This is a genomic window from Afipia massiliensis, from assembly GCF_001006325.2.
In the GTDB taxonomy this organism is placed as follows: Bacteria; Pseudomonadota; Alphaproteobacteria; order Rhizobiales; family Xanthobacteraceae; genus Afipia; species Afipia massiliensis_A.
On sequence record NZ_LBIA02000001.1, the window covers coordinates 747607 to 802500 of the forward strand.

Annotated in this window: 56 protein-coding genes, 1 tRNA gene and 1 pseudogene (2 of these 58 cut by a window edge); 28 read left to right on the forward strand and 30 right to left on the reverse strand. The window is 62.1% G+C overall.

Annotated elements, in window-relative coordinates:
* The 5 genes from fliF to flbD all read left to right on the forward strand — a co-directional run.
* Positions 1–1440, forward strand: the 3' portion of a protein-coding gene (gene fliF, locus YH63_RS03385; protein WP_046828826.1) for a flagellar basal-body MS-ring/collar protein FliF. The gene continues 165 nt to the left of window position 1, outside the view; the window shows 1440 of its 1605 coding nt (coding positions 166–1605); its start codon lies off the left edge, out of view; its stop codon occupies positions 1438–1440.
* A gap of 6 nt (positions 1441–1446) precedes the next feature.
* Positions 1447–2547, forward strand: coding sequence for a flagellar motor switch protein FliG (gene fliG / locus YH63_RS03390; RefSeq protein WP_046828825.1), 1101 nt, complete (start codon positions 1447–1449; stop codon positions 2545–2547).
* Positions 2547–3194: a FliH/SctL family protein gene (locus YH63_RS03395; protein WP_046828824.1), complete on the forward strand. Its 648-nt coding sequence runs from the start codon at positions 2547–2549 to the stop codon at positions 3192–3194. Before fliG ends, YH63_RS03395 begins: the two co-directional genes overlap by 1 nt.
* The gene (gene fliN / locus YH63_RS03400; protein ID WP_046828823.1) at positions 3191–3544 is read left to right on the forward strand and encodes a flagellar motor switch protein FliN; all 354 of its coding nucleotides are present in this window, start codon (positions 3191–3193) and stop codon (positions 3542–3544) included. Before YH63_RS03395 ends, fliN begins: the two co-directional genes overlap by 4 nt.
* A gap of 69 nt (positions 3545–3613) precedes the next feature.
* Complete coding sequence (gene flbD, locus YH63_RS03405) at positions 3614–4993, forward strand: sigma-54-dependent transcriptional regulator FlbD (RefSeq protein ID WP_046828822.1); 1380 nt, start codon at positions 3614–3616, stop codon at positions 4991–4993.
* Positions 4994–4999: 6 nt separating this feature from the next.
* Here the strand turns inward: flbD and YH63_RS03410 are convergent, their stop codons facing one another.
* The 4 genes from YH63_RS03410 to YH63_RS21570 all read right to left on the reverse strand — a co-directional run bounded on the left by YH63_RS03410 (position 5000) and on the right by YH63_RS21570 (position 7318).
* Positions 5000–5179 carry a hypothetical protein gene (locus YH63_RS03410; RefSeq protein ID WP_046828821.1) on the reverse strand — a complete coding sequence of 60 codons (180 nt, stop codon included), beginning with the start codon at positions 5177–5179 and terminating at the stop codon, positions 5000–5002.
* Between the two features lie 66 nt (positions 5180–5245).
* Entirely contained in the window at positions 5246–5797 is a 552-nt protein-coding gene (locus YH63_RS03415; RefSeq protein WP_046828820.1) for an SRPBCC family protein, read from the reverse strand.
* A 5-nt stretch (positions 5798–5802) separates the two neighbouring features.
* A complete protein-coding gene (locus YH63_RS03420) occupies positions 5803–7047 on the reverse strand; it encodes a PLP-dependent aminotransferase family protein (RefSeq protein WP_046828819.1) in 1245 nt (414 codons plus the stop codon).
* A 115-nt stretch (positions 7048–7162) separates the two neighbouring features.
* A complete protein-coding gene (locus YH63_RS21570) occupies positions 7163–7318 on the reverse strand; it encodes a hypothetical protein (protein WP_170978655.1) in 156 nt (51 codons plus the stop codon).
* A gap of 327 nt (positions 7319–7645) precedes the next feature.
* Here YH63_RS21570 and YH63_RS03425 point away from each other — a divergent pair, with 327 nt between their 5' ends.
* The 4 genes from YH63_RS03425 to YH63_RS03440 all read left to right on the forward strand — a co-directional run bounded on the left by YH63_RS03425 (position 7646) and on the right by YH63_RS03440 (position 12702).
* Positions 7646–8758 carry an ATP-dependent DNA helicase gene (locus tag YH63_RS03425; protein WP_046828818.1) on the forward strand — a complete coding sequence of 371 codons (1113 nt, stop codon included), beginning with the start codon at positions 7646–7648 and terminating at the stop codon, positions 8756–8758.
* Between the two features lie 181 nt (positions 8759–8939).
* Entirely contained in the window at positions 8940–10625 is a 1686-nt protein-coding gene (locus YH63_RS03430; protein WP_046828817.1) for a glycosyltransferase family 39 protein, read from the forward strand.
* Positions 10626–10785: 160 nt separating this feature from the next.
* Positions 10786–11178, forward strand: coding sequence for a BA14K family protein (locus YH63_RS03435; RefSeq protein ID WP_046828816.1), 393 nt, complete (start codon positions 10786–10788; stop codon positions 11176–11178).
* A gap of 186 nt (positions 11179–11364) precedes the next feature.
* Positions 11365–12702 carry a serine hydrolase domain-containing protein gene (locus tag YH63_RS03440; RefSeq protein ID WP_046829781.1) on the forward strand — a complete coding sequence of 446 codons (1338 nt, stop codon included), beginning with the start codon at positions 11365–11367 and terminating at the stop codon, positions 12700–12702.
* Positions 12703–12926: 224 nt separating this feature from the next.
* Here the strand turns inward: YH63_RS03440 and YH63_RS03445 are convergent, their stop codons facing one another.
* Together YH63_RS03445 and YH63_RS03450 are read right to left on the reverse strand one after the other, a co-directional pair.
* Complete coding sequence (locus YH63_RS03445; protein ID WP_046829780.1) at positions 12927–13130, reverse strand: hypothetical protein; 204 nt, start codon at positions 13128–13130, stop codon at positions 12927–12929.
* A gap of 1104 nt (positions 13131–14234) precedes the next feature.
* Entirely contained in the window at positions 14235–15884 is a 1650-nt protein-coding gene (locus YH63_RS03450; protein ID WP_246658114.1) for an outer membrane beta-barrel protein, read from the reverse strand.
* Between the two features lie 248 nt (positions 15885–16132).
* On the opposite strand from YH63_RS03450, the gene YH63_RS03455 reads away from it, so the two are divergent.
* A complete protein-coding gene (locus YH63_RS03455) occupies positions 16133–17146 on the forward strand; it encodes a KpsF/GutQ family sugar-phosphate isomerase (protein WP_046828814.1) in 1014 nt (337 codons plus the stop codon).
* A 9-nt stretch (positions 17147–17155) separates the two neighbouring features.
* Here YH63_RS03455 and YH63_RS03460 read toward each other — a convergent pair whose 3' ends face one another.
* Positions 17156–17701 (reverse strand): carboxymuconolactone decarboxylase family protein, encoded by a 546-nt coding sequence (locus YH63_RS03460; RefSeq protein WP_046828813.1) that lies wholly within the window; start codon positions 17699–17701, stop codon positions 17156–17158.
* A gap of 71 nt (positions 17702–17772) precedes the next feature.
* Between YH63_RS03460 and YH63_RS03465 the strand changes: the two genes are divergently transcribed.
* Positions 17773–18120: a winged helix-turn-helix transcriptional regulator gene (locus YH63_RS03465; RefSeq protein WP_046828812.1), complete on the forward strand. Its 348-nt coding sequence runs from the start codon at positions 17773–17775 to the stop codon at positions 18118–18120.
* A 13-nt stretch (positions 18121–18133) separates the two neighbouring features.
* Here YH63_RS03465 and YH63_RS03470 read toward each other — a convergent pair whose 3' ends face one another.
* The 6 genes from YH63_RS03470 to YH63_RS03495 form a co-directional block, all read right to left on the reverse strand.
* Positions 18134–18577 (reverse strand): NfeD family protein, encoded by a 444-nt coding sequence (locus YH63_RS03470; RefSeq protein WP_046828811.1) that lies wholly within the window; start codon positions 18575–18577, stop codon positions 18134–18136.
* Positions 18578–18588: 11 nt separating this feature from the next.
* Positions 18589–19563, reverse strand: coding sequence for an SPFH domain-containing protein (locus tag YH63_RS03475; RefSeq protein ID WP_046828810.1), 975 nt, complete (start codon positions 19561–19563; stop codon positions 18589–18591).
* Positions 19564–19701: 138 nt separating this feature from the next.
* Positions 19702–20739 carry a ferrochelatase gene (gene hemH / locus YH63_RS03480; protein ID WP_046828809.1) on the reverse strand — a complete coding sequence of 346 codons (1038 nt, stop codon included), beginning with the start codon at positions 20737–20739 and terminating at the stop codon, positions 19702–19704.
* Between the two features lie 49 nt (positions 20740–20788).
* Positions 20789–21880, reverse strand: a complete 1092-nt coding sequence (locus YH63_RS03485) for a nickel/cobalt transporter (protein ID WP_046828808.1) — start codon at positions 21878–21880, stop codon at positions 20789–20791.
* Complete coding sequence (locus YH63_RS03490; RefSeq protein ID WP_046828807.1) at positions 21880–22533, reverse strand: DUF1007 family protein; 654 nt, start codon at positions 22531–22533, stop codon at positions 21880–21882. The genes YH63_RS03485 and YH63_RS03490 overlap by 1 nt, the downstream gene beginning before the upstream one ends.
* Before the next feature lie 18 nt (positions 22534–22551).
* Positions 22552–24654 carry a M3 family metallopeptidase gene (locus tag YH63_RS03495; RefSeq protein ID WP_046828806.1) on the reverse strand — a complete coding sequence of 701 codons (2103 nt, stop codon included), beginning with the start codon at positions 24652–24654 and terminating at the stop codon, positions 22552–22554.
* Positions 24655–24943: 289 nt separating this feature from the next.
* Between YH63_RS03495 and YH63_RS03500 the strand changes: the two genes are divergently transcribed.
* The 7 genes from YH63_RS03500 to YH63_RS03535 all read left to right on the forward strand — a co-directional run bounded on the left by YH63_RS03500 (position 24944) and on the right by YH63_RS03535 (position 30932).
* Complete coding sequence (locus YH63_RS03500) at positions 24944–25204, forward strand: hypothetical protein (RefSeq protein ID WP_046828805.1); 261 nt, start codon at positions 24944–24946, stop codon at positions 25202–25204.
* 634 nt (positions 25205–25838) lie between these two features.
* Positions 25839–26981 (forward strand): type III PLP-dependent enzyme, encoded by a 1143-nt coding sequence (locus tag YH63_RS03510; protein ID WP_046828804.1) that lies wholly within the window; start codon positions 25839–25841, stop codon positions 26979–26981.
* Between the two features lie 117 nt (positions 26982–27098).
* Positions 27099–27701: a GNAT family N-acetyltransferase gene (locus YH63_RS03515; protein ID WP_046828803.1), complete on the forward strand. Its 603-nt coding sequence runs from the start codon at positions 27099–27101 to the stop codon at positions 27699–27701.
* A gap of 73 nt (positions 27702–27774) precedes the next feature.
* A complete protein-coding gene (locus YH63_RS03520) occupies positions 27775–28164 on the forward strand; it encodes a RidA family protein (RefSeq protein ID WP_046828802.1) in 390 nt (129 codons plus the stop codon).
* Between the two features lie 291 nt (positions 28165–28455).
* Positions 28456–28941: a GreA/GreB family elongation factor gene (locus YH63_RS03525; RefSeq protein WP_046829779.1), complete on the forward strand. Its 486-nt coding sequence runs from the start codon at positions 28456–28458 to the stop codon at positions 28939–28941.
* An 11-nt stretch (positions 28942–28952) separates the two neighbouring features.
* Entirely contained in the window at positions 28953–29348 is a 396-nt protein-coding gene (gene rnk / locus YH63_RS03530) for a nucleoside diphosphate kinase regulator (protein ID WP_046829778.1), read from the forward strand.
* 147 nt (positions 29349–29495) lie between these two features.
* Entirely contained in the window at positions 29496–30932 is a 1437-nt protein-coding gene (locus YH63_RS03535; RefSeq protein ID WP_046828801.1) for a homospermidine synthase, read from the forward strand.
* Between the two features lie 68 nt (positions 30933–31000).
* Here the strand turns inward: YH63_RS03535 and YH63_RS21785 are convergent, their stop codons facing one another.
* The 13 genes and pseudogenes from YH63_RS21785 to YH63_RS03600 all read right to left on the reverse strand — a co-directional run bounded on the left by YH63_RS21785 (position 31001) and on the right by YH63_RS03600 (position 40741).
* Entirely contained in the window at positions 31001–31336 is a 336-nt protein-coding gene (locus YH63_RS21785; protein ID WP_046828800.1) for a hypothetical protein, read from the reverse strand.
* 149 nt (positions 31337–31485) lie between these two features.
* Positions 31486–32202 (reverse strand): annotated as a pseudogene (locus YH63_RS03545) (MgtC/SapB family protein).
* Positions 32203–32218: 16 nt separating this feature from the next.
* Positions 32219–33238, reverse strand: a complete 1020-nt coding sequence (locus YH63_RS03550) for a WD40 repeat domain-containing protein (protein WP_046828799.1) — start codon at positions 33236–33238, stop codon at positions 32219–32221.
* Entirely contained in the window at positions 33238–34296 is a 1059-nt protein-coding gene (locus YH63_RS03555) for a CobW family GTP-binding protein (protein ID WP_046828798.1), read from the reverse strand. The genes YH63_RS03550 and YH63_RS03555 overlap by 1 nt, the downstream gene beginning before the upstream one ends.
* 50 nt (positions 34297–34346) lie before the next feature.
* Positions 34347–35258 (reverse strand): metal ABC transporter substrate-binding protein, encoded by a 912-nt coding sequence (locus YH63_RS03560; protein WP_046828797.1) that lies wholly within the window; start codon positions 35256–35258, stop codon positions 34347–34349.
* A gap of 9 nt (positions 35259–35267) precedes the next feature.
* Complete coding sequence (locus YH63_RS03565) at positions 35268–36137, reverse strand: metal ABC transporter permease (protein ID WP_046829777.1); 870 nt, start codon at positions 36135–36137, stop codon at positions 35268–35270.
* 4 nt (positions 36138–36141) lie between these two features.
* Positions 36142–36894 (reverse strand): metal ABC transporter ATP-binding protein, encoded by a 753-nt coding sequence (locus YH63_RS03570; protein WP_046828796.1) that lies wholly within the window; start codon positions 36892–36894, stop codon positions 36142–36144.
* Positions 36895–36896: 2 nt separating this feature from the next.
* Complete coding sequence (locus tag YH63_RS21745) at positions 36897–37094, reverse strand: hypothetical protein (RefSeq protein ID WP_046828795.1); 198 nt, start codon at positions 37092–37094, stop codon at positions 36897–36899.
* A 112-nt stretch (positions 37095–37206) separates the two neighbouring features.
* Entirely contained in the window at positions 37207–37704 is a 498-nt protein-coding gene (locus tag YH63_RS03580; RefSeq protein WP_046828794.1) for a hypothetical protein, read from the reverse strand.
* Complete coding sequence (locus tag YH63_RS03585) at positions 37701–38291, reverse strand: permease (protein ID WP_170978656.1); 591 nt, start codon at positions 38289–38291, stop codon at positions 37701–37703. Before YH63_RS03585 ends, YH63_RS03580 begins: the two co-directional genes overlap by 4 nt.
* Before the next feature lie 16 nt (positions 38292–38307).
* Complete coding sequence (gene crcB / locus YH63_RS03590) at positions 38308–38682, reverse strand: fluoride efflux transporter CrcB (RefSeq protein ID WP_046829775.1); 375 nt, start codon at positions 38680–38682, stop codon at positions 38308–38310.
* A gap of 74 nt (positions 38683–38756) precedes the next feature.
* Positions 38757–39356 carry a superoxide dismutase gene (locus tag YH63_RS03595; protein ID WP_046828793.1) on the reverse strand — a complete coding sequence of 200 codons (600 nt, stop codon included), beginning with the start codon at positions 39354–39356 and terminating at the stop codon, positions 38757–38759.
* 143 nt (positions 39357–39499) lie between these two features.
* Entirely contained in the window at positions 39500–40741 is a 1242-nt protein-coding gene (locus tag YH63_RS03600) for an MFS transporter (protein WP_046828792.1), read from the reverse strand.
* 107 nt (positions 40742–40848) lie between these two features.
* Between YH63_RS03600 and YH63_RS03605 the strand changes: the two genes are divergently transcribed.
* From YH63_RS03605 to YH63_RS03615, 3 genes are all read left to right on the forward strand, one after another.
* On the forward strand, positions 40849–41376 hold the full coding sequence (locus YH63_RS03605; protein WP_046828791.1) for a GNAT family N-acetyltransferase: 528 nt from the start codon (positions 40849–40851) through the stop codon (positions 41374–41376).
* Between the two features lie 40 nt (positions 41377–41416).
* Positions 41417–43360 (forward strand): alkyl/aryl-sulfatase, encoded by a 1944-nt coding sequence (locus YH63_RS03610; protein ID WP_046828790.1) that lies wholly within the window; start codon positions 41417–41419, stop codon positions 43358–43360.
* Positions 43361–43487: 127 nt separating this feature from the next.
* On the forward strand, positions 43488–43976 hold the full coding sequence (locus tag YH63_RS03615) for a cupin domain-containing protein (RefSeq protein WP_046828789.1): 489 nt from the start codon (positions 43488–43490) through the stop codon (positions 43974–43976).
* 75 nt (positions 43977–44051) lie between these two features.
* Here the strand turns inward: YH63_RS03615 and YH63_RS03620 are convergent.
* Positions 44052–44128 (reverse strand) — tRNA-Met (locus YH63_RS03620).
* 338 nt (positions 44129–44466) lie between these two features.
* On the opposite strand from YH63_RS03620, the gene YH63_RS03625 reads away from it, so the two are divergent.
* From YH63_RS03625 to YH63_RS03655, 7 genes are all read left to right on the forward strand, one after another.
* On the forward strand, positions 44467–45897 hold the full coding sequence (locus YH63_RS03625; RefSeq protein WP_046828788.1) for a coniferyl aldehyde dehydrogenase: 1431 nt from the start codon (positions 44467–44469) through the stop codon (positions 45895–45897).
* 65 nt (positions 45898–45962) lie between these two features.
* Entirely contained in the window at positions 45963–47570 is a 1608-nt protein-coding gene (locus YH63_RS03630; RefSeq protein WP_083992645.1) for a GMC family oxidoreductase, read from the forward strand.
* Positions 47571–47673: 103 nt separating this feature from the next.
* Positions 47674–48459, forward strand: a complete 786-nt coding sequence (locus tag YH63_RS03635; protein WP_046828786.1) for an SDR family oxidoreductase — start codon at positions 47674–47676, stop codon at positions 48457–48459.
* Between the two features lie 79 nt (positions 48460–48538).
* Complete coding sequence (locus tag YH63_RS03640; protein ID WP_046828785.1) at positions 48539–49396, forward strand: MBL fold metallo-hydrolase; 858 nt, start codon at positions 48539–48541, stop codon at positions 49394–49396.
* Between the two features lie 125 nt (positions 49397–49521).
* Positions 49522–50364 (forward strand): fumarylacetoacetate hydrolase family protein, encoded by an 843-nt coding sequence (locus tag YH63_RS03645; protein WP_046829774.1) that lies wholly within the window; start codon positions 49522–49524, stop codon positions 50362–50364.
* 73 nt (positions 50365–50437) lie between these two features.
* Positions 50438–51052, forward strand: a complete 615-nt coding sequence (locus YH63_RS03650; protein ID WP_046828784.1) for a glutathione S-transferase — start codon at positions 50438–50440, stop codon at positions 51050–51052.
* Between the two features lie 12 nt (positions 51053–51064).
* Positions 51065–52156 carry a hypothetical protein gene (locus YH63_RS03655; RefSeq protein ID WP_046829773.1) on the forward strand — a complete coding sequence of 364 codons (1092 nt, stop codon included), beginning with the start codon at positions 51065–51067 and terminating at the stop codon, positions 52154–52156.
* Positions 52157–52761: 605 nt separating this feature from the next.
* Here YH63_RS03655 and YH63_RS03660 read toward each other — a convergent pair.
* The 3 genes from YH63_RS03660 to YH63_RS03670 all read right to left on the reverse strand — a co-directional run.
* Positions 52762–53466, reverse strand: a complete 705-nt coding sequence (locus tag YH63_RS03660; protein ID WP_046828781.1) for an MltR family transcriptional regulator — start codon at positions 53464–53466, stop codon at positions 52762–52764.
* Positions 53463–53864, reverse strand: coding sequence for a hypothetical protein (locus YH63_RS03665; protein WP_137325108.1), 402 nt, complete (start codon positions 53862–53864; stop codon positions 53463–53465). Before YH63_RS03665 ends, YH63_RS03660 begins: the two co-directional genes overlap by 4 nt.
* Before the next feature lie 110 nt (positions 53865–53974).
* Positions 53975–54894, reverse strand: the 3' portion of a protein-coding gene (locus YH63_RS03670) for an IS1595 family transposase (protein ID WP_046828779.1). 25 nt of this gene lie beyond the right edge of the window; the window shows 920 of its 945 coding nt (coding positions 26–945); its start codon lies off the right edge, out of view — the gene reads right to left on this strand; it ends in the stop codon at positions 53975–53977.

Sequence of the window (54894 nt, forward strand, 5' to 3'; positions counted from 1 at the left end):
GCGATCATCAAGGATCTGGAACGCCAGGGCATTCCCTACGAGATGAAGAACGAAGGCGCCGTGATCCAGGTGCCGAAGGACAAGATCACCCGGCTGCGCATGAAGCTCGCTGAAGGCGGTCTGCCCAAGGGCGGCGGCATCGGTTACGAGATTTTCGACAAGTCCGACGCGCTCGGCTCCACCAGCTTCGTCCAGAACATCAATCATCTGCGCGCCCTCGAAGGCGAACTGGCCCGCACCATCAAGGCCATCGACCGCATCCAGGCGGCGCGGGTGCATCTGGTTCTGCCGGAACGGCCGCTGTTCTCGCGCGAAACCCCGGAGCCATCGGCCTCCATCGTGCTGCGAGTCCGCGGCGCGCTCGAGCCGCAACAGGTCCGCGCCATCCGTCATATCGTCGCCTCCGCCGTCAACGGCATGAAGGCGCAGCGCGTCTCCATCGTCGACGAAAGCGGTCAGTTGCTGGCCAACGGCGCGGCCGGCGACGGCGCGGCCGACGGCGGCAGCGGCGACGAGCGGCGTGCGTCGTTCGAAAAGCGCATGCGCGACCAGGTCGAGACCATCGTGTCCTCGGTGGTCGGCTCCGGCCGGGCCCGCGTCCAGCTCACCGCCGACTTCGACTACAACAAGGTCACCCAGACCTCGGACAAGTTCGATCCGGAAGGCCGCGTGCTGCGCTCCAGCCAGTCGCGTGAAGAATCCGCCGCGACCGCCAATGCCAATGACGGTCAGGTCACCGTCAACAACGAATTGCCCGGCGCTCAGGGCCAGGGCGGCGGGGCCACCGCGAAAGACCAGAGCAAGAAGAGCGAGGAAATCAACAATTACGAGATTTCCCGCGTCACCAAGACCGAAGTGACCGAGGCCGGACGCGTCAACCGCATCTCGGTCGCCGTGCTGGTCGACGGCAGCTACAGCAAGAACGACAAGGGCGAGGTCGTCTACGCCGCCCGCGCGAAGGAAGACCTCGACCGCATCGCCACGCTGGTCCGTTCCGCCATCGGCTTCGACCAGAAGCGCGGCGACCAGGTCGAGATCGTGAACCTGCGGTTCGCCGACGTGCCGTCGGTGATCCCGACCGACGCGCCGAAGGGCTTCCTCGGCATGTTCCAGTTCACCAAGGACGACATCATGTACTTCGTCGAGCTCGGCGTGATGCTGATCCTCGGCATCATCGTCGTGTTCATGGTGGTGCGCCCGCTGCTCAAGCGCGTGCTGGCGGCCGATCCGGCCGCAGCGATCGCCGCACCGCTCCCGGCATTGCCCGAGGTTGCGCCGCAGCCAGTCCAGCCGCAGATCGCCGCGACCTCGATGATCGACGTCGCCCAGGTGCAGGGCCAGGTCCACGCCCAGTCCGTGCACCGCGTCGGCGAGCTTGCCGACCGCAACCCCAACGAGACCGCCACCATCATCCGTCAGTGGCTTTCAGAACCGGCTTGATCCGACATGGCAAACGCACCCGCGCTCACCAATAACAACAACCAGAACACCAACGACATCGCGGGTGTCGTCGCCACGCTGGCCAGCCGTCAGAACGGCCGCGCCAAGACCAAGCCGATGTCGGGTCCGAAGCGCGCCGCCATCATGATGCTGGCGCTCGGCGAACAGTATGGCGGCAAGGTCTGGTCGATGCTGGACGATGACGAGGTGCGCGAGCTGTCGGTCGTGATGTCGTCGCTCGGCACCGTCGAGGCCGACGTGGTCGAAGACCTGATGCTCGAATTCGTGTCGCGGATGTCGGCGTCCGGCGCGCTGATGGGCACGTTCGACGCCACCGAGCGGCTGCTGCAGCAGTACCTGCCTTCGGATCGCGTCAACGGCATCATGGACGAGATCCGCGGCCCCGCTGGGCGCAACATGTGGGAGAAGCTCTCCAACGTGCAGGAAGAGGTTCTCGCCAACTATCTCAAGAACGAATATCCGCAGACCATCGCGGTCGTGCTGTCGAAGCTGAAGTCCGAGCATGCCGCGCGCGTTCTGGCAATTCTGCCCGAGGACATGGCGCTCGACGTCGTCAACCGCATGCTGAAGATGGAAGCGGTGCAGAAAGAAGTCATCGAGCGCGTCGAGCAGACCCTGCGCGTCGAATTCATGTCGAACCTGTCGCAGACCCGCCGCCGCGACGCTCATGAAGTGATGGCGGAAATCTTCAACAACTTCGACCGCCAGACCGAAACCCGTTTCATCACCTCGCTGGAAGAAGACAACCGCGAGGCGGCCGAGCGCATCAAGGCGCTGATGTTCACCTTCGACGACCTCGTCAAGCTCGATGCCGGTTCGGCCCAGACGCTGATGCGTCACGTCGACAAGGACAAGCTGGGCATCGCGCTGAAGGGCGCCAACGAGACCGTGCGCGACTTCTTCATGGGCAACATGTCGAGCCGCGCCGCCAAGATGCTGCTGGACGACATGGCGGCGGCCGGTCCGGTGCGGCTGCGCGACGTCGACGAGGCGCAGGCATTGCTGGTCAATCTCGCCAAGGATCTCGCGGCCAAGGGCGAAATCATGCTGCAGAAAAACCGCGCTGACGACGAACTGGTGTACTGATGGGCGCACCCGCAAAATTTCTGTTCGATCACGACTTCGCGGCGCCGGACGTCGCCAAGGAGCGCGCCGCGAGCGCCATCGAGGTCGCGCAGCAGATCGCGGAGGCGGAAGCGCGTGCCTATCGCGCCGGTTTCGATGCCGCGCGGAACGAAGCCAGGGCCGAGAGCGACCGGCGCGCCGCGCTGGCGCTGGAGGAAATCGGAATTTCGATCAGGGCCATCGCCAGCCGCTTCTCGACCATCGAGGAGCGGATGGAAACCGAGGCGGTCGACGTCGCGCTCGCGGTCGCCCGCAAGATCTGCACCGAACTGGTCGCGGCCGAGCCGCTCACCGAGATGATGGCGCTGGTCAGCGATTGCTTCCGGCACCTGACCTCGACCCCGCACATCGTGGTGCGCATCAACGACGCCCTCTACGACGCCGCGCGCGCGCAGATCGAACAGCTCGCCAAGCGCAGCGGATTCGAGGGCAAGCTCGTGATCCTGGCCGAGCCGGAGATCGCCACCGGCGACTGCAAGATCGAATGGGCCGACGGCGGCGTCACGCTCGACCGCTCCACCATCGAAGCGAAGATCAACGAACTCGTCGGGCGCTATCTGGCGTCCCGCAATCAGGCCGGGATTCCCGGCCATGAGGACCGACCATGAGCGACACAGACACCAACGTCCCGCTTCCCGATCTCAACGCCGCCGATGCGCTGATGCCGGACGATCAGTCCCTGTTCGACGATAACGACTATGTCGGACGTATCGCGTCCGACCTCGAAGCCGTCTTCGACGTTCCGGTTCAGGTCTCGGCCGTGCTCGGCCGCTCCAAGATGGATGTCTCCGAACTGCTGAAACTCGGACCCGGCACCGTGCTCGAACTGGACCGTCGTGTCGGCGAGGCGATCGACATCTACGTCAACAACCGGCTGGTGGCGCGCGGTGAAGTCGTCCTCGTCGAGGACAAGCTCGGCGTCACCATGACGGAAATCATCAAGGCGGAACGTTCCTAAATCCAACGCGGCAACCCGGAGCCGGAAATGGCCAGGGTAACTGACAAGACAGAATAACAGGAGACCACCATGCGGCTTCTCATCGTTGGCACCCTCAAGGGCCAGCTCACCACCGCCACCAAGATCGCCATGGACAATGGCGCGACGGTGACCCACGCCGAGGACAGCGAGCAGGCGATGCGCGTGGTGCGCGGCGGCAAGGGTGCCGACCTGCTGCTGGTCGACGTCGCCCTCGACATCCGCGATCTGGTGATCCGGCTGGAAGCCGAACACATCCATGTGCCCATCGTCGCCTGCGGCATCACCACCGATGCACGCGCCGCGGTCGCCGCCATTCACGCCGGCGCCAAGGAATACATCCCGCTGCCGCCTGATCCGGAACTGATCGCGGCAGTGCTGGCCGCCGTCGCCAACGACTCGCGCGACCTGATCTATCGCGACGATGCCATGGCCAAGGTTGTGAAGCTGGCGCAACAGATCGCAGGCTCCGACGCCTCGGTGATGATCACCGGCGAATCCGGCACCGGCAAGGAAGTGCTGGCGCGCTACGTCCACACCCGCTCAAACCGCGCCCGGAAGCCGTTCATCTCGATCAACTGCGCCGCAATCCCGGAGCATCTTCTGGAGTCCGAACTGTTCGGCCACGAGAAGGGCTCGTTCACCGGCGCGATTGCGCGGCGCATCGGCAAATTCGAGGAAGCCACCGGCGGCACACTGCTGCTGGACGAAGTCTCGGAAATGGACGTGCGGCTGCAATCGAAGTTGCTGCGCGCGATTCAGGAACGCGTGATCGACCGCGTCGGCGGCACCCGTCCCGTTCCGGTGGACATCCGCATCATCGCGACCTCGAACCGCAACCTCGCCGACGCGGTGAAGGCAGGCACTTTCCGCGAAGACCTGCTGTTTCGTTTGAACGTCGTGAACCTGAAAATCCCGGCGCTGCGCGACCGTCCGGCCGACATTCTCGAACTGGCGCAGCATTTCGCCAAGAAATATGCCGACGCCAACGGCGTGCCGCTGCGGCCGATTTCGCCGGACGCGCGGCGCGTGCTCACCACCAACCGCTGGCAGGGCAACGTCCGCGAGCTTGAAAACACCATGCACCGCGCAGTGCTGATGGCGAGCGGCGATGAAATCGGCGCCGATGCCATTCTCTCGCCGGACGGCGACCGCCTCGATCTCACCAGGACGCCGCCCGCCGTAGCGCATGCGACCTTCGCCGCCGAACAGGTCACGCGCGCGCTGGTCGGCCGCACCGTGGCCGATGTCGAACGCGATCTGATCCTCGAGACGTTAAAGCATTGCCTCGGCAACCGCACCCATGCGGCGAACATTCTCGGCATCTCGATCCGCACGCTGCGCAACAAGCTCAACGAATACGCCGACGACGGCCAGCCGATCCCGCCGCCGGGTTCGGGTGAAGTGCGGAGTGCCGCAGCAGCGGCTTAGAATACCTCACATCGAATTTACGTCATGGCCGGGCTTGTCCCGGCCATCTACGTTTTTGACACAGCAGAAATCACAAACCGTCATTGCGAGGAGCAGTTGCGACGAAGCAATCCAGTCTTGCTTGTTGTTTCTGGATTGCTTCGCTTCGCTCGCAATGACGTGGATGGCCGGGTCAAGCCCGGCCATGACGATTCTTAAATGAGGCTTATGGATCCCGCTTTCGCGCGGGACGACGCGGAGGCGGGCGAGAACCTAGTTTTGCGCCGGCTTTTTCGTGTCCGCTTCCACCAGTTGCTTCATGCTGGCGAGCCCCTTTTCCATCTCGCCACCCAGAACCTTGTCCATGCTGACGAACAGGCCAATCGCCTTGGCAATGAAATCGTGCTGGCCGGAAATCGTCCAGGATACGGCCGTGCCGCCGCCTTCGGGCTTCAACGAAAAATCCGAGTAGCTGGTGCCAACAAACGGCTTCACGAAATCGGTCTTGATCTTCACGGCCTCAGCGGGACGGCTTTCGGTCAGCGTCATGCGCCCCTCGCCCACCTCGTTGTTGCCCGACCATGCGAACACCGCGCCCTTGCCGCTTGCGGGTCCGGCGAACGATGCCTTCGCCGCCGGATCGCGCTTCGCCCACGGCGACCATGCCTGCCAGCGATGGAAATCATCGATCTGCGCGAAAACTTCCGACGCGGGCGCGGACATCACCATGCTTCGCGAGACACGATAGTCGGACGGTTGCAGCAGGACCAATGCGAGGAACGAGCCGATGGTGGCGATCAGGCCGATGAAAATCTTCTGCATCATGGCAATTAGCCCTTAGCCCGCTCGACATTCGCGCTGCGGCTGGGTACGCCGAACTCCTTGCGGCAGACCTCGGCCAGCGCGGCGACGCCGTCGCGGATTTCCTGCACTGACGGACTGGCGAAACACAGCCGCAGCCGGCTCTTGCTGTGCGCGGCGTTGACGGACCATTCCGTTCCCGGATTAATCGCGATGCCTGACGCCAGCGCCGCCTGATACAGCTTCAGCGTATCGACATTGTCCGGCAGCTTGACCCAGAGAAAGATTCCGCCCGGCGGATCGTCGAATTCCGCCGCGGTGCCGAACTGTTCGGCCAGCGCTTCCATCATCGCCTCGAGTTTCAGCCGGAGCCCGCGCGCCAGCTTCGGCACGTGGTCGTTGAAATGCGCGGTGCAGAATTCCGCCAGCACCATTTGCTCCAGCGCGCCGGAGCCCGCATCCGTTTTGATCGGCAGAATGCGCGACAGCACCTCCCACGGTGCCACGATGTAACCGACACGCAGGGCCGGCGCGACCGACTTGGAGAACGAGCCGATGTGGATGACGCCGCCCGCCTTGCTCATGGCATAGAGCGCCGGCGGACGCTGGCCGTTCCAGATCAGGTCCGCGTAGCAATCGTCCTCGAAAATCGGCACGCCGTAGTCTTCCGACAGCTTCAGCAGTTCGGCGCGGCGCTGTTCGCTCATGATCGTGCCGGTCGGATTCTGCACCGTCGGGATGGTGTAGATGTATTTCGGCCGAATGCCCTTCGCCTTCAAATCCGCGAGCGCGGACGCCACCGCATCGACCCGCATCCCGTCGCCGTCGAGCGGAATGCCGACGATATTGACTCCGCGCCGCACCAGCCGCGTGATCGATCCCTGATAGCATTCCTGCTCGATCAGCACGGTGTCGCCCGGCGACGTGAGCAGACCGTTGACCAGATCGAGACCTTGCAGCGAGCCCGACGTGATGAGGATTTCATCGGCGGTGCAGGTGATGCCCGCATCGCGCTTCAGCTTGCCGACGAGAAATTCGCGCAGCGGACGATAGCCCAGCGGCCCGCTGTTGAGGCCGTAGGTGGCAAGCGTCGCGCCTTCCCGCGTCAGCACCGCAGTCGACGCCGCCAGCAGCCGGTCCACCGGGACCTGATCGGCATCGTTGTTGCCGCCGACGAAATTGTACTTCGGAAAGCCGTTCCATTTCGCGGCCGCAGGCGGCAGTCCCTTGGCCAGCAGCGGCGTGAAATCGAACGCGCCTGAAGCAGCAGTCATCGCGGTGTCTCCCCGTTTATTGTTGTTTGCATGAGGGACACCCTCATCGCCGGCGTTGCGCAGGCCAACTTACAGAAACGGGCTGCCGTGACGCAACCGGCATCGCGCCGCACGGTCAGGCGCGGGATGGCCGGTCGGAACGCTCGTAGATGATCGGCGGCGGACCATCGCCCGCCGTGAGACGCAGATAGACGTTATATGCGGACAGGCCGACCGCCACGGCGATGAACACGACCACGGCGACGACGGCAATGCGCTTGAGGACGATCATCGCGGGTCGTTCCACTTCATCATCGATTCTGCCTGCATGTCGCGACACGGTCGATCGGCCCCCTCTCCCGTGGGGAGAGGGTTGGGGTGAGGGGGTAGAATCTATCGTGAGAGCGTACACCCTCACCCGCTCGCTGCGCTCGCGACCTCTCCCCACGGGAGAGGTGAAGAATATATGAGAAGTGCCGACGGTTGCGACCGATGTTTCGCCACTGCCCGCCGCATTATTGTCCTCACGAGGGCTGCGAGTCAGGTATGCAGATGGACCCCGCTTGCGGCTGGTTTTATCCGCTTGCGTCGCGCCACATATAAAGTATCCAGCACCACGATGACCACCTTCACGCCGCATCAGGATCAGGCGCTCCGCGCCGTCGCCGACTGGCTCAAGGCCAGGCCGGGCAAGAACGGCACGCCGCCGGTGTTCCGGCTGTTCGGCTATGCCGGAACCGGCAAGACCACGCTGGCGCGGCACATCGCCGACGGCGTCAACGGCAATGTGAAGTTCGCGGCATTCACCGGCAAGGCCGCGCTGGTGATGCGCAACAAGGGTTGCGACAACGCTTCCACAATTCATTCGCTGATCTACCGCACCCGCGAGTCCGGCGAGGAACAGCCGAGCTTCGAGTTGTGGGACGACGCGCCCGCCTCCAAGGCCAAGCTGATTGTCATCGACGAATGCTCGATGGTGGACGCGGAGCTGGGCCGCGACCTGATGTCGTTCGATTGCCCGCTGCTGGTGCTGGGCGATCCGGCGCAGCTGCCGCCGATCCAGGGCGGCGGCTTTTTCACCGATGCCGAGCCCGACGCGATGCTCACCGAGGTTCATCGTCAGGCGCAGGACGATCCGATCGTGCGGATGTCGATGGCGGTGCGCGAAGGGCGTTCGCTCGACCTCGGCACGTTTGGCGAGTCTGAGGTGGTGCGGCGTGATGCGCTCGATCCGGATCGCGTCATGGCGGCGGATCAGGTTCTGGTCGGCCGCAACAACACCCGCCGCGCCTACAACATGCGGGTGCGGCAGAAGCAGAACATCGAGGACCCGTTGCCGGTGGCCGGCGACAAGCTGGTCTGCCTGCGCAACAACCGCAAGAAGGCGCTGTTCAACGGCGGCCTTTGGCGGGTGAAGTCGCGCGCAGCCTCGAAGTCCAAGATCATCACCATGCGGCTGTCGCCGGACGAAGAAGTCAGCAGCGCCAAGGTGACAAAGGTGTCGGTACGCGCCGACTGCTTCGGCGGCGGCATCGAGGACATTCCGTGGGAGCAGCGGCGGCCCTATGACGAGTTCGACTACGGCTACGTGCTGACCGTACACAAGTCGCAGGGCTCGCAGTGGAACGACGTCGTGCTGTTCGACGAGAGCTTCGCCTTCCAGGACAGCCGCGCCCGCTGGCTCTACACCGGCATCACTCGCGCAGCGAAACGGTTAACAGTGGTGGTCTGATACTTTTTGCGTATATCCTTTTTCGCAACGCAAAATGCATTTTTCTTGAGCAAGTGCCTTTTTCACACCTATGGTCGTTCCCGAGCCGGCCGAAAGGGCCGGCTTCGCCGTGGGGGCATGGCGAGCGTGCAGCCGTAACAGCGGACACGCGCCAAGTGTGTGGGCTGGGGAACGCCGGGGGATGACCGATTTCATAGGTGGCGGGCTGGATGTTTCCAGCCGCGATCTCGCTGGCGCCGGGCTCGGCGAGCGGCTGAAGCGCTATGCGCAGTGGCTCAGCCGGTGCAGCGCGTTCGATCTCGCCTCCTGCGCCGCGCTGGCCGCGCTTGTTATCGTTGCGCTGTGGACCTTCCAGAACTACGCGATTTCCAACGACGAGGGCGTACAGCATCGCTACGGCGAACTGATCATCGCCTACTACAAGAGCGGCTTCACCGACCAGTCGCTGTTCAAGCTCGACAATCTCTATCTCTATGGCGGACTGTTCGACATCGCCGCGCTGGGTCTGGCGCAGATCCTGCCCGTCGATCAGTACGAACTGCGCCATCTCTTGTGCGCACTGATCGGCATCGGCGGCATCGGTGCGGCGGCTGCGACGGCACGCCTGATCGCCGGGCCGCGCGCCGCCTTCTTCGCCATCATCGCGCTGGTGCTGTGCGGCTCGTGGTACGGCGGCATGTTCAACCACACCAAGGGCATTCCGCTGGCCGCCTTCATGGCCGGAGCGATGTATTTCCTGATCCGCGCCACGCGCGATCTGCCCGTGCCGCGGATGCGCGACGTGATCGGGTTCGGCATCATGACCGGCGCCGCGCTGGGCATCCGATCGCTGAGCCTGCTGCTGATCGGATATGCCGGCCTCGCCATCCTCCTGAGCATGCCCCGCCCGGTGGCCGGCCACTGGCAGGAGCGCGCGCGGTTCGTGATGCGATCGGCGCTGTGGCTCATGCCCGCCTTCGTGATCGCCTATGTCATCATGATCGCGGCGTGGCCATGGGCGGCGCTGTCGCCGCTCAACCCGATCCGCGGCCTGCTGTCATTCAACGACTTCCACTATCACATCCGCACGATCCTGTTCGGCCAGGTCTACGAGATGGCCAACGTGCCGCGCTACTACGTGCCGACCTACATCGCGATCCGGCTGCCGCTACTGACGCTCGGCGGAACGCTGCTCGGACTGGCGCTGATCCTGCTGCCAAAAAGTATCGGCGGCATCGGCGGCGCGCGCCGCCGCGAACTCGGGCTGATTGCGTTCGCCGCGATTTTCCCGGTGGTGTGTCAGGTCATCACGGAGGGACCGGCGTTCGACGGCTGCCGTCATTTCCTGTTCGTGTTTCCGCCGATCGCAATTCTCGCCGGCGTTGGCCTCAGCGCCTCGATCGGCGCGCTGGCGCGGCTGCATCGCGGCACCATGATCGTCTGGCTCGCCATCATCACCACGGGATACACCTGGACGGCGGGCAAGCTGTATCACCTGCATCCCTATGAGTATCTCTATTACAATCAGCTCGTCGGCGGGCTGGAAGGCGCGTCGCGGCGCTTCGTGACCGATTACTGGGTCAACATCATGCCCGAGGCGCTCGAGGAGCTGCACGATTTCCTCGACCGCACCGAGCCCGCCACCGCGAAGACCAACGTCTATCGTGTCGCCGTTTGCGGCGAGCGCGTCTCCTATGAAGAGTATGCGCGGCCGAACCTGCAATGGATCAGGATGCATGACTGGCGCTTCGCCGATTTCTACATCGCGCCGACCCACATGAACTGCGACCGCATTCTCGCCGGAAAGGTCATCGGCAGAATCGAACGCCTCGGCGTGACCATCGGCACCATCAAGGATCGCCGCGCCGTGCGAGAGCGGGAAGAATGACTTGGAGCGCGACTTGCAACATGAACGGCTGCACAAGGCTCATCACCAAGATACCGGCGTTAATACTTTCGAAAGTGTAAGCAATCGTCGGGAACTTTTCGCGTTGCGATGGGTTATAATCACTCCGCCCAAATGTTCGATCCCACCTAAAGGAATAGATATGCGAACTGGAAAACTTCTCGCGGCCGTTCTGCTTGCCGGCGCGACAGCCCTCGCCGTCTCGCAGCCCGCAACCGCGGTGCCGCTGATGAACGATGCAGCGCTGAGCAAGGCAGCGCCGACCGGCGATGTCACCAACGTGCAGTACTACCGCCGCGGCTACGGTCATCGCCACCACCACCATCATGGCCACTACCATCGCCGTGGCTATGGCAGCACCGCAGCCGGCATCGGCATCGGTCTCGCGGCAGGCGCGGTGATCGGCGGCGCTATTGCCGCCTCGCAGGCGCAGGCCCAGCAGAACGCGGCCTATTGTGCGCAGCGCTACCGCTCCTACGATCCTCGTTCCGGCACCTACCTGAACAACGACGGCAACCGCTATCCCTGCCCGTAAGTTTTCGCCGAAATCCTGAACGATCACGACAGCCGCGAGACGATGTCTCGCGGCTTTTTGTTGCCGTGCCGCTGCAATAGCGGTGGTTTGCCATGAGGCGCTCGGCTAGGCTTCGCGCATCGCGCCATCGCCGCAAGGCGGAATAAAACAAGGCGAAACAAAAACGACCACCGGGGAAATGCCATGATGATTGCCACGGCCATCCGCACCCACGCCGCACGATATGCGCTCGCCCTGCTTACGCTCACGGGAATGAACATGATTGCTTCCACCGGATTGGATGCGCAAACCGCCCAGCCGCTTCCGACAGCGGCCGAGACCGATCCGAAGACACTCGGCCTGATGCAGGGCTTTCCGCCGCCGCCCGACAAGACCATCCGCTTCATCGACGGCTCGTCGTCGCGCTTTCCGAACACGCGCTGGGCGTTCAGCCACTACCGCGAACTGGTGCCGACCGCGACGGTGTCGCGCGGCGAAGGCCCGGTGGCGCCGCTGCCGCGCGCCGAACGCGATCTCGGCGGCGTCGCCATCACCACCATGGACGGCAAGGCGATCACCTTCAATGACGCGATGCAGCTGACTTATACCGACGGCATCGTTGTGATGCACAAGGGCAAGATCGTCTTTGAAAAGTATTTCGGCGAAGGCAGCCCGCAACTGCCGCACATCGCGTTCTCGGTGACGAAGTCCTTCGTCGGCACGCTGGCGGCGGTGCTCGCGGCCAACGGCAAGCTCGATCCCGCGGCTCCCGTCACCAAGTACGTGCCCGAACTGAAAGACACCGCCTATGGCGACGCCACCGTGCGCCAGGTGATGGACATGACCATCGGCGTGAAGTTCTCGGAAAACTATTCCGATCCGAATGCCGAAGTGTTCGACTATGCCCGCGCCGGCGGCATGATGCCCATCGCCCCCGGCTATCAGGGGCCGCGCAGCTTCTACGCCTTTCTCGTCAAGCTGAACAAGGAAGGCGAGCACGGTCAGGCCTTCGCCTACAAGACGGCAAACGCCGAAGTCCTGGCATGGATCGTCAAGCGTGCCTCCGGCCAGTCGCTGGCCGCGCTGCTGTCATCGGAAATCTGGTCGAAGCTCGGCGCCGAGCATGACGGCTACTTTATGGTCGACAGCGTCGGCACCGAATCCGGCGGCGGCGGCTACAACACCGCGTTGCGCGATCTTGCGCGCTTCGGCGAGATGATGCGCAACAAGGGCAAGTTCAACGGCCAGCAGGTCATTCCCGAAGCCGCCGTCGCCGACGTGACGCAGGGCGGCAAGAAGGACGACTTCGCCAAGGCCGGTTACGGACTGCTGAAGGGCTGGTCCTATCGCGACATGTGGTGGATCACCCACAACGAACACAACGCCTACGTCGCGCGCGGCATCTACGGCCAGAGCGTTTACGTCGATCCGACCGCGGAGATGGTGATCGCCCGCTACGCCTCGCATCCGATGGCGGCCAACGCAGCCAACGATCCGGTCTCGCTGCCGATGTACATGGCGCTGGCGAAGGAGCTGATGAAGTAGGCGCGCGGTCCTGAGATAGCCAGTCGCGCAATTCTGCACGAGCCTTGATGCAACAACAGTGTCGTCCCCGCGAAAGCGGGGACCCATAACCACCGAACGTCGTGATGACGGCGAGACGATCGCTCCAGCACCTTTCTCAATCGAGAGTTCAGGGAGTATGGGTCCCCGCTTTCGCGGGGACGACGTGGAGAAATCACGCACAAACAAATACTGTCTGAAATTACCTAAGCCACATCCCGGCGCGGCGGCGCCATCACGGCGTGCGCGGACACCTCGTCCAGCACCTGCCGCAATTCCTCCTCCAGATATTCGTTGGCGATGATCAGCGCCTTGAGCGCGCCGCGGAGATCGCCGCCACAGGTCGCAATCGCGCTGTCGACGGCGCGGTCGTAACGGTCGATGTCTTTCTGCGTGGCCGGTGTAAACATGAGGGCTCCCCGATGCTGGCAGAGATCCGGCAAGCCGGACGTGTCGTCCGGCGAGTCGCGGCATGAATTCATGTTCCCTATTTGTTCTTTACGAGTGCGCCCTGTCAAGAGCCCGTCCGGCCTACCCACCGCTGGACGCGATGGTCGCTCAACGTTGAGCGTCGTCCCCGCGAAAGCGGGGAACCATAACCACCGAACGACGCGATGATAGTGAGAAGGTCGCTCCAGCATCTTCCTCAAATCGAGCGCTCAGGGAGTATGGGTCCCCCGGCCTTCGCCGGGACGACGCGGAGAGAGACTCCCGCAACATTTCGTGATGGGGATACGAATCCCCGCGCTCTGAACCTCTCTTATGTTCGGCCTGTCCTGTTCGCGAGGGGCGCTTTCTAGAGGCGTCTGAAGGCGGAGCAGGATGCGGCGCCTGCACGCGTGTCTCGCACACACGTCGTCCGGGAGGCTGGGGTCACCGTCCGGGCCAACTACGTGGCTCTGCCGTTCGCGGCTGGACGTCGGTGAGGACGAAGGCGGCGAAAGCCGGCCGGATCAGGACGTGAAAGCGTCCGTCCTCACCCGGAAGTACGGTCCCCTCGCCCAAAATCGCCGGAATGGAGCGCCGCAAGGCGATGCGCTTCCGGACCTACATCGCCTCGCAAGCGATGCCGGAAGCGAAACGATACCAAGGTGCGCCTCGCGGCGCTCCATGCCCCTCGCTCTTGGGGCGGAACTAAAGCTCACCTCGCGCGACGCGCGAGAACGCAGACGCGTGGCTGTTTGAAAATTGAATCGGAAAGTCGAAGTGACGCACACTATCGCATCACACTCAATCGTCGTCCCCGCGCAGGCGGGGACCCATAACCGCCGAACGTTATGGTGACGAAGGAAAGAGTTGGCCCGCTATCGCGACAACATTGATGACTCAGGGAGTATGGGTCCCCGCCTGCGCGGGGACGACCGGAGAGAGGTCACGCGCGCCGTCTCAACACACGCGATGCGTCATCACCGGGCTTGACCCGGTGATCCACGTCTTGCTTGCGAAAGCAAATGAAGGCGTGGATGGCCGGGTCAAGCCCGGCCATGACAAACTGTAAGGTGTAGTGCTTGGCCTCACCGCTGCACGCGGATGCCGAGCATCACCACCGTGGAAGCTGAGTTCGCGCCGGTGATCGAACTATCCAGCCAGTCGTGGCGCACCTGCGCCTTGAGCTGGAACGTGCGCGACAGTTTGTAGACCAGATCGCCCTCCACAAAGTAGCGCTTGTCGAACCGCGTGCCGTCGTAGTCCGAGGTGCCGGTGCCGACCTTCGCGGTGCCGATCAGCCAGCGGCGAAATGCATGATCCACCTGCAACGAGTAATCGCGGGAGATCACACCGGAAACGCCGGCCAGAGTGGTCTCGCCGATGGACGATGTCGCATCGAGCCGCACCGTGGTCAGTCCGGATGCGGTCCAGATCAGCGACGCGCTGGTCAAGAGACCCGTCATGTCGGAAAGGCGCGGATCCTGATAGGTGCGCAGCGAATAGCCGACCGCGGCTTCGCCGGTCAGCAGCCGCGAGAATTCGAACGTGGTGCCAGCCTTCACATAGCCGCCGTTGGAATCGCGCTGATAGCCGGACCGGTCGAACTTCACGTCGTGAAGCCGGGTGTCGGCCTTCACTTCGCCGAACGGCTTCAGGCCGGGCATCAGGTCGTAGCTGACGCGCGCGAGCCCACCGAACTGGTTGTAGTTGCGGTCGTCGTTGGTCGTGCTCGTCCCGTCGGTGAGCATCGATTGCTGATACGTCGTGCGATCGGCAAGACCCGCGACCGAAACCTGCAGGCGGTTGAAATCGTGCTCGATGCCCGCAGTGCCGCCGATCGCTGTCGCCAGCGGATATTTGGTAAGACCCGCCTGGATGTTGGGCGAACCGGGATTGTCGGTGAAAACCCGCATCCGCAGTTCGGTGTTGATGCGGGTATCGCGCGTGGCGTCGATGCGGCCGTTGATCCTGCCGTTGAAATTCGGCGCGTTGATGCTGGTCGGCACCGGCGAGGGCCCGTCGATGCCCGGCGGAAATGTCGTGCCGTAGCCGGTGAAGGAGCCGCGCAGATCGGCGATCAGCGAATGGCGCTTCCAGTCGGACGCGATCAGCAATTCCGGCGCCACCCTGTAGAATGCCGATCCCTTCGGCTGGTTCATACGGCCGGGATTGGTGTCGTATCCGCCCCAGAGTTCGACCGCAGCCTTGGTGAGAAACGCGCCGCTGTGGAAACCGACATTGGCGAACGGATCGTCGTCGAGTTTCAGGCGGCGGCGCGCGGGCTGGCCGGGAAGCGTGCCGGCGACCGACGGCGAAACCGGGGCTGCGATGCGTGCGCGTGGTGTGGACGGCGACGGATTGCCTGGACCGACAAACTTCGGCTTCGGCGCGCCGGGATAAAGCTTCGGCTTTTTGCGCACGCGATTAAGCGAATCGAAGCCGCTCTCCGATGCGCCGGACGCTGGCGGAATGCCATAGGTCGGAATCGTGCCGATCCGCGACGGCGCAGGCGTACCGCGCGAATTATCGTCAGCCTGCGCAGTCCGGCGCAGCAGCGACTGGTCGCGCGGAGCGAACCCGCCCTGCGTGGGACTCAGCATGTCGGGAGTGAGCGACTGCGCGAATGCGGTTGAAGGGTGGCACAGCGCCAGCAGAGCGCACACCGGCAGCGCACGCCATTCGGGCGCACGCCAGCGATGGTCCCACAACCGGACAGGTTGCTGCGAGCCTTGCACTTTCACTCATCTCCCGGCCCCCGAAAGCCACTTGGGGCCGCGCCGGAAAACCAAACAACTTCAGACAATTGCGGAGGGAACGCCGCCGCCCGGCGCTGGAACAACGCCGTTAACAGAGTTAAAACAATTATGGTTAACGCCCCGTTGCGAGGGCCGGAGCGCGTCGCGTCAGCCGCTTCGATGTGCTAGGTAAACTCCCCGGATCGACGCGCGCACGGCGCTCCCTCCCCGCTCAATTGGAACCTGTTATGGCCAGCTCAACATCGCGGACAGCGACCCCTTCCGCGACCCGCACCGCGTCGGCGGCGATCGAATCCGCGCTGCGCACGCTCGATGCAGAAGCGAGCGGCGTCACCGCGCTGGCGAATGCCCTCCAGTCGGACCTCGGACCTGCGTTCGACGCCGCCGTCGCGCGGGTTCGTGAGGCCAAGGGCCGCCTGATCGTGACGGGCCTCGGCAAGTCCGGCCACATCGGCAAGAAAATGGCGGCGACCTTCGCCTCCACCGGCACCCCCGCCTTCTTCGTTCACGCGGCGGAAGCGAGCCACGGCGACCTCGGCATGATCACCGGCGACGATGTCATCATGGCGCTGTCTTGGTCCGGCGAGACTGCCGAACTGAAGAACCTGATCAATTACTCGCGCCGCTTCCGCATTGGATTGATCGCAGTGACCTCGGAGGCAGACTCGACGCTGGGCGCCGCCGCCGACATCGTGCTAACACTGCCCAAGGCGCGCGAGGCCTGCCCGCACAACCTCGCGCCGACGACGTCGTCGCTGATGCAGCTCGCGCTCGGCGATGCACTCGCCGTGGCGCTGCTCGAAAGCCGCGGCTTCACCGCGCTCGATTTCAGCGCGCTGCATCCCTCCGGCAAACTCGGCGCGATGCTGAAATTCGTGCGCGACCTGATGCACAAGGATGCTGCCGTGCCGGTCAAACCGCTCGGCACCAAAATGTCCGACGCGCTGGTGGAGATGACATCGAAGGGCTTCGGCTGCGTAGGCATTACCGATGCGCGCGGCGAGATTATCGGCATCGTCACCGACGGCGATTTGCGCCGTCACATGCGGCCTGACCTGATGACCGCCACGGTCGATGACGTCATGACGAAAAATCCGAAGACCATCAGCCCCGATCTACTCGCCAGCGAGGCGCTGGAGATCCTCAATACCTCGAAGATCACCGCGCTGATCGTCACCGACGGAAAGAAACCGGTAGGCATCGTGCATCTGCACGATATCCTGCGCGCAGGCGTCGCTTAACCGCGCGACTTAGTTCTGCGGAAATCGCGCAGCGTTCGACTCAAGCGGCAGGTCGAGACCGTTGGCGATGTAAGCAACCGTGTGATAAAAGCCGCAAAGCTGCATGATCTCCAAGATCTTCATGCCGTCGAAATGTGCGGCAAGCGCGGCGAACTCCTCACTCGTCAGCCTCGCGCGATGATGAAGCGCATCGACCGCCGCGATCAGCGTTTGCTCGGCGCCAGACCAGCACGACGCATCGGCCGGCTCGAGAACTGTCGCCCTCACCTGCTCGTCGGTCAGTTTCGCCGCTTGCGCGAAAGCAGTGACGTGCACACCCCACTCGTATTCGCAGCCGGTCAATGCGCAAGTCCGCTTAATGACGATTTCACGCTCGCGCAGGGACAGTGGCCCGCGATCGAGCAGACTGGCATTGCGAAACTTCTTCCACGCACGTTCGGACGTCGCAATCGTTCGAAATAGAACCAGCGGCGAAGCCCCCGGGGGCATGACCCGGTCGAAATCGGCCTGAACATCGGCCGGGTAAGGCGGCTGCAACGGCGCGATCCGTGACATCGCGAACTCCTGTGCTACAATATCGATAGCGCAATGCTACATTTTTAATAGCAAAAGGCAAGAGGCACGTCATGGCCAGCAAACCGGGACCGGCGGTCAGAACGAAGCCGGTGCGCGGCTCGGCATCGGGCCGCCCGATCATGGCTCTGCTCGATCTCCTGGGACGCCGTTGGACGCTCAGGATTGTCTGGGAGATGCGTGAAAAGGCGCTGACATCGCGTGAGTTGCGCGCGGCATGCGACGACGCATCACCGACCGTGATTCAGGCGCGGCTGGCCGAATTGCGCGCGGCCGGCTTCGTCGAAAAGCGCGACGCCGGCGGCTATCGGCTGACAGCTCAAGGCGAAGAACTGCTCGGCACGTTCATGCCGCTCCATCGTTTCGCGGACAAATGGAGCAAAGCAAACAAAGCAAAATAGTCCGACTTAAAAGTTAAGCCGGCTCCACACGCAGGCTCGCGCCGTCGGCATGAGTGATCTTAACGCGGCTGCCGGACGGCGCATCCGGTCCTGAGATGCGCCAGATCGTGTCGTCGATCCTCACTGTGCCGATGCCATCGACAATCGGCTTCTCAAGCGTGAAGACCCGTCCGATCAGGCTCTCCGCGCGTTTGTTGAGAAACGGCTTGTCGGTCGGACTTGCATTCCGCCCCGAGTAATATCGCCACAACGGCACCATCGCGACCGACAGCGCCGCGAAAATGATGATCTGCGCCTGCCACGACCATGCGACGCCGAACGACAGCAGCCCGACGATCAGCGCAGCGAGCCCGAGCCACAGCATGAACACGCCGGGCGCGAACGTCTCGATCGCCATCAGCACGACACTGAGGATCAGCCAGTTCCAAGCTCCGAGTTTCACGAAAAGATCTGCCATCGAGATGACCTTCAGACGGTGGGCTTGGTGTTCGGCACAGTCGGCGGACGGCGCGGCGCGGAAGCCGATCCACCCTCGCCGAACGTCGCCTTCGCAATCTCGGCGATGCCGCCGAGCGACGCCAGCATCCCGGTCGCTTCCATCGGCAGCATGATGATTTTCTGGTTCGGCGATTCAGCGAGCTGCCCGAATGCCTTGATGTACTTGTCGGCGATGAAGTAGTTCAGCGCGGCCACGTCGCCGCTGGCGATGGAGTTGCTGACCATTTCGGTGGCCTTGGCTTCCGCTTCGGCCGCACGCTCGCGCGCCTCGGCGTCGCGGAACGCAGCTTCCCTGCGACCTTCAGCTTGCAGGATCTGCGCCTGCTTGGCGCCCTCTGCGCGCAGGATTTCGGATTGGCGCTGACCTTCCGCCTGAAGGATTTCCGCGCGCTTGACGCGTTCGGCTTTCATCTGACGGCCCATCGCCTCGACCAGATCGGCGGGCGGCACGATGTCCTTGATCTCGATGCGGTTGACCTTGAGGCCCCACGGCGAAACTGCAGCATCGACCACGCGCAGTAGCCGCTCGTTGATCTCGTCGCGATGCGACAGCACCTGATCGAGATCCATCGACCCCATCACCGAACGAATGTTGGTCATGGTCAGCGTCACGATTGCCTGATTGAGGTTGGATACTTCGTAGCTCGCCTTCGCGGCATCGAACACCTGATAGAATGCGACACCATCCACCGACACGGTGGCGTTGTCCCGGGTGATGACTTCCTGCTCAGGAATGTCGATCACCTGCTCCATCATGTTCACCTTGCGGCCAACGCGATCGAAGTACGGGATGATAATGTTGAGGCCCGGACCCAGTGTGCGGGTGTACTTGCCGAACCGTTCGATGGTCCAGTCGTAGCCCTGCGATACTGTTTTCACGCCGGCAAACAGCGTGAAAATGACAAGCAGCACGAATGCAATCGCAAAAATATCGAAACCGGACATTGAAAACTCCCTGCGGACGAATCTGACGCGAGACTCGGCACCAGTCTAGCACGGGTGCACGACAGCCGCTCTGCTCCTGGTCGATTCTTGGTCGGTCAGAGGGGGATTACGGTTCGAACCAGGCGGCTGGCCCGCCTGTCAGATCCAGCCTTGCAACTCGCGCAACACAAGCTGACGGATCACATCCATGCCCTCGTCGCTGTCGTTCAGGCATGGAATGGCCGAGAAATCCTGACCGCCGGCATGGCGGAAGATTTCGGCATTCTCCAGCGCAATCTCTTCAAGGGTTTCGATGCAATCGGCCGAAAAGCCGGGCGTCACAACAGCAATCCGCCGCACGCCGTCCTTCGCAAGCTGTTCGACGGTTTGGGCGGTATAGGGCTGAAGCCACTCCTGATACCCGAAGCGCGACTGAAACGTCAGCATCAGACCCTTGTCGTCCAGCCCCATACGCACGCGCAGCGCCTCGATCGTCGCGACACATTGCGCCTGATAGGGATCGCCCTTGTCGATGTAGGACTGCGGCATGCCATGGAACGACGCGATGATCCGCTCGGGCTTGAACGGCAGTGTGGCGAGATGCCGCTCGATCGACACCGCAAGCGCGTCGATATAGTCCGGCTCGTCATAATAGGGCGGCGTGAAGCGCACGGTCGGCTGCGCGCGCATGTCTTTCAAGGCGGCAGCGACCTTGTCGACCACCGTGGCCGAGGTCGATGCCGAATACTGCGGATACAGCGGCATCACCAGAATACGGTCGCAGCCCTGCGCCATCAGCGCGTCGATGCGCGACTTGAGCGACGGATTGCCGTAGCGCATGCCCCAATCGACGATCACATGCTTCTGATCGGCAATCGACGCCGCCAGTTTCTCGGCCTGCGCGCGCGTGATCGTCTTCAGCGGCGATTCATTCCGCTCGGTATTCCAGATCTTGAGATAATCCTTCGCCTTGCGGCTTGGGCGGATCACAAGAACGATCCCGTTGAGGATCAATTGCCAGATCAGCCCCTGATTTTCGATCACGCGCGGATCGGACAGGAATTCCCGAAGATAAACCCGCACGCCGCGCGCGTCGGCGGTATCGGGCGTGCCGAGATTAACCAGCAGCACACCGACGCGTGAAGGCGCCGCCTGCGCGGCCGGCCGGTGTGCATCGAGAGGAATAACCGCTGTCATGATCGGTCTGGCATCGCGCTTTGCCTGAATGTTGTCAAGGCGACGGCGATCAGAAGCAGGTGACACGTTCCGCGGCAATGTATCCCAGCAGCAGGCCGACGCCGAACAGCAGCACCAGAGCCGCCGCGCCAAACTCGATACCGCGCAACAGAACCGCGCCGCCGCCGTCGCGGCCGGCAGCCATGCGAGCGGCAAGCCCCTTTGCCGATACTGCAATGATCGCAATGGCGGAAACCGTGATCGCGGTGCCGAGCCCCATCAACAGCGTCGCCGCGACGCCGGCCCAGAACAGGCCCTGCGCCAGCGCGAACATCAGCACCAGAATGGCGCCGGAACACGGCCGGATTCCCACCGTCAGGATGGCGCTCAGTCCGCGCGACCAGCCGCCGGGACCGGCAAGCGCGCTCGGTTCCGGCCCGTGCGAATGTCCGCAATGTTCGTCGTGAACGTGGCCTGCGTGATCGTGATGGACATGGCGCGCGTGGGCGGCGTGCGAATGATCGTGCGCGTGATCGTGATGATCATGACCATGCGCCATGGCCGGAACCAGTTGCGACGCTGGTGCACCGCGCAGCGATCGCAAGGCGCGGAAAAACCCGCCGCCCTTAGCGTAGACCAGCCGCGCCCCGAGTGCCGCGATCAGGCTGTAGCTGGCGATCTCGATAACGCGCTCGGTGCTGCACATGGTCTTCGCGGTGGCGTTCAGCAGCCAGGCTCCGATGCCGACGATTGCAATTGCCACCAGTGCCTGCATCAGGGCGGATGCGAACGACAGCACGATGCCGCGCTTCGCCGTTTCCTCGTTGGCGACGAGATAGGACGAGATGACCGCCTTGCCGTGACCGGGACCCGCCGCGTGAAAAACGCCGTAGGCGAAGGAAATGCCGAGCAGCGCCCACACCGCACTGCCATCGGTCTTGGCAGCGCGAATGGTCGCCGACATCTGGCGATAGAATTCGGATTGTTTGGCAAGCAGCCATCCGATGATGCCGCCAACCTGCGAGTCTGGAACAGCACCCTTGGGAGCACCGAATGGATTCTGAGCCCAAGCGGTATGAAGCAGGCTATCGGCGAGGCCGGCAGCAGCGAGCGCGATGAAACCGATCATCGCAATCCGCGTAAGCGACGGACGGAGCAGCATCAGGGGCAGTCCACCGTGATCTTGTTGGCGAACATGGCGCCGTAGTTCGAATTGTCGCCGTTCAGGAAGGTCTGCTCGTTCATGGTCTGGGCTTGCGTACTGCCGTCGCTCGGGCGCTGGAACGCCAGCTTGCAGTTCGCCGGCGCGCCGACCAGCACAACGGGATCTTTCTCATCCAGCTTGAAATCAATGAAGTAGGACGGATCGAACACCTCAAGCACCAGCGCCGGTGTCTTGACCGGCGCCTTGAACGGCAGCGTGAAATGCAGCGTCAGCGCCGCATCCTTGTATTCAAGATAGTAATCGACCGGATCGTTGAACTTTTCTTTCTTCTGGCCTCCCGCAGCGCCGGTCTTGGCGAAGGTGAAGAAGGCGTAATCCTTCAGCGACTCGACATTGGTCTGCGCCAGCGGCTTCAGCTCATCGCGGGTGTAGGCACCCTTGGTCTTGGTCTCGATGCCCTGCAGGGCATAAGTCGAGAACATGTCGTCGAAGGTCCAGGCGTGACGGACGCCGGTGATCGACCCGTCGGGCGCGTAGACCAGCTGGCTCTTGGCCACGATCCAGACATGCGGATGCGCCTGCGCCACACTCGCGGTGACCGCGAACAGAGCCACCGCGCATAGATATCGAACCAATCGACGCATCGTCATGGGACAAACTCGCTTGGGTCAGGCCGCTTCGGGTTCGTTGAGCAGACCGCGACGGCGCAACAGCGCGTCAGGCTCGGGCTTGCGCCCCCGGAACGCAATGTAGGCGTCTTCAGGATCGCGTGATCCGCCAGATGAATAGATGTCGTCGTGCAGCCGCTTCGCCACCGCCGGATCGAAGATATCATGCGCCTCCTCGAACGCGCCGAACGCGTCCGCATCCATCACTTCCGACCACATGTAGCTGTAGTAGCCCGACGCATAGTGATCGCCGGAGAAGATGTGACCGAATTGCTGGGGACGATGGCGCAACGCGATTTCAGCCGGCATTCCGATCTGGTCCAGCTCCTGCTTCTCGAACGCGCGAACGTCGGTGATCGAGGCCGCCGGCTGGGTATGGAATTCGAGATCCATCAGCGCGGATGAAACGAACTCCACCGTGGCAAAACCCTGATTGAACTTGCGCGCGGCGATGAAGCGTTTGAGCAGATCCGCCGGCAGCGGATCGCCGGTCTGGTAGTGCCGCGCGAATTTCTGCAGCACCTCCGGCCGCTCCTGCCAGTGCTCGTAAAGCTGCGACGGCAGTTCGACGAAATCCGTGAACACGCTGGTGCCGGACAGCGAGGGGTACATCACGTTCGAAAGCATGCCGTGCAGTCCGTGGCCGAACTCGTGAAACAGAGTGCGAGCATCGTCGAGCGACAGCAGCGACGGCTGGCCGTCGGTGCCCTTCGAGAAATTGCAGACGTTGATAACCAGCGGTGCGACATCGCCGTCGAGCTTTTGCTGGTCGCGCAATGATGTCATCCAAGCGCCCGAACGCTTCGACGGACGCGCAAAGTAGTCGCCGTAGAACAGCGCCTTGTGGTTGCCCTTGGCATCCTTGACTTCCCAGACCCGCACGTCCGGATGCCAGACCGGCACGTCCTTGCGCTCGCTGAAGGTGACGCCGAACAGGCGCGTCGCGACGTCGAAGGCGGCGTCGATCATATTGTCGAGCGCGAGATAAGGCTTGATTGCGGCGTCATCGAAGTTGGCGCGGCGCTGGCGCAGCTTCTCGGCGTAGTGGCGCCAGTCCCACGCGGCGAGCTTGAAGTTGCCGCCCTCCTCCGTGATGAGACCCTGCAAGGCGTCACGATCGGCCATTGCGCGGGCGCGGGCCGGTTTCCAGACCCGCTCCAGCAGGCCGCGCACGGCTTCCGGCGTCTTGGCCATGGAATCCTCCAGACGGTAGGCGGCGAAGCTGGGATAGCCGAGCAGCTTGGCGCGCTCCTCGCGCAGCCTCAAAACTTCAAGGATGATGGCGCTGTTGTCGTTGTCGTTCTGGTTATCGCCGCGGGCGGTGAAGGCCTTGAACACTTTCTCGCGCAGGTCGCGGCGGCTGGAGTCCTTCAGGAAGGGCTCCACAAAGGATCGCGACAGCGTCACCACCATCTTGCTCGGCATGCCGCGTTCTTCCGCAGCAGCCCTGGCCGATGCGACGAAGCTGTCGGGCAGTCCCGCCAGATCACCCTCGCCAAGCTCCATGGTCCAGTCCTGCTCGTCGCCCAGCAAATGGTGGCTGAACGAGGTGGCCAGATGCGCCAGCCGCTCGTTGATCTCGGCGGTACGCGCCTTGGCGGCCTCGCTGAGGCCGGCGCCCGATCGGTGGAAGCTGGTCCAGGTCCGCTCCAGCAGCCGCGCCTGCTCCGGCGTCAGCTTGAGCGAGGCGGCCTTGTCACGCAGCTTGGCGATCCGGGCAAACAGCGCCGCGTCCATGGAGATCGGATTCCAGTGCCGCGCCTGCTTCAGCGCGACCTCGGATTCGATCTTGAGCAGCTCGGGGTTCGAATGCGCGCCGACGAGGTCATAGAACACCGCCGACACCCTGGAGAGCAGCTTGCCCGCGCGCTCCAGCGCCGTGACGGTATTCTCGAACGTCGGCTCGGCCGGGTTGGCCTTGATCGCCTCGATCTCCGCAGTGTGGTCCGCAAAGGCCTTGTCGAAGGCAGGCAGGAAGTGCTCCGGACGGATCTGGGCAAAAGGCGGCGTCTCGAACGGCGTCTGCCAGGCCTGCAGGAGCGGATTGGCTCCCGGCGCTTGCAATGACGAGGCGGCGACAGCCGTTGAGGGCACTTCTGACATGGTGAGGCCTTATTTCCAGCGATTTCCCCTAGTGTGGTGGTTCGCAAGTCCGCATTGTTTCTACAGCGCGTCCTTTTGCGGACTTGCGAACCAAAACCACACTAGAATTATAGGTTTCTAGTGTCCTTTTGAATCCGAAGTTCGCCAGGAATGCGCCGAAAAATCAGGCGAACTTCGGATTCAGGACACTAGCCTCTCTATACCATCGGGTGGGGCTTTTTTGCGCCCTTAACGCTTGATCGGAGCCGCGATTTCGCAGAGATTGCGGCCCGAAACAGGATCAGAAGTCATGAACGCCAAGAAGCTTGAAGCCAACGCCCGCGAAATCGCGTGGCCCAGCGTCATCACCGTCGTCAGCGCCGCCATCCTGATCGGCGCCGAGGTGTTCGGCGCGGCCTTCGCCGGCGGCTGGGCGCTCGCGATTCTGTTCGGCCTCAGCGACACCAGCGCCCACATCGTCCAGATCGTGCTCTTCCTGATCGGCGTCGCCATCATGATCGCCTTCCTGCGCGGCGCGCAGCGCGTCGAGCCGTTTACACGCAAGATTTGAGGCTGCGCTGAAGCGCCTCGTGCGCTCAAAGCTTAACGCGCGTTCATCTTTCTCAACGTCTGTTCACAGCAAGCGCGACATTTCGATCACGCCATGGGGAAACTTGCCCCGTGGCGCAAAAAATACTTGCGAAGCAGACTCAAAACTCATATTTCACCCTTGCCCAATTTCGCACGTGCCTGTGGTCGTGTGTCAGTCGGTAGGTATCCGGACAAGAGGCCGGACAGCCGCCAAGGGACGAAGAAGCCGAGGGTCACTTAGGTCGGTCTAGACTTAAGAGGCCAGCATCTCTCTCCAGGGATGCCGTTGAAGGTGACTTTGCTCCTTGCAACCGTGACTGGCAGCCGGAGGCGAACCGGCGCACCCCGCTCTCAACGGGGGACGCGACTTAAAGCAACGACGGATCGGGCTTTTTTGGTCTCTGTTGGCTTTCCATCAGCCAGCGCGAATACCGAAGAGGCTTGTCCTTCATTGCCAGGTGTGCGGGCGGGAGCTTTCCCAACCAATCCACGGCAGCACAGTTTGGTCTGAGTGTTATGGCTCGGTCGCGCCTCCATCGCGTGACAGCCAAAGCGCTCATACCCGACATCATTTTTTTGGACGGTCCGTCGCAGGGCCGTTTGGGGAGAGTGCTATGACCGACCGTATCCAGGAATTCCTGCGCAACCGCCGCAGCGAGGGCCTCGACACCGAGCCATGTCTCGTCGTCGACCTCGAAGTCGTGCGCGACAACTACCAGACCTTCGCGAAGGCGTTGCCGGATAGCCGTGTGTTCTATGCGGTCAAGGCAAACCCCTCGCCTGAAGTGCTGTCGCTGCTGGCCTCGATGGGCTCGTGCTTCGACACCGCGACCGTCGCCGAAATCGAAATGGCGCTGGCCGCAGGTGCGACGCCGGACCGCGTCTCCTATGGCAACACGATCAAGAAGGAGCGTGATATCGCGCGCGCCTTCGCGCTCGGCATCCGCATGTTCGCGGTCGATTGCTCCGCCGAGGTCGAGAAGATCGCCCGTGCCGCTCCTGGCGCGAAGGTGTTCTGCCGCATTCTTTACGATTGCGCAGGCGCCGAGTGGCCGCTGTCGCGCAAGTTCGGTTGCGATCCGGAGATGGCTGTCGACGTGCTCGATCTCGCCAAGCGTCTGGGCCTGGAGCCTTATGGAATCTCGTTCCATGTCGGCTCGCAGCAGCGCAAGGTGAAGGCGTGGGACCGTGCGCTGGCGATGGCCTCGACGGTGTTCCGTGACTGTGCCGAGCGTGGGATCAACCTGTCCATGGTCAACATGGGCGGCGGATTCCCGACGAAGTACCTCAAGGACGTTCCTCCGGTCGTGCAGTACGGCCGGTCGATCTTCCGTGCGCTTCGCAAGCACTTCGGCAACCAGATCCCGGAGACCATCATCGAGCCGGGCCGCGGCATGGTCGGCAACGCGGGCATCATCGAGACGGAAGTCGTTCTGATCTCGAAGAAGAGCGACGACGACGAGAACCGTTGGGTCTACCTCGACATCGGCAAGTTCGGCGGTCTCGCCGAGACGATGGACGAGTCGATCCGTTACGCGATCCGCACGCCGCACGACGGCGCGGATATGGCTCCGTGCATTCTCGCCGGCCCGACCTGCGACTCTGCAGACGTGCTGTACGAGAAGGTGCCGTACCCGCTGCCCGTTACGCTCGAGATCGGCGACAAGCTGCTGATCGAAGGCACGGGTGCGTATACGTCGACGTACTCGTCGGTGGCTTTCAACGGCATCCCGCCGCTGAAGACCTACCACATCTGAGCTTCGCTCAGACCTGAATAACCGGGAGCCGGTCCGCCGGCTCCCATCCCGTCACATCGCTATTTTGCTGACAACGCTCCGCGGCTGCCTGCCGTTTGGAGTGGGGACTGACGTGCCATGACTGCTGTTTGGAAGACGACTGCCGCCCTCACCACCGAAACCGCTCCGTTCGCGATCCGTGCGGAGCGTGCTTCGGACGTCGTTGTGCGTGAAGCGCTGCTGGATGCGAGCTTCGGCGAAGGCCGTCATGCGCGCACCTGTCAGCGTCTGCGCGACGGACGTGCGCCCGCCGAAGGCCTCGCCTTCTCCGCGGTGCATGAAGGGCGCGTGGTCGGCACCGTGCGGTTGTGGCACGTCAGCGCCGGCGGCATCCCGGCGCTGGTGCTCGGCCCGCTGGCGGTCGACGCCTCCTGCCGCAAGCTCGGCGTTGGTGCCGCCTTGATGACACACGCGCTGGCGGCGGCGAAAGCCCGCGGCCATGGCGCAGTCATCCTGCGCGGCGACGCCGGCTACTACGCCCGGTTCGGTTTCTCGGCTGAGAAGACCGGCGAACTGGCGCTGCCCGGCCCGTTCGAGCGTGACCGGCTTCTGGCGGTCGAACTGCGCGACGGCGCGCTGAACGACGCCTTCGGCATGATCGTGGCGACCGGCATGAAGGCACGGCGTGCGCGCATCCGTACGGGTGGCAAAGCTCGAAAGCTTCTCATTCAGGCCGCTTGATTTGAGCGCAAAGACCCGGCATTGCGGGGCTTGAAATGAGCCCCGCAATGCTGCTGTCACAAGGAAAAGACCGATGTCCCGCCGCCTGATTTCATCCGGATCGCCCTTCGAAAAGATCGCGGGCTATAGCCGCGCCGTTGTCGACGGAGATTTCTGCTTTGTCGCCGGAACCACGGGCTATGATCTCGTCACGAAAGTCCTGCCAGAAGACGTGGCCGAGCAGACCCGCAATTGCTTCAAGACCATCGGTATTGCGTTGAAGGAAGGCGGCTTCGAGATGGCCGACCTCGTTCGCGCGACCTATTACGTTACCGACGCCAAGGACTTCGACGCGGTGTTCGCTGTGTGTGGAGAAACCCTCGGCGACATCCGGCCAGCCGCGACGATCCTTGCGGTCTCCGCCCTCTATAAGCCCGAGATGAAGGTCGAGATCGAAGTCACGGCCAAGCGCCGCAGCGTCTGATTTTCTCTTGAAGATCTTCGCTTCAGGATGGCCCGGAACAGCCGGGCCATCTTGTCGCAGCATATCCGTTGACTTTCCGGCCATCGACCCTACCTTAAGCTGATCATGTCGAACGTCTGCACCAACCACTCGCTGTTTCGCGCAGGTCGCCTCCAAACTGGACGGTGACCCGGGCGGACGCGCGTTTGCGCCGTTCCGGGTAGTTTGCAGTTCGTTTCATCCCCGCAAAAATTGAATCACGAAAGTCGCGCGGCACTGTTTGTGCCGATGCGTTCCGTTGTGAGGCACGTCATGATGTCAGAGCCTGTTCCACCGGTCAGCATCGCGTTCGGCGATTTCAGCCGCCTGAAAAGGGTGGCGGTTGAAGCCGTCAGCAAGCGCCATCCAATCGGCCGCTTCCTGCTCACCGAAATCGAGCGGGCAACAGTGTATGAGCCAGCCTTCGTGCCGGAACGCTGCGTCCGGCTCGATGACTGGGTGACATTTCGCGCGGACGAAAATGAACCGCTGGAAAGCCGCGTCCTGGTTCTTCCGGAAGGCTTCCGCAACAGCGCGCTTCATCTGTCCGTGCTCTCACCGTTGGGAGCAGCGCTGATCGGCCTGCATGCCGGTTCGCGCATCCATTACGTCGGCTTTGATGGCGTTCCGCATATCGCCATGGTGGAAAATCTCGATCCGCCCACCGGCGTGATTTCTCTTTTGCAGCGGCGGTCCATGAGGTCCGCGCAACGAGCCGATAACAACAACCCCGACCGTCCAGGTCCCACAGCCGCTTGATGGTGATGAACATGATCAACTACCTGCAACCGGAATTGCCTCCGATCTCCCTGCGCATGTGCGATGTCGATCGGCTCCGCAACCTCGCCGAGGCTGCCTCGGAAAAATATCCGCAGACCTGCGATTTCCTCGCGCGTGAAATCGAGCGCGCGGAGATCTTGCCGGACGCACGATTGCTGACGGGCCTCGTCGCGATGGAATCCGACGTCACTTTCCGCGACGACATCAGCGGCCAGGAACGGTCGGTGACGCTGGTTTATCCCGAGGCCGCGAATGTCGACGCCGGAAAGATCTCCATTCTGACGCCGATCGGCGCGGCGCTGATCGGCCTGTCGGTCGGGCAGACCATCGAGTTCCAGACCCCGGCAGGAGGCTGGCGGTCCCTGACCGTGCTCAAGGTCAAATAGCTACGATACTGACGGGCGGTCCGGTCCCGGATCGCCCGTACGACAATTTTATGAAAACCCCTGACGGCACGGCCCCGTTGCCGTCATCCCCAAGTTGCCGTAAGTCCTTCGCGGCTGCCTTCCCCTGCGATCTTCGGAGTTTCAGTGATGACATCCACCATTCACGCGCGCATCAGCGGCCCCATCGTCATGATCGGCTTCGGCTCAATCGGCAAAGGCACGCTGCCGATGATCGAGCGGCATCTCGATTACGACAAGTCGCGCATCACGGTGATCGATCCCAAGGACGAAGGCCGCAAGGCACATTGCGAGAAGCACAATGTACGCTTCATCCAGCAGGGCGTGACCAAGGACAATTACCGCGAACTGCTGACTCCGCTGCTCACCGAAGGCGGTGGCCAAGGTTTCTGCGTCAATCTTTCAGTCGATACCGGCTCCACCGACATCATGGAGCTCTGCAACGAACTCGGCGCGCTCTATATCGACACGGTCAATGAGCCTTGGCTCGGCTTCTATTTCGACGCGTCGAAGGGCCCGGAAGCGCGCTCCAACTACGCCCTGCGCGAGAACACGCTGGCAGCAAAGCGCGCGCGTCCCGCAGGCTCGACCACGGCCGTCTCCTGCTGTGGCGCCAACCCTGGCATGGTCTCGTTCTTCGTCAAGCAGGCCCTGCTGAATGTGGCCGTTGACCTCAAGCTCAATGCCCCGAAGCCGAAGGCCAAGGCGGAATGGGCGGACCTGATGCGCCAGGCCGGCATCAAAGGCATCCACATCGCCGAACGCGACACCCAGCGCTCGAAGAAGCCGAAAGAGCCGGACGTATTCGTCAACACGTGGTCGGTGGAAGGCTTCCTGTCGGAAGGCGTGCAGCCGTCCGAACTCGGCTGGGGCACCCATGAAAAGTGGATGCCCGAAAATGCACACACCCACGAAGCCGGCTGCGGCGCGGCGATCTATCTGATGCAGCCCGGCGCCGACACGCGCGTGCGCACCTGGTGCCCGACCCGCGGCGCGCAATACGGTTTCCTCGTCACCCACAACGAGTCGATCTCGATCTCCGACTATTTCACGGTGCGCGACGCATCGGGCAAGGTCATCTATCGGCCGACCTGCCACTATGCCTATCACCCTGCGGATGACGCGGTGCTCTCGCTGCACGAAATGTTCGGACGCGCTGCCAAGATGCAGGAGAAGCATCACATTCTCGACGAGAACGAGATTGTCGATGGCATCGACGAGCTCGGCGTGCTGCTGTTCGGGCACGACAACAATGCCTACTGGTACGGCTCACAGCTCTCCATCGAGGAAACGCGGAAACTCGCGCCCTATCAGAACGCCACTGGCCTGCAGGTGACCTCCGCCGTACTCGGCGGCATGGTGTGGGCACTGGAAAACCCGAATGAAGGCATCGTCGAAGCCGACGAGATGGATTTCGATCGCCTGCTGGAAATCCAGAAGCCATATCTCGGGCCGGTGAAGGGCTACTACACCGACTGGACGCCGCTGACGGATCGTCCGGGTCTGTTCCCGGAAGACATCGACACCAGCGATCCGTGGCAGTTCCGGAATGTTCTGGTGCGCTGACTGGATCAGTCATGAAATGCAGAAAGGCCAGACAACACGTCTGGCCTTTCTGTTTATGAAGATTGGCTCTAGTTCTTGATCGGCTCGCCCATCTTTTCCGCGGGCGCTGGCGGAAGCGCTGGCTTCGCGCCGCTCTTCTGAGCATCGGCATCGGGCCGTGCAGGCTCAGGTGCGGGAGTTATGGGCCTCGTGCCGCCGGGTTTTGAGTCCGCAGGTCCATCACTTTTACCGGCCGGAACAGACGGCGAAGGCTCAGACGGCTGCGTTGTCTGCGCGAACTGGATTTGACCGCGCGACGCCAGTTGCATCAGTGAAATTCCGGACAGTGTCAGTCCGCCCGCGATCAGAATCGCGGACAGGATGAAATCGATTCGATTGGCTCGTCGCTTTTCATCTGGAGTCATCTCGGCACCCGTTCATCGCCCATGAAAAGAGCCAACGGATGGTCACAACGATGGTTCCGGCATTTGCCGGTGCCCGCGGTGTCGCACTCAATGAATTGTGAATGAAAACGCGGAACCATCTTGGCGACTGGCGATACCATGTCGCGAATTCAATCCTTCGTGCTGACATCCCACGTCGCATGACGAACGCCGGGCCGCCGCGCCAGATCGGCTGCGACCGCGTCGAGTTCTTTCGCCTCGACGGCGGTGCTCACAAGCGTGGCGACGATTTCCACGACGCCTTCAGCACGATCAATGACATTCACGTCGCTCACCGGGTAGTGTGCCGCTTCCAACTTCTCAACCAGAAGCTCGCGCACGGCATCCATCGATGCGGTATCCACGGTGAGCCTGAATTCGTAGGTCGCTTCCGACGCGCGCGCGTCCAGCGGACTGCGGTTGATAGCATTGACCAATGGCCGCAGCAGCGTATTGCCCGCGAGCACGAACACCGTCAGCGCGACAGCCTGCGCCAGCATATCCGCTCCGGCGCAGCAGCCGACCGCCGCTGAACTCCATAATGTCGCGGCGGTATTCAGGCCACGGACATTCATGCCTTCCTTCATGATCACGCCGGCGCCAAGGAAGCCAATCCCGGACACCACATAGGCAATCACGCGCACCGCCCCATCGGCGCCGGCAAGCTGCATGGCCAGATCGACGAAGGCGGCGGCTCCCACCGCAACCAGCACGTTGGTTCTCAAGCCGGCCGTTCGCAGGCGATACTGGCGCTCGGCTCAGATGAGGGTGCCGAGAACGAACGCCGCCGTCAGGCTGACGAGGGTGTCGAGAAAATCATAGGTCTGGAAAGTCGTCAGGAAGCGCATGGCGCCTGATTACTCACTACAGAGCAAGCAGTCCAGCATCGCCGTCTTCGGCTGCGAAAGCCAGCAGCGATCCCTTTGCATTCCATGACAGCGCCGCAACCGGCTCGCCCGCATTCCTGCGCACAAGGATTTCCGCGCCGTCCTCGATCCGCACCATCAGCACGGTGCCGTCGCTGTAGCCTACCGCGAAGACCTCTTCCTTAGGATTGCATGCAACCACCGTCGCCTTGGCCTGCAGCGGCGCCAGCATCAACGGCTCCTTGCCCATCGGGCCGTCCTTGCTCGAGAACGGCCACAGGATGACGCTGTCCGAGCCGGAGGTTGCGAGGAATTTTCCGCCTGCGCTCCATGACATCGAGCGCACCCGCGCGGGGTAGCCGGTCATGCGCATGTGGCGCGAGTCGGCCAGCCGCCAGCCGTGCAGCGCCGATTCATGCATCGTCGTGACAAGGAAGCGATTGTCGGCGCTGAAGGTGACACCGAGATGCGATCCCTTCCATTCGAGAAATTCGGGTTTCGCACCCATGTTGGGAAACCACAGCGTCACACCGTTGTAATGCGCAACCGCGAGACGCACGCCCTTCGGTGCGAACGCCAGACCGCCTACCGTTGAGGGCACATCGAGCGACTTTTCCTCGCCCTTCGGCGCACGAACATAGGCCGTCTTCCCAGCGGACCACGCCACGGCGCCATCCGCATGCAAGGCGACATTGTCGATCCAGCGGCGCTTGGCGTCGGTGGCGAGCGTTTCGATGTTCGACTTGGCATCGATCGATGTCAGCTTGCCGTCATCGCCGCCCATGACGACGCGCTTGCCGTCGGACGCCGAGCACAGGATGCCGCCGCCATGCACGGCGACGACATTCGTTTCGCCTTCGCCGGTCGCAAAGGTCACGTTTTCTTCCGCACCGACGAACGCCGCAACGTCGCCGAGGAAATGTACGGCGGTCGCAGGCGCATCGAGCTTTACGTTCGTGACGCGATCAGTGACGGAGACGATGGAGGCCGTCTCCGGGGCCGGATTGAAGTCTGTCATCACGCAATGGTTTTCGCGAAGCCGTCACGAATCGCCTGCTCAGGCAATTCGCGGCCGATGAACACAAGGCGGCTCTCACGCGCTTCGTCTGCCTTCCATTTCCGCTGATGGTCGCCCTCCAGCATCATGTGGACGCCCTGAAATACATAACGGTCGTCGTCGCCCTTGAACGAGAGGATACCCTTGGAGCGCAGAATCTTCTCGCCGTCCTTGGCGACCAGTTCCTGGAGCCACGGCATGAACTTGGTCGGATCGACCGGCTTGTCGGTGCGCAGCGACAGCGACTGCATGTCCTCGTCGTGATAGTGCTTCATGCCGCCGTGGGAATGGCCGTGGTCGTGATGGTGGTCATGGCCGTGATGGTCGTGGTGATGATGATCGTGGTCATGGTCGTGACCGCCATCCTCAAGAAACTCAGGCTCAAGCTCCAGAATACGATCAAGATCGAACGCGCCGCGCTCCAGCACGTCCGACAGTTTGACCTGTGCGCGCTCGGTCCGATGGAGCGTCGCATAGGGATTGATCGCACGGATACGGGCCTCGACCTCGGCCAGTTCGGGCTTCGTGACCAGATCGGTCTTGTTCAGCACGATAACGTCGGCGAAGGCGATCTGGTTCTTGGCTTCCGGCGCGTCCTTGAGGCGGTCGCTCAGCCACTTGGCGTCGGCCACCGTCACTACCGCATCGAGCGTGGTCTTCTCGCGCACGTCCTCGTCGACGAAGAAGGTCTGCGCCACCGGCGCGGGATCGGCGAGACCGGTGGTTTCCAGAATGATGGCGTCGAACTTGCCCTTGCGCTTCATCAGGCCGTCGATGATGCGCACGAGATCGCCGCGCACCGTGCAGCAGACGCAGCCGTTGTTCATTTCGAACACTTCTTCATCCGCGCCGACGATCAGATCGTTGTCGATGCCGATCTCGCCGAATTCGTTGACGATCACGGCGTACTTTTTGCCGTGGTTCTCGGACAGGATGCGGTTTAGCAGCGTGGTTTTTCCGGCACCGAGATAGCCGGTCAGTACGGTCACGGGGATCTTGTTGGCAGCGGCTTCAGACATGGAATCTCCAGGCAGTCATACACACGCCCGGCGGCGGGGTGGCCCCTGCCCTAGCTCGAAAGCGCGCTCGTCAGGGCCTTTATATTGTGCCGGACCATATCAATGTAAGTGGGTGCTGGCCCCTTTTCGTCGGTCAGACTGTCCGAATACAGCGTTCCGCCGATATTCGCCCCGGTCTCGGCGGCGATCCGCCGCATCAGCCGCGGATCGCTGACATTTTCCAGAAAAACAGCCGGAATTTTCTGCTTTTTGATCTGGGTGATAATGGCCGCAATGTCCCGGGCGCTGGGCTCCGATTCGGTCGATACGCCCTGCGGCGCGATGAATTTGATCCCATAGGCGACGGCGAAATAGCCGAAGGCGTCGTGGGTCGAAATCACGCTGCGGCGTCCGGGCGGGATTTTCACTATGGCCTCACGAATCTCGCGGTCCAGCGCATCGAGCTTTGCAAGGTAGGCATCGGCGTTGGCTCTGTAAGCGTTCGCGCCGGCCGGATCGGCTGCGATCAGGGCGTCGCGGATGTTGGTGACGTAGGTCTTCGCGTTGACCACCGACTGCCAGGCGTGCGGGTCGGCATTACCCGGACCATGATCGTGGCCGTGGCCATCCTCGATCTTGCGCGTGGCAATGCCCTTGGTGGCAACAATCGTGACCGCCCGGCTTCCGGATGATTTCACCAGACGCGGCAGCCAGCCCTCAAGGCCGAGGCCGTTGACAATCACGAGCTTCGCATCGGCGATCTTCTTCGCGTCGGACGGCGTCGGCGTGTAGACGTGGGTATCGCTGTTGGGACCGACCAGCATCGTGACACTGACCCGCTCGCCACCGATGTTCTTCGCAAAGTCATCGAGGATCGAGAACGTCGCGACCACGTTGAGAGGCCCGTCGGTCGCCTGTTGTGCGGAGACGGGAGCGACGGCCAGAGCCAGCACAGCAACGATGACGCTTATAAATCGAAGCACAGCCTCTCCTCACGCTTCGAGATGACGGCCCGGAAATAGCTGACGCACCAGACCGCTGACGCTGCCGAACAAGACCGACACCACATACAGCCCCGCGCAGACCAGGATGATCGCCGGCCCCGACGGCACCTTGGTGTGGAACGACAGCAGCAAGCCTGCAAACCCCGACAGCGCGGCGCTCGCCACCGCGATTCCGATCATGCCGGTGATGTCGCGCGACCAGAACCGGGCGATGCCTGCGGGCAGGATCATCAACCCCACCGCAAGCAGCGTACCGAGGGCGTGAAAGCCGTTGACCAGATTGATGACGACCAGCGCGAGGAACGCCAGATGCGCCGGCGCGCCGGCCCGGCTCACCGTGCGCAGGAACACCGGATCGACGCACTCGATCACCAGCGGCCGATAGATCACCGCCAGCACAAGCAGCGTGATGGTGGCGTTGAACGCAATCACCAGCAGCGTCTGGTCATCCATCGCGAGAATATTGCCGAACAGCACATGCAGCAGGTCGATGTTGGTACCCTTGATCGACACGATGGCGACACCGAGCGCCAGCGACACGAGATAGAATGCCGCCAAGGAGGCGTCTTCCTTCAGTTCAGTGGCGCGCGCGACCAGACCCGACAGAATCGCGACCGTGAACCCCGCGACCAACCCGCCGAATGTCATCGCGAACAGGTTGAGACCGGACAGCAGGAAGCCGATAGCCGCGCCCGGCAAGATCGCGTGCGCCATCGCATCGCCGACAAGGCTCATCCTCCGCAGCATCAGGAACACGCCGATGGGCGCGCCGCCCAGTGCCAGCGCAATCACACCGGCCAGCGCGCGGCGCATGAATTCGAATTCCGTGAAAGGCGCGATCAGCGCGTCATAGATCATGAGATCACGCTGCCTGCGATGGCGTGTCGACGCACGGCGCAGCACCATCGTCGAAGGCTTCGCACATGTGCCGCGCGGCCAGCAGGTTTTCCTGCGTCAGCACCTCTGACGTCTTGCCCCATGCCACTTTTGAGCGCGCCAGCAATAACGTCTCGAGGAAATTCGCGCGCACCAGATCCATGTCGTGCAATGCGGCGAGGACCGTACGCTTCTCCGCGTGCCAGCGCCGCACCAGAGCAACCAGGTCGGCGGACGTCTTGGCGTCGATGGCGTTGAACGGCTCATCCAGCACGATGACACGCGCATCCTGCAACAGCACGCGGGCGAACAGCATGCGCTGCATCTGGCCGCCGGACAGCGTGCCGATCGGACGATTTTCGAACCCGCTCAGCCCGACCGCGGCCAGCGCTTCCGTGATCCGCGCCTGCTCGTTCTTGCCGAGCCCGCCGAAGATGCCCCTGCGGCGCCACAGTCCGGTGCCGACGAAATCGTAGACCGAAATCGGAAAGCTGCGGTCGATGTCGGCGGTCTGCGGCAGATAGGCGATGTCGCGCTGATTGAGATCGCCGAGTCCGATGACACCGGCCAGCGGCTTGAGGATGCCGACGATGCCGCGAAACAGCGTGGACTTGCCTGCACCATTCGGGCCGACCACCGCCACCAGCGCACCGGCGGCGACCTCGCCGCTCAGGTGATGCACGGCGGGATGGCGGTCGTAGCCGAGCGTCACATCGCGGAATGTCAGTTGCGCGGACATGCTCACCTCATCGCCGTCAGCACGACAGCCCACAGAACCGCGCTGATCGCCGCAGCGGCTGCCAGACGCGCTGCCAGCGTCATCCGCAGGATCGACCAGTGGACCGGCTGCGCCGGATGTGGCGATGCTGGGCCATGGCTGTGCGAATGAGGACCGTGTGAATGGTCGTGAGCGTGGGAATGCCCGTGCGAATGGGCCATGAGGTCCGCTTTCCAGGTCCGGTGAGGCTGAGAGGCGCTAAGACCCCTCAAATGTTCAAGAATGTTATATTATAACATAACCCGCGTCCATGGTTCCACAAGGTAGCCGAACCTATGGTTTCCCGATCACCATCACGATGGCCGCAGCCAGAAACGGGAACGGGAGCGAGACCATGGCCCGGAACCAGACGAACCGGGTCGGCATGAACGGGATTTCCCACAGGATCAGCCGCTGGAACGCAAACAGGGCCCAGGCAACGATATAGGCGACCACCTGGGGCATTCCGCCGCCACTTTTGAGCGCGACCGCCCCGATGGAAAAGCCGATCACCGGTCCACCCGGCGTCGCCGCGCCGGCAACCACCGCCGTCGCAATCCCGAGCCATCCGGTATCCGGCCCGAGCCCACCGACAATCACCTCCGAGGGAATGATGGCGGCGATAAAACCCGACCCGATCACACCGAGCGCAATCCGCGGCACGATGTCGATGAAATCCATCCCGCCCTTGCGCAGCGCCGTGGCCAGTACAGTCTTGTCCTGCCGCCATGCGATGATGCTCACGCCGATCAGCGAGCCCCACAACAGAATGTCGATGATGAGCGCCGTCACAGCTTGAACCTATGACGGACGCGGACATAGACGAAGCGCCCCAGCGCGCCGGCGAGGATCGGCATCGGCAGCGAAATCACGATGCGCCAGAGCGTGAAATCCGCGCCCATGATCGGCATCTCCCACGCCACCGCGCGGCCGTAGCCGATCAGTGTCCAACTCACCACCATGGCGATGGTGGCGCCGAAGTCCGCACCGACCGCCAGAAGCGCACTAGCCACCGGATAGGCGGTGAACGGGCCGCCCGGCAGGATCGCCCCGAACGCCGTGCCGATCAGCAGACCTTTCAGCCCGGATTCAGGCCCGAGCGATTTCGACACCTTGTCGTGCGGCAGCACCGACGCGATCAATCCGCCGAGCAGGCAGCCCGCCAGCACGCGCGGCATGATTTCGCCGAACAGGGAAACGTCGTGGACGAGAATGGCCCAGACACCATCGAAACCGTCACGCCGCCAGACCAGCGCGGCGCTGATCGCAACGAGTGCTGCGATGATGAACGTCGACCAGCCGAAGGGCTTGCCCTTGCGGCGTGGACTCGCGCCCTCGCCGTTCTCGGAAGGTTCGGTTTTCAGCGGGGGTTCGGACAAAAACGGTCTCTTGCTCTCACGCGAAATGTCGCACCAGCGCGAGGCCTGCCACAAGCCCCGCGATCGACAGCACCACCGACCCCACCACGTAGAACAGCGCCATTCCGATCTCGCCGCGCTCATAGAGCGTCACCGCATCCAGCGAGAATGCGGAGAACGTGGTGTAGCCGCCGAGGATGCCGGTCATGATGAACAGCCGCCACGGCTGCGACGCATCGCCCTTGAAAGCGAGATAGCCGGCGATGAGACCCATCACCAGCGAACCCGTGATGTTGATCAGGAAAGTCCCGTAGGGAAAGTTGAGGCCCCATGCGCGGGCGCAGCCGACATTGACCGCATGCCGAAGCGACGCGCCCAGACCACCACCGACAAAGACAAGAAGATAGTTCATCAACATTCAGGCCGATTGGGACATCGTCTCAAAAAAGGGGCCGCAAATTGCGGCCCCTCGGTTGATTGCAGTGGTTACGCCGCTTTCGTGTACAGCGACTCGACGTATTCCCAGTTCACGAGGTGATCGACGAACGCCTTCAGATAGTCCGGGCGGCGATTGCGGTAGTCGATGTAGTAGGAGTGCTCCCACACGTCGACGCCGAGGATCGGCGTTGCGCCGTGAACCAGCGGGCTTTCGCCGTTCGGGGTCTTGGAGATTTCGAGCTTGCCGTTCTTGACCGAAAGCCAGGCCCAGCCGGAGCCGAACTGACCGACACCGGCTGCTGCGAAATCGGTCTTGAACTTTTCGAGACCGCCGAGGTCCTGATCGATCTGCTTGGCGAGCTTGCCGGGGAGCTTGTCGCCGCCACCGTTGGGCTTCATCCAGTTCCAGAAATGCAGGTGGTTGTAGTGCTGACCGGCATTGTTGAAGAGCGGCGCGTTCTTGCCGAACGAACCCTTCACGATGTCTTCAAGGGACTTGCCCTCGAACTCGGTGCCTTTCAGCAGATTGTTGCCGTTGGTCACGTAAGCCTGGTGATGCTTGTCGTGGTGATACTCGAGCGTCTCCTTCGACATATGAGGCTGGAGCGCATCGTAAGCATAAGGCAGATTCGGGAGCGTGAAGGTCATGGGTCTACTTCCGGAAATTGTGGGTGACGAGGTGTCAACGCGGCGCACTATAGAAGGTTTCCCGGGGAGGGAAACAGATATGCCGCGCTGAATATATAGCCCAACGCTGCCTCTCGCGGGGCAGCATTCTGGCTGGTGGACTTTTATGCCGCTTTCGGGAGCGCGCCGGCCAGATCGTCCTTGGCTTTCGGCGGACGCACATTCATCAGCATCTGGAACGATCCTGCGATCATCCCGATGATGACCGCACCTTTCCAGGCCATGTCATAGCTGCCGAGATGATCGAAAATCAGCCCGCTACCCCATGCGCCAATGAAAGATCCAACCTGATGGCTGAAGAAGGCGATGCCGGTCAGGGTCGCCATGTAGCGGAGCCCGAACAACTGCGCGACGAGCCCGTTCACCAGCGGAATCACCCCGAGCCAGAGCGACCCCATCACCGCTGCGAAGATCAGCGTCGATGCCGGTGTGGCTGGCAAAATGAAATACACCGCGATCGCCAGCGACCGCACGATGTAAATGCCGCCCAGCAACAACTGCTTGGGATAACGTCCGCCGAGCCAGCCGAAAAGATACGACCCGAACACGTTGAAAAGTCCGATCAGCGCCAGCGCCGATGCGCCAAGCGAGGGATCGAGACCGCAGATCGCAAGATAGTTCGGCAGATGTGTCGTGATGAAGACAAGCTGGAGCCCGCACACAAAGAACGCCACGGCCATAATCACGTAGCCGGAATGTCCGAGCGCCGACTGGACCACCGCGCCAAGCGACTGATTGAGTTCGTCGGCCTTGTCCAACTCGATCTTGTCGGCGCCGCCGGCGCTGAATGCCGACGGCAGCATCACGCAAGCGAGGGCGACGAAACCGACCAGCGCGATCTGCCAGCCCGCGGTCGAAATCAGGGTTTGCGCCAGCGGCGATGCGATCACGAGGCCGATCGAGCCGGCGGCGGAGATCGCGCCCATGGTGACGCTGCGCTTGGCTGCGGATACCGCCCGCGCTGCGACCGTCATGCTCATGCTCGCCGCGGTGCACGACAGCGCGATGCCCACGCATATGCCGCAACCGAAGGTAAACGCCAGCGCCGTGGTCGAGAAAATCATGGTGACCAGGCCGAGTATGTACACCAGCACACCTGCGAGCATCACGTAACGCGACCCGTATCTGTCGGCGAGGATGCCGACGAAAGGCTGCGTGACGCCCCAGACGATATTCTGGATCGCGGTGGCCAGGGAGAAGTCGGCACTGGTGATCTGGGTATCATGCAGGATCGAGGGCTGGAAAAGCCCGAAGCTCTGCCGCATACCCATCGACAGGCTCAACATGACGGACGCGCCGATCAAAATCGACCACTTCTGATAAGAACTGAGCTGAGCGGCCTGCATTGTAGAAAATTCTCCCGATATGACGCTTATCATTGCATCGGAATCGGCGTTTTACCATCTGCACGGAGAACAATGCTGATGTGCGCCGCGCAAACAGAGGCCATCGAATGAGCAGCATCGAGATCGATATCGCCACCGGTGACACGGCATGGCCCGCCGTAAAACCGCTGTTGTCGGCCGTTTGGCCGCCCGAGGTCGTGAAAGTATCGCCATGGGGCCACATCGTGTTCGCCCATGCCGATCTCCGGGTCATGATCGAGCTGGACGGCGATGTCGTCTGCCATGTCGGGATTTACCGCCGCACGGGCACCTGGAACGGCCGCAAGGTGACCATCGGCGGGATCGGCGGCGTGGCGACGCGCGAGGACTGCCGCGGCCGCGGCTATGCAACGCTTGCGATCAATGCAGCGATCCACACCCTGACCGAGGAGCGCGCCACCGACTTCGGCATGCTGTTCTGTGAGCCGCATAACAACGCATTCTATGAAAAACTCGGCTGGCAAACCTTCAACGGTCCCGTCTACGCTGAGCAGCCCACCGGACGCGCGCAATTCGAAGCGATGGCTCCCTACGTTTTCAAGATCAAGCGCCTGTTGCGCGAGGGCACCATCGATCTCTGCGGCCTGCCGTGGTGACGGCAGGCGTTCAATCGCCTGACAACGTGAGGAAAGCGCCATGAACGATCCACAGACCGATCCGCGAAAGCTGCCAAAAGACGCGCATCCCGCGGTCGCGGCATCCAACGCGGCGATGCTGGCCGCGCTGCCCTTCGAGGATCGTCAGGATTACGAGGACGCCAGCCGCGGCTTCATCGAGACGCTGCCGGACGCCACCGTCACCAACGCGCAGGGCCGCGTGGTCTGGACGCTGAAACCCTATGGTTTTCTGTCATCGGATTCTGCACCGCCAACCGTCAACCCGAGTCTGTGGCGGCAATCGCAGCTGAACATGAATCACGGCCTGTTCGAAGTCTGCGACCGCGTCTATCAGGTGCGCGGCCTCGACATCGCCAACATGACTCTGATCGAGGGCGACACCGGTGTGATCGCCGTCGATACGCTGACATCAACCGAAGGCGCCCGCGCCGGACTTGAACTTTACTTCAAGCATCGCGGCCGCCGACCGGTGACGGCAGTGATCTACACCCATACGCACACCGATCACTGGGGCGGCGCGCGCGGCGTGCTCAGCGACGAAGATATCAGCAGCGGCCGCGTGCCGATCATTGCGCCGAATCTGTTCATGGAATTCGCGGTCTCCGAAAACGTCATCGCCGGCAATGCGATGTTGCGGCGGGCGCAGTACCAGTTCGGACCGTTCATTCCGCGCGGCGCACGGGGTCAGGTCGATTGCGGTCTCGGCAAGTCGATGGCGGCGGGAACGGTTGCGCTGGTTGCGCCAACCGATCTCGTCATGGCGACTGGCGACAGGCGCGTCATCGACGGCCTTGAGTTCGTGTTTCAGATGGCGCCGGAAAGCGAGGCGCCAGCGGAGTTTCATTTCTATCTGCCGCAGCTGAAAGTTCTCAACATGGCGGAGAACGCCACGCATAACTTTCACAATCTGCTTCCCTTCCGCGGCTCGGAAGTCCGCAACGCGCTGGCCTGGTCCGGCTATCTGAGCGAAGCCCTGCAAATGTGGGGCGATGACGCCGAGGTTCTGGTCGGCCAGCATCACTGGCCGGTCTGGGGGAAGGCACGGGTGCAGACACACCTGAAGCAGCAGCGCGACCTCTACAAATTCGTGCATGACCAGACGTTGCGCATGATCAATCACGGCATGACCGCGTCGGAAATTGCCGAGGTGATCCGCATGCCGGAGAGCCTCGAGGGCGCATGGCACACGCGCGGCTACTACGGCCATGTGCGGCACAACGTCAAAGCGATCTATCAGCGCACACTCGGCTGGTACGATTCCAATCCGGCCCACCTCGATCCGCTCCCGCCCGTCGCGCTCGGAAAGAAGCTCCTCGCCTATATGGGCGGCGCAGAGCGCGTGCTGGCGAAGGCGCAGGACGACTTCGCCGCCGGCGAATTTCGGATCGTCGCGGAAGTCCTCAATCACGTGGTGTTCGCAGAACCCGGCAACGAGGCGGCTCGCCTGCTTCTCGCCGACACCTATGAGCAACTCGGCTACGCCAGCGAAAGCGCGACGTGGCGCAATGCATATCTGTTCGGCGCGCAGGAGCTGCGCCAGGGGATGCCGAAAGTCCCCAGCCGCAGTCCGATTTCAAACGACACGGTCCGCGCGCTGCGCACCGGCCAGTTGTTCGAATATCTGGGCGTACGCCTCAACGGCCCCAAGGCCGAGGGCAAGACCATCGTTCTGAACTGGGAGTTCACCGACTCTGGGGAACGGTTCGTGCTCAATCTGGAAAATTGCGCACTCACGCATATGAATGGCCGTCATGCGGCCAATGCCGATGCGACATTGATGCTCGGCCGCAAAACCTTCAACGAACTGGTTCTTCAGACATCGACCATGTCCGACGCGTTGAAAGCTGGGAAAGTACGCGCCACGGGAGATGCGTCCCGTTTCGATGAACTGATGACTCTCATGGATGACTTTGAGCGCATGTTCGAGATTGTCGAACCGCGTACGCGGCCTGACCCAGCCTGACAGCCACAGCGCTCAACCAGTCTGGTGAACCGGAACGCGGATAGCCTTGGCGGCCGCCTTGATTGCTTGCTCCTTACGGCTGAGTTAGCTTCCCTGCACAACAAGAAAAGCAAGGGAGAAAACCACCGTGAAAAAAATCAAAACTGCTTTGACGATCGCTGGATGTGCCGCCGTTGCGATGATGTTGCAGCATCCGGCCGCGAAAGCCGAAACGGATAGCGATGGCTTCATTCGAATCAAGCAGGGCGAAGAGCAGTACAAGAATCCGTTCGGCGTCGGCGTCGAGGTGGCAACGCTGTTCGGCGACCCGTCAAAGCCCGGCATCTACGTGCTGCGCATCAAGTGGCCGCCGGGCATCATGAGCAAGCCGCACAAGCATCCGGAGGATCGCCATGTCGTGGTGCTGTCGGGCACCTGGTACACCGGCACGGGCGAAGCCTTCGAACCAGCCAAGGCTGTTCCGCTCAAGACCGGCGGCTACATGATGCACCCGAACGGCAAGGTCCACTGGGACGGCACGCGTGAAGAGGGCGCGATTATTCAGATCACCGGATACGGACCGAGCGGAAATACATTCAGCAAGCCGGATGAGCCGCAATTCGGCAAGACCAACTGAGACACAACGCCAGCCCAAACAAAAAGCCGCCCCGAGGGGCGGCTTTAAATTACGCTGATAATTCAGCATCTTATTTGGTTGCGGGGATAGGATTTGAACCTATGACCTTCAGGTTATGAGCCTGACGAGCTACCGGGCTGCTCCACCCCGCGATAAACCGGTGCACACCTTCAAAGGCAGACAGACGACAGTTCAACGCCAAAGGCGTCGTCCCAACCCGTCCGGAGGCGAGAGAAGGCTACCAAGGCAATCGCCCGTGGCGCACCGGGTATGTACCAACGCCATCCCGCTTTGGAAAGGCCTGCGGACGATCTTTTTCACGATTTTATGACGGCAATTCCCGCCCCAATTCCGGAGAGTCTGGCCTCCGGGCGCATGCAAGCAGGCTTGCCAACAGAACCGCGAAAGACCAGCCTCGGAGCAAGGCAAAACAAGGTCCGGCACACGCAAAGCCGGCCGCGAGGAAACCCGAGAAAACCCGAGAAAACCGATGAACCAGGCGTTACGAAATCCCGCCGCAGGCGGCATCGAGGACGTTTTCCGCCGCGCCGTGGCGCTGTCACGCGCCGCTTCCCCTACCCTTGCGGAGCGCCGCGACCGGCTCGCCCGGCTCCGCGCGCTCGTGGTGGAGAATGAAACCCGGTTCGCCGAAGTGATCTCCGCCGATTTCGGCAACCGCTCCTCGACCGAGACCCTGATTGCAGAGACGTTGTTCCTGCTCGCCGAGATCAAGCACGCGACCAAAAATCTCAGCCGCTGGATGGCGCCGAAACACGTCGCGACCGAACTGCAATACTTCCCGGCGAAGAACAAACTGCTGCCGCAGCCGCTCGGCGTGGTCGGCATCATCGCGCCGTGGAACTATCCGCTGCAGCTCACGCTGGCGCCCACCATTGCGGCCATCGCCGCCGGCAACCGCGTCATGATCAAGCCGAGCGAGTTGGTGCCGCATTTTTCCGCGCTGCTGCAAAAGCTGATCGCGGACAAATTTGACGACACCGAGCTGATGGTGACCGGCATCGACGGCGACATTTCCGAACGTTTCGCGGCGCTGCCGTTCGATCACCTGATCTTCACCGGCTCAACCCGCGTCGGGCGGCTGGTGGCGGAAGCCGCAGGCCGCAACCTGACGCCGGTGACGCTCGAACTCGGCGGCAAGTCGCCGGCAATCATCGACCGCTCCGCCGACATTGCCGAAGCCGCCGAGCGCATCGTCTACGGCAAGCTGATGAACGCCGGGCAAACCTGCATCGCGCCGGATTACGTCCTGATCGCACGCGGCCGCGCGGATGAGTTTGTCGCCAAGGCGAACAGCGCGGTTGCGCGGATGTTCGGCACCAGCCCCGACAACAAGGATTACACCTCGATCGTCTCGGACAAGCACTACGCCCGGCTGGAAGGCCTGGTGCAGGACGCCGCCGCGCGTGGCGCGAAGATCGTGCAGGCGGCAAAACCGGACGATCCGGCCTGGAAGGCGAAACGCAAATTTCCGCCAACCTTCATCAATGGCGCAACCACCGACATGAAAGTGATGCAGGAGGAAATCTTCGGGCCGATCCTGCCGGTGTTCGCCTGCGACACCACCGACGCGGCGATTGACCATATCAACGCCCATGATCGTCCGCTGGCGCTGTACTGGTTCGGCAAGGACGATGCCGCACGCGATCAGGTTCTGACGCGCACCGTATCCGGCGGCGTCACTGTGAACGATTGCCTGTTTCACTTCGTGCAGGCCAACCAGCCCATGGGCGGCGTCGGCGCATCAGGCATCGGCGCGTATCATGGCGAATGGGGCTTCCGCGGCCTGAGCAAGATGAAGCCGGTGTTCTATCGCTCGCCTTTCAACCGGCTGGCCGATCTTTACCCGCCCTATGGCGGCAAGATCGCGCGCCTGATCAAGCTGCTGCGTTTCATGTCGTAAATTTTCGAAGGATCAATACGACCGGCATCAATGCCGGCGTAATAATGCTGTCTGGGGGGATAATAATGGCGGACACGTTCGATTACGTGGTTGTAGGCGCGGGTTCCGGCGGCTGCGCCGTCGCAAGCCGTCTCTCGGAAGATCCCAACGTCTCGGTCGCGCTGCTGGAAGCCGGCGGCAAGGATGACAACTGGGTCGTCACCACGCCCGGCGCGCTGATCCTGATGGTGTCGGGTCCGGTCAACAACTGGTCATTCGAGACAGTGCCGCAGCCCGGTCTCAACGGCCGCATCGGCTATCAGCCACGCGGCAAGGGCCTCGGCGGGTCGTCGTCCATCAACGCGATGTGCTACATCCGCGGCCACAAGGCGGACTACGATCGCTGGGCCTCATTAGGCAACACCGGCTGGTCCTATGCGGACGTCCTGCCCTACTTCAAGCGGTCCGAAGACAACAGCGAACTCGACGGCTTCTATCACGGCAAGGGCGGTCCGCTCAGCGTCACCAAATTGCAAACCGACAACCCGGTTCAAGAGATTTATCTCCAAGCCGCGCGCGAAGCGCAGTTCCGGATCAACGAGGACTTCAACGGCGAGGAGCAGGAAGGCCTCGGCGTCTATCAGGTCACGCAGAAAAACGGCGAACGCTGGAGCGCCGCGCGCGGCTACATCCATCCCTTCATGGAAACGCGCAAGAACCTGCATGTGATCACCGGCGCCCATGCCACGCGCATCCTGTTCGAGGGCAAGCGCGCGGTCGGCGTCGAGTACCGGCAGGGCAAGGACACAAAGCAAGTCCGCGCGCGCCACGAAATCGTTCTCGGCCTCGGCGCATTCCAGACACCGCAGCTGCTGATGCTGTCCGGCATCGGCGATCAATCCGAACTCGCCAAGCACGGCATCGCCTCGGTGCATCACCTGCTCGGCGTCGGCAAGAACCTGCACGACCATCCGGATTTCGTGTTCGGCTTCCGCTCCGACAATCCGAACTTCACCGGTCTGACGCTCAAGGGCATCGGCCGCATCGTCAAGTCAATCTTCCAGTATCGCCGCGAACGGCGCGGCGCAATGACCTCGAACATCGCCGAGTGCGGCGGGTTTCTCAAAACCCGGCCCGATCTCGCACTTCCGGACATCCAGCTGCACTTCTGCATGGCGGTGGTGAACAACCACGGCCGCACACCGTTTTTCGGCAGCGGCTTCTCGTGTCACGTTTGCCTGCTGCGGCCGAAAAGCCGCGGCAGCGTCTGGCTGCAAAGCGCCGATCCGATGCAGCCGCCGGCGATCGATCCGAATTTCTTCGGCGATCCGGACGACCTCGAGGCGATGGTCGCCGGTTTCAAGACAACCAAGCGCCTGCTCGATGCGCCCGCGCTCAAGGCGATCCAGACCTCGGACCCGTTTACCGCCGATGTGCGTTCTGATGACGACATCCGCGCGGCTTTGCGGGCGCGGACCGACACGGTCTATCACCCGGTCGGCACCTGCAAGATGGGCGTCAACGACCCGATGGCCGTGGTCGACCCGACGCTCAAGGTGTACGGCATCGAGGGCCTGCGCATCGCGGATGCATCGATCATGCCCGAGGTGATCGGCGGCAATACCAACGCACCGGCCATCATGATCGGCGAGAAGGCCGCCGACATGATCAAGGCAGAGATGCGCGTTCACTGATTGCGCACCATGCCCGGATAAGGCAAGACGCTATCCTGCACTTTAAAGGTCCGATGATTGGGCTTGAACGGACAATAAACGCAACAAAAGAGGGAGTAGACCAGTGGATCTCGGAATTTCAGGACGGCGCGCGATTGTTTGCGCAGCGAGCAAGGGTTTGGGCCGCGCCTGCGCCATCGCGCTGGCCAATGAAGGCGTCCATGTCACGATCACGGCACGCGGCGCCGAAGCGCTCGCCAAGACCGCCGCGGATATCCGCAAGGCCAGCCCCAAGGTGACGGTGACGGAAGTCGTCGGCGACATCACCACACCGGAAGGACGCGAAGCCGCGCTGAAGGCCTGCCCCGATCCGGATATTCTCATCAACAACGCCGGTGGTCCGCCGCCGGGCGATTTCCGTAACTGGACGCGCGACGACTGGATCAAGGCCATCGACGCCAACATGCTGACGCCGATCGAACTGATCAAGGCGACGGTCGACGGCATGATGGCGCGCAAGTTCGGCCGCATCGTCAACATCACGTCCGCCGCGGTGAAGGCGCCGATCGACATTCTGGGATTGTCGAACGGCGCACGCAGCGGCCTGACCGGCTTCGTCGCCGGCCTGTCGCGCAAGACCGTGATCGCCAACGTCACCATCAACGGTCTGCTGCCGGGCCCGTTCGACACCGACCGCGTTCGCGGACCGATGCTCGAAGCGGCCGCGAAGGCGCAGGGCATCTCGCCGGACGAAGTGCTCAAGCAGCGCATGAAGGCGAATCCCGCTGGACGCTTCGGCGATCCGGAAGAATTCGGCCTCGCCTGCGCGTTCCTATGCGGCGCCAAGTCCGGCTTCATCACCGGACAGAACCTGCTGATGGACGGCGGCGCGTTCCCCGGCACGATGTAAGCGCGCAGAGCGCAATCCCGCAAAACAGATCCTCGGGCTCAGCCCGAGGGTGAGCAAAGAACAATCGGGAGCTGGCTTGATGCAGTGGACTGTGGGCCGGGTTAAAATCACCAACGTCGTGGAAATCGGAGCCACGGGCGGCACGCGATTCATTCTTCCGCAGGCGACGCCGGAAGAAGCCCAGAAAATGCCGTGGCTGGTGCCGCATTACGCCAACGCCGAAGGCCGCCTCAAGCTCAACGTCCAGTCGTGGATCGTGGAAACGCCGAGCCACAGAATCATTGTCGATACCTGCATCGGCAACGGCAAGGCCAACCGGTCCGTACCGGCCTGGAATGGACTGGACAAGCCGTTCCTCGATGACCTCGCCGCAGCAGGCTATCCCGCCGACACTATCGATACCGTTCTCTGCACCCATCTTCACGTCGATCACGTCGGCTGGAATACGACGCTCACCGACGGCAAGTGGGTGCCGACTTTCACCAACGCCCGCTATCTGTTCGGCAAGACCGAGTATGACCATTGGGCCGCGCACAGTCCTGCTGGCGAACACAAGGCGGTGTTCGAGGATTCGGTGCAGCCGATCGTCGATGCCGGGCGCGCCGATCTCATCGGCAGCGATCATCGCATCGGCGACGAGGTGTCCCTGATTGCGACGCCCGGACATAGCCCGGGCCATATGAGCGTTCTCATCAAATCCGACGGCCAGCAGGCCCTGCTGACCGGCGACGTCGCGCATCATCCCTGCCAGTTGGCTCACCTCGACTGGTCATCGACGGCGGATTCCGATCCGGTCCAGTCCATCGAGGCGCGCAAGATGCTGTTTTCGCGCTTCGCGGACACGCCGACGCTGGTATTCGGTGGTCACTACGATCCCGGCCATCTGGTGCGCGACGGGGATGCCTTCAAACTGATCGCGGACCGCAACCACGCCTGAAATGAGCGCGCTGCAATATGAAGCAAACTTCGGATTCAGGACACTGAAGGTTGAATTTCGCCGCGCCCTGTCGCAAGAAACATCCGACGAATGAAACATCGGACAAGAACGAAAAGGAACTGCCTATGAAACTGGTTCGTTTTGGCGCTGTGGGCCAGGAGAAGCCCGGATTGCTCGACCGCTCGGGCCGCATTCGCGATCTGTCGGCTCTGGTCAAGGACATCAACGGCGACGCGCTGTCGCCCGCAGGTCTGGCGAAGATCGCCGCCGTCGATCCGGCCTCCCTGCCGCTGGTCGACGGCAATCCCCGCCTCGGCGCGCCGGTCGGCAGCATCACCAAATTCGTCGCGATCGGACTCAACTACGCCGATCACGCTGCCGAAGCCGGCATGGCGATCCCGTCCGAACCGATCGTTTTCCTCAAGGCCAACACCAGCCTGTGCGGGCCGAACGATGCCGTCGAGAAGCCGCGTGACTCCACGAAACTCGACTGGGAAGTCGAACTCGCCATCATCATCGGCACCAAGGCCAAGTACGTCTCTGAGGCCGACGCGCTGAAGCATGTCGCGGGCTATGCGGTCTGCAACGACGTGTCGGAGCGCAACTTCCAGATCGAGCGCGGCGGACAATGGACCAAGGGCAAGTCGCACGACACCTTCGGGCCGGTCGGCCCATGGCTCGTGACCGCCGATGAAATTCCGGACGTGCACAAGCTCGGCATGTGGCTCGACGTCAACGGCACGCGCTGCCAGACCGGCTCGACCGCGACGATGATTTTCAACGTCCCGAAAATCATCTCCTATGTCTCCGGACTGATGACGCTGCATCCCGGCGACATCATCACCACCGGCACGCCACCCGGCGTCGGCATGGGCATGAAGCCGCAGAAATTCCTCAACGCCGGCGACGTCGTCACCCTCGGCATCGATGGTCTCGGCGCGCAGCGTCAGGAAATCGTCGCGGCTTGAGGCAGCACCACCTTCGAGGCTCCGGCCATCGCGCCGGAGCCTGCCATTCATGTCGTCCATTCGGGAACATCCCATGAAGCTTGCCTATTCACCGGCGTCGCCATTCGCGCGCAAGGTCCGCATCGCGGCGATCGAGCTTGGCCTGATCGACAGGATCGAGTTCGTTCCGACCAAGGCAGTCCCGATCACCGAAAACGAAGACTATGCACGCAAGGTCAGCCCGCTGCGGAAGATTCCCGCGCTGATCCTGGACGACGGCAATGTGATCGTGGATTCCTACGTGATCGCCGAGTATCTCGACGAGCTCGCCGGCGGCAAGCTGATTCCCGCTTCGGGAATCAAGAAGTGGCAGGTCAAGACCGACCATTCCATCATTCAGGGCATGCTGGATGCGCTGCTGCTGTGCCGCTACGAGAAGCTGCTGCGGCCGGAGCAGTTTCGCTGGAACGAATGGAGCGACGATCAGTTCAAGCGCGCCTGGGATGGCCTTGCGCGTTTCGAGGCACATCCTGACGTTCTGACGCGCCCACTGGACATCGTGCAGATCGGTATCGTCTGCGTGCTCGGCTATCTCGACTTCCGGTTTCCCGATTGCGGCTGGCGTAAGACGTTTCCGAAGCTCGACGCCTTCCACGAAAAGATGATGCAGCGGGAATCGGTGCGGATTTCCGTTCCGCCGCCGGCTTAACCAGGAATGACGATGAGCGATCGCGCAGACGAGACCGATTTCAAAGCCTGGCACGCGGTCGCCGACCTGTATCACGCCTATTTCACCGGCCTGATCATGTCGCTGGTGACACGGCGCAACAGCGCAGACGCCGCGGAATTCGTGTTCCGCGTCTTCCGCCGCCAGCATCACGAACGCTTTCTCGCCGGCATCGAGAAATTCGGTCTGAGCAAGGCGCCGCACGCAGTTGCCGCCGCGCAGTATCACTATCTCAGCAACCAGATCGGCGGCGTCAACGTCGAGTACATGCGCGAGTCGGACCGCAAGGCGTGGATCCGCTATCCGCCGCCGCGCTGGGTCTGGCGCGGCACCGCGATCTGCGCGATCCCCGGCGAGGTCTCTGCGGCGATGCTGCGCGGCTGGCATGCCCACAACGGCGTCTCGTTCAAGAATCCGCGGATGGGTTTTGTCTGCACCAAGCAGACCGTCGACGGCCAGAATGGCCTTGAGGGTTTCTACTACGAGTACGACCGCGATCTTTTGCCCGACGAGCGGCTGGTGTTCGCGCGGCACCTCGAAGCGCCGCTGTTCGATCCGGCCACTGCGCCGAGACTCGCAAGCGACACCTGGCCGCGTTCAAGGCTTGAAAAGGCCTACCGCAACTACGCGATGGAGTATGTCCGCACGGCACTTCCGGTGATCGTCAACCTGTTCAGCCCGCACGATGCAGGCCACCTGCTGCATCTGACTGGACGTTTGGTCGGCATGCAGTTCTATCCTGACATCGCCGCGAGTTTCCCGACGACCCACGACAGCGGCCCAAAGGGTTTTGGCGCGTTTCTGCTCACGCTGCTGCAGTCGCAGGGCGATGAGGCCGATATGAGCCACACCAACGGCAAGGTCACGGTGTCGCAGAAGCAATGGGGATTGATCGCAGGCGTTCCGGATTATCACCCGATGTGCCTGCAGGCGCTGACCGGATTGGTCGAGGGCCTGATGACCGCGCACGACCGGCGCTTGTCGCTTGAGATGACGTCGCAGTCGGACAGTCATCCCGGCCCGCTGTCCTGGACCATTACTCAAAAGCCGCTCGCATCGACTGACGACGGACGGTTTCCGGCGTAGCAATTCATCTGAATTGAATTGTTCCTTCCGTTCATTCCCGCGAACGCGAGAATCCAGCACTTCAACATTCTGGATCCCCGCTTACGCGGGGATGACCGGAGTTAATTTTTCTGCCCGCGCTCAGGCGAAAACGCTCTCGCGGCGCAAATCAATGCGTCCGAGCTTTGCAAAAAACTCCACTCCTCGCGTGAGCGGGACGATGGAGCGCCGGGAGGCGCCAAGGTGCTTGCGAGGCACCTTTGGCGAACTCTTGCGATCGAGTCCGCCGCACGGCCTGGCGAGGGCCATGCGCGCCTGATGCGACAGGCGCTGCGCCTCCCGGCGCTCCACCGTCGTCACTCAGGTTATCCGGCGGCGGTGCTCATGAAACATCGCGGCCTGAATGCAATAGGAATATAATCCCAATTATATATTTGGCACCACACGATGGAACATGTAGAAAGAGCCGCTTCCGTCGATTTGCCGGAAGCTGGCGCGCCCGAAATAGAAATAACCCCGGCTATGATTGAGGCCGGGGTTTTGGCGTGGTCTGAAGGCGATTCAGAGTTTGAGCCCGTCGCAGAAATCGTGGCTCGAATTTATCGAGTTATGCGGGACGCGGCGGATTAGATGTTGGGTAGTCCAAACGCCCGAGGTGTGGCGAGAGAGCCTGAAAAAAGCATGGCTGTTATAAGATACCGCCATTTTGGGTCTTTCATTTTTTCTTCGTGGCCATCTATCGTGAACCAATCACCTGGTTTGTGGTTGATGACGGGGTCTTTTGTGCCTGTCGGGAACACAGATATGTCGATGAGCTGGAAATTTTTGCACCAATCGGCAATTCGTTGAGAGTTAAAATCCTTGATGTCGATGTGATGCGCAAAGCGGTTTCTAATGTCCTTCATGACTTCAAGGTCTTTGAAGGCTCGCTCGCTGCAAATACCCATTAGGTAAGCAAGCTTGATCTTCGCAGAGAAGCTCCCGAGAGGGCCGGATGACCGGAACATCTCTTTTTGCACGGCGACGTGAGGGTTAAACCGGTGCTTAATCGCCGCCGTGAGTCTATTCTCTACAATGGTGGCAGCCATGATGGCTGCGGCTCTGTCAGAACTTTTGAAAAGTTCGCGTACAGCCTCGGTCTCATCATCGTTGAAAAGCGACCAGCCCATGGCAGACTCCAGTAAAGACGAGAAATATAGCGATAAGGAAACAAAGCAGCGTTTCGACGCGATGCTAAAGGGCGCGCTTAAGTCGCCGCCGAAGCCATTGAAAAGTATCGCGGCAAAAAAGCCGAAGAAACCGAAGAAGGACGCAAAATAGGTGGCGGTCAATTCCGCGTGGGGAGATTACCTGAGTTTTGATTTGCCGTCGTTACAAGTTGCTCCGCCAATTGCAGGGCATGTTCTTTTGGGAGCGACAGAGCAAATTCGGTATCGAGGCCGCGATCAAAAATTATCCCAATCTTATTTTCGTCTGTGGTTCCCACATTCATCGTCTGATAGTTCAGAAACCGCGCCTCGGTCCACTCCGTCAAGGAAGTCTGTTTCCGTCCCTTCAGTTCGCTAGCAGCTAAGCGGCGCTTAGCTTCGGCATTGACTGTTGCCAGCGAGCCCGCTGGGACCGCCATCGAGACATCCTTTTTCATACTGTTTAGGCCAACAAAAACGACGCAGAGAACGGTATCGATCTCTTGCCATACCATCCGACTGACTTTGACAATTTTGGACATGCGAACTCCCTCATCAGCGCGTCCGCCAATACTTGACGAATCGTGGTTTAGGTTTCGGCAGTTTAGATCGCCAGCGCAGAAAGCGACCGGCTTTTTTGGAGAAGTCAGGCTCAGTTAGCTTGACGATACGTCAGACGCTTGCCAGCCGCACCCTTGATGGCAAGGTCCGCACGTTCCCCGTCATTGAAGCCCAGCTTCACGCGATGATTGAAGCGGAAGTCGTACTCTGAAAGATAGCGGTGCAGATGCTTCTCTGCACAATGCTGATAAACGCCACGCATACCGCGCTTGAAGATTGAGAAGTAACCTTCAACGCTGTTGGTGGTTACGTCGCCGCGAGCGTATTCCTTCGCGGAGTGATTGATAGTTTCGTGCATGGCGAAGTTAGCGCCGACCTTGGTGTAGAGGCGGCTTTCATCGGTATGCAGCCGCGTTTCGCGGTGAATGTTCTCGTTGACGATGACAGCAACAGTGTTGGCATCGGCCACGGCAACATGAAATGAGCGCACTGAGCCACCACGCTCAACGAGCGACACGATGGCGCGCTTATTCGATGGGCCAGTGCGGCCAGCCTTTGTGAACGGACGGCCAGACGTTGTGGTCTTGCGAACCTTATCCTTGGCGATTGGACCGAAGTAAGTTTCGTCAGCCTCAACGATTGAGCCTTCGCCGCCCATTGGCGAGACAATGCCGCCATTGCGCATTGCTTCGCGGATACGGTGCGACAGGAACCAAGCGGTCTTATAGGTTACGCCAAGGGCGCGGTGCAGTTGATGGCTGGATACGCCCTTCTTGGACGAGGCCATGAGGTAGAACGCCTGTAACCAGACGTGCAGCTTGATATGGCTGCTTTCCATCACGCTCTTGGTGGTCACGCTGAAGTCCTTGCGGCACTCCTTGGACGAGCAGCGATAGACGCCAGCCTTCTTGGTGGCGAAAGACGAATTGACCGTCCCGCAATGCGGGCACACGCGCTCACCGCCCCAACGCAGGGCTTCAAGATAGGCGCGGGCCGCCTCTGGCGTCTGAA

Bases quoted from the DNA above. Each gene is read 5' to 3' on its own strand.
- YH63_RS03440 (WP_046829781.1), top strand. From the start codon at position 11,365: ATGATTGCCACGGCCATCCGCACCCACGCCGCACGATATGCGCTCGCC.
- YH63_RS03630 (WP_083992645.1), top strand. From the start codon at position 45,963: ATGGCGGACACGTTCGATTACGTGGTTGTAGGCGCGGGTTCCGGCGGC.
- fliG (WP_046828825.1), top strand. From the start codon at position 1,447: ATGGCAAACGCACCCGCGCTCACCAATAACAACAACCAGAACACCAAC.
- YH63_RS21785 (WP_046828800.1), bottom strand. From the start codon at position 31,336: ATGACTCCAGATGAAAAGCGACGAGCCAATCGAATCGATTTCATCCTG.
- YH63_RS03470 (WP_046828811.1), bottom strand. From the start codon at position 18,577: ATGGCAGATCTTTTCGTGAAACTCGGAGCTTGGAACTGGCTGATCCTC.
- YH63_RS03595 (WP_046828793.1), bottom strand. From the start codon at position 39,356: ATGACCTTCACGCTCCCGAATCTGCCTTATGCTTACGATGCGCTCCAG.
- YH63_RS03485 (WP_046828808.1), bottom strand. From the start codon at position 21,880: ATGCTGCTCCGTCCGTCGCTTACGCGGATTGCGATGATCGGTTTCATC.
- YH63_RS03645 (WP_046829774.1), top strand. From the start codon at position 49,522: ATGAAACTGGTTCGTTTTGGCGCTGTGGGCCAGGAGAAGCCCGGATTG.
- YH63_RS21745 (WP_046828795.1), bottom strand. From the start codon at position 37,094: ATGGCCCATTCGCACGGGCATTCCCACGCTCACGACCATTCACACGGT.
- YH63_RS03455 (WP_046828814.1), top strand. From the start codon at position 16,133: ATGGCCAGCTCAACATCGCGGACAGCGACCCCTTCCGCGACCCGCACC.
- YH63_RS03625 (WP_046828788.1), top strand. From the start codon at position 44,467: ATGAACCAGGCGTTACGAAATCCCGCCGCAGGCGGCATCGAGGACGTT.
- YH63_RS03490 (WP_046828807.1), bottom strand. From the start codon at position 22,533: ATGACGATGCGTCGATTGGTTCGATATCTATGCGCGGTGGCTCTGTTC.
- YH63_RS03640 (WP_046828785.1), top strand. From the start codon at position 48,539: ATGCAGTGGACTGTGGGCCGGGTTAAAATCACCAACGTCGTGGAAATC.
- YH63_RS03425 (WP_046828818.1), top strand. From the start codon at position 7,646: ATGACCACCTTCACGCCGCATCAGGATCAGGCGCTCCGCGCCGTCGCC.
- YH63_RS03460 (WP_046828813.1), bottom strand. From the start codon at position 17,701: ATGTCACGGATCGCGCCGTTGCAGCCGCCTTACCCGGCCGATGTTCAG.
- YH63_RS03465 (WP_046828812.1), top strand. From the start codon at position 17,773: ATGGCCAGCAAACCGGGACCGGCGGTCAGAACGAAGCCGGTGCGCGGC.
- YH63_RS03570 (WP_046828796.1), bottom strand. From the start codon at position 36,894: ATGTCCGCGCAACTGACATTCCGCGATGTGACGCTCGGCTACGACCGC.
- YH63_RS03550 (WP_046828799.1), bottom strand. From the start codon at position 33,238: ATGACAGACTTCAATCCGGCCCCGGAGACGGCCTCCATCGTCTCCGTC.
- YH63_RS03445 (WP_046829780.1), bottom strand. From the start codon at position 13,130: ATGTTTACACCGGCCACGCAGAAAGACATCGACCGTTACGACCGCGCC.
- YH63_RS03665 (WP_137325108.1), bottom strand. From the start codon at position 53,864: ATGTCCAAAATTGTCAAAGTCAGTCGGATGGTATGGCAAGAGATCGAT.
- YH63_RS03510 (WP_046828804.1), top strand. From the start codon at position 25,839: ATGACCGACCGTATCCAGGAATTCCTGCGCAACCGCCGCAGCGAGGGC.
- YH63_RS03600 (WP_046828792.1), bottom strand. From the start codon at position 40,741: ATGCAGGCCGCTCAGCTCAGTTCTTATCAGAAGTGGTCGATTTTGATC.
- YH63_RS03650 (WP_046828784.1), top strand. From the start codon at position 50,438: ATGAAGCTTGCCTATTCACCGGCGTCGCCATTCGCGCGCAAGGTCCGC.
- YH63_RS21570 (WP_170978655.1), bottom strand. From the start codon at position 7,318: ATGATCGTCCTCAAGCGCATTGCCGTCGTCGCCGTGGTCGTGTTCATC.
- YH63_RS03555 (WP_046828798.1), bottom strand. From the start codon at position 34,296: ATGTCTGAAGCCGCTGCCAACAAGATCCCCGTGACCGTACTGACCGGC.
- fliN (WP_046828823.1), top strand. From the start codon at position 3,191: ATGAGCGACACAGACACCAACGTCCCGCTTCCCGATCTCAACGCCGCC.
- YH63_RS03500 (WP_046828805.1), top strand. From the start codon at position 24,944: ATGAACGCCAAGAAGCTTGAAGCCAACGCCCGCGAAATCGCGTGGCCC.
- YH63_RS03395 (WP_046828824.1), top strand. From the start codon at position 2,547: ATGGGCGCACCCGCAAAATTTCTGTTCGATCACGACTTCGCGGCGCCG.
- YH63_RS03430 (WP_046828817.1), top strand. From the start codon at position 8,940: ATGACCGATTTCATAGGTGGCGGGCTGGATGTTTCCAGCCGCGATCTC.
- YH63_RS03605 (WP_046828791.1), top strand. From the start codon at position 40,849: ATGAGCAGCATCGAGATCGATATCGCCACCGGTGACACGGCATGGCCC.
- YH63_RS03655 (WP_046829773.1), top strand. From the start codon at position 51,065: ATGAGCGATCGCGCAGACGAGACCGATTTCAAAGCCTGGCACGCGGTC.
- YH63_RS03435 (WP_046828816.1), top strand. From the start codon at position 10,786: ATGCGAACTGGAAAACTTCTCGCGGCCGTTCTGCTTGCCGGCGCGACA.
- YH63_RS03410 (WP_046828821.1), bottom strand. From the start codon at position 5,179: ATGGCCGGGCTTGACCCGGCCATCCACGTCATTGCGAGCGAAGCGAAG.
- YH63_RS03495 (WP_046828806.1), bottom strand. From the start codon at position 24,654: ATGTCAGAAGTGCCCTCAACGGCTGTCGCCGCCTCGTCATTGCAAGCG.
- YH63_RS03515 (WP_046828803.1), top strand. From the start codon at position 27,099: ATGACTGCTGTTTGGAAGACGACTGCCGCCCTCACCACCGAAACCGCT.
- YH63_RS03525 (WP_046829779.1), top strand. From the start codon at position 28,456: ATGATGTCAGAGCCTGTTCCACCGGTCAGCATCGCGTTCGGCGATTTC.
- YH63_RS03610 (WP_046828790.1), top strand. From the start codon at position 41,417: ATGAACGATCCACAGACCGATCCGCGAAAGCTGCCAAAAGACGCGCAT.
- hemH (WP_046828809.1), bottom strand. From the start codon at position 20,739: ATGACAGCGGTTATTCCTCTCGATGCACACCGGCCGGCCGCGCAGGCG.
- rnk (WP_046829778.1), top strand. From the start codon at position 28,953: ATGATCAACTACCTGCAACCGGAATTGCCTCCGATCTCCCTGCGCATG.
- YH63_RS03535 (WP_046828801.1), top strand. From the start codon at position 29,496: ATGACATCCACCATTCACGCGCGCATCAGCGGCCCCATCGTCATGATC.
- YH63_RS03420 (WP_046828819.1), bottom strand. From the start codon at position 7,047: ATGACTGCTGCTTCAGGCGCGTTCGATTTCACGCCGCTGCTGGCCAAG.
- flbD (WP_046828822.1), top strand. From the start codon at position 3,614: ATGCGGCTTCTCATCGTTGGCACCCTCAAGGGCCAGCTCACCACCGCC.
- YH63_RS03565 (WP_046829777.1), bottom strand. From the start codon at position 36,137: ATGATCTATGACGCGCTGATCGCGCCTTTCACGGAATTCGAATTCATG.
- crcB (WP_046829775.1), bottom strand. From the start codon at position 38,682: ATGAACTATCTTCTTGTCTTTGTCGGTGGTGGTCTGGGCGCGTCGCTT.
- YH63_RS03415 (WP_046828820.1), bottom strand. From the start codon at position 5,797: ATGATGCAGAAGATTTTCATCGGCCTGATCGCCACCATCGGCTCGTTC.
- YH63_RS03520 (WP_046828802.1), top strand. From the start codon at position 27,775: ATGTCCCGCCGCCTGATTTCATCCGGATCGCCCTTCGAAAAGATCGCG.
- YH63_RS03475 (WP_046828810.1), bottom strand. From the start codon at position 19,563: ATGTCCGGTTTCGATATTTTTGCGATTGCATTCGTGCTGCTTGTCATT.